The sequence below is a fragment of the Vibrio ichthyoenteri ATCC 700023 genome (genome assembly GCF_000222605.1).
GTDB lineage: Bacteria > Pseudomonadota > Gammaproteobacteria > Enterobacterales > Vibrionaceae > Vibrio > Vibrio ichthyoenteri.
In genome coordinates, this window is the sequence record NZ_AFWF01000003.1 from 1 (window position 1) to 57,671 (window position 57,671).

The 57,671-nt window shown below is 45.7% G+C and carries 43 protein-coding genes, 2 tRNA genes and 1 riboswitch (1 of these 46 running past the window's edge); of the genes, 26 read left to right on the forward strand and 19 right to left on the reverse strand.

The window, feature by feature from the left end; translation table 11 throughout:
* Positions 1 to 268: 268 nt before the first annotated feature.
* The 3 genes from RH85_RS00030 to RH85_RS00040 form a co-directional block, all read right to left on the reverse strand.
* On the reverse strand, positions 269 to 1,261 hold the full coding sequence (locus RH85_RS00030; protein ID WP_006710112.1) for a GGGtGRT protein: 993 nt from the start codon (positions 1,259 to 1,261) through the stop codon (positions 269 to 271).
* 15 nt (positions 1,262 to 1,276) lie between these two features.
* Entirely contained in the window at positions 1,277 to 1,969 is a 693-nt protein-coding gene (locus tag RH85_RS00035; RefSeq protein WP_006710113.1) for an iron-sulfur cluster assembly scaffold protein, read from the reverse strand.
* Between the two features lie 196 nt (positions 1,970 to 2,165).
* Positions 2,166 to 2,239: riboswitch (Fluoride riboswitch) on the reverse strand.
* Positions 2,240 to 2,519: 280 nt separating this feature from the next.
* Positions 2,520 to 3,128 carry a peroxiredoxin C gene (locus RH85_RS00040; RefSeq protein WP_005594153.1) on the reverse strand — a complete coding sequence of 203 codons (609 nt, stop codon included), beginning with the start codon at positions 3,126 to 3,128 and terminating at the stop codon, positions 2,520 to 2,522.
* A gap of 199 nt (positions 3,129 to 3,327) precedes the next feature.
* On the opposite strand from RH85_RS00040, the gene RH85_RS00045 reads away from it, so the two are divergent.
* The 3 genes from RH85_RS00045 (at position 3,328) to aceA (ending at position 7,928) form a co-directional block, all read left to right on the forward strand.
* On the forward strand, positions 3,328 to 4,233 hold the full coding sequence (locus RH85_RS00045; protein WP_006710114.1) for a hydrogen peroxide-inducible genes activator: 906 nt from the start codon (positions 3,328 to 3,330) through the stop codon (positions 4,231 to 4,233).
* 598 nt (positions 4,234 to 4,831) lie between these two features.
* Positions 4,832 to 6,469: a malate synthase A gene (aceB, locus tag RH85_RS00050; RefSeq protein ID WP_006710115.1), complete on the forward strand. Its 1,638-nt coding sequence runs from the start codon at positions 4,832 to 4,834 to the stop codon at positions 6,467 to 6,469.
* Between the two features lie 148 nt (positions 6,470 to 6,617).
* Positions 6,618 to 7,928: an isocitrate lyase gene (aceA, locus tag RH85_RS00055; RefSeq protein WP_006710116.1), complete on the forward strand. Its 1,311-nt coding sequence runs from the start codon at positions 6,618 to 6,620 to the stop codon at positions 7,926 to 7,928.
* Between the two features lie 299 nt (positions 7,929 to 8,227).
* On the opposite strand, the gene RH85_RS00060 is transcribed toward aceA, so the two are convergent.
* Together RH85_RS00060 and RH85_RS00065 are read right to left on the reverse strand one after the other, a co-directional pair.
* Positions 8,228 to 8,671 carry a CBS domain-containing protein gene (locus tag RH85_RS00060; protein ID WP_006710118.1) on the reverse strand — a complete coding sequence of 148 codons (444 nt, stop codon included), beginning with the start codon at positions 8,669 to 8,671 and terminating at the stop codon, positions 8,228 to 8,230.
* A 296-nt stretch (positions 8,672 to 8,967) separates the two neighbouring features.
* Entirely contained in the window at positions 8,968 to 10,908 is a 1,941-nt protein-coding gene (locus RH85_RS00065; protein ID WP_006710119.1) for a methyl-accepting chemotaxis protein, read from the reverse strand.
* Positions 10,909 to 11,183: 275 nt separating this feature from the next.
* Between RH85_RS00065 and queA the strand changes: the two genes are divergently transcribed.
* The 8 genes from queA to RH85_RS00105 all read left to right on the forward strand — a co-directional run bounded on the left by queA (position 11,184) and on the right by RH85_RS00105 (position 18,975).
* On the forward strand, positions 11,184 to 12,236 hold the full coding sequence (gene queA, locus RH85_RS00070) for a tRNA preQ1(34) S-adenosylmethionine ribosyltransferase-isomerase QueA (RefSeq protein ID WP_006710120.1): 1,053 nt from the start codon (positions 11,184 to 11,186) through the stop codon (positions 12,234 to 12,236).
* Between the two features lie 274 nt (positions 12,237 to 12,510).
* Positions 12,511 to 13,644, forward strand: coding sequence for a tRNA guanosine(34) transglycosylase Tgt (tgt, locus tag RH85_RS00075; RefSeq protein ID WP_039948286.1), 1,134 nt, complete (start codon positions 12,511 to 12,513; stop codon positions 13,642 to 13,644).
* 201 nt (positions 13,645 to 13,845) lie between these two features.
* Entirely contained in the window at positions 13,846 to 14,172 is a 327-nt protein-coding gene (yajC, locus tag RH85_RS00080) for a preprotein translocase subunit YajC (RefSeq protein WP_006710122.1), read from the forward strand.
* A gap of 20 nt (positions 14,173 to 14,192) precedes the next feature.
* A complete protein-coding gene (gene secD / locus RH85_RS00085) occupies positions 14,193 to 16,049 on the forward strand; it encodes a protein translocase subunit SecD (protein WP_006710123.1) in 1,857 nt (618 codons plus the stop codon).
* Positions 16,050 to 16,063: 14 nt separating this feature from the next.
* Positions 16,064 to 17,011: a protein translocase subunit SecF gene (secF, locus tag RH85_RS00090; RefSeq protein ID WP_006710124.1), complete on the forward strand. Its 948-nt coding sequence runs from the start codon at positions 16,064 to 16,066 to the stop codon at positions 17,009 to 17,011.
* A 147-nt stretch (positions 17,012 to 17,158) separates the two neighbouring features.
* Complete coding sequence (locus tag RH85_RS00095; RefSeq protein WP_006710125.1) at positions 17,159 to 17,491, forward strand: DUF1904 domain-containing protein; 333 nt, start codon at positions 17,159 to 17,161, stop codon at positions 17,489 to 17,491.
* Positions 17,492 to 17,553: 62 nt separating this feature from the next.
* On the forward strand, positions 17,554 to 18,429 hold the full coding sequence (gene mepA, locus RH85_RS00100; protein ID WP_006710126.1) for a penicillin-insensitive murein endopeptidase: 876 nt from the start codon (positions 17,554 to 17,556) through the stop codon (positions 18,427 to 18,429).
* 237 nt (positions 18,430 to 18,666) lie between these two features.
* Entirely contained in the window at positions 18,667 to 18,975 is a 309-nt protein-coding gene (locus RH85_RS00105; RefSeq protein ID WP_006710127.1) for a hypothetical protein, read from the forward strand.
* A 93-nt stretch (positions 18,976 to 19,068) separates the two neighbouring features.
* Here RH85_RS00105 and RH85_RS00110 read toward each other — a convergent pair whose 3' ends face one another.
* The 3 genes from RH85_RS00110 to rdgC all read right to left on the reverse strand — a co-directional run bounded on the left by RH85_RS00110 (position 19,069) and on the right by rdgC (position 21,813).
* The gene (locus RH85_RS00110; protein ID WP_006710128.1) at positions 19,069 to 19,323 is read right to left on the reverse strand and encodes a YfhL family 4Fe-4S dicluster ferredoxin; all 255 of its coding nucleotides are present in this window, start codon (positions 19,321 to 19,323) and stop codon (positions 19,069 to 19,071) included.
* Positions 19,324 to 19,343: 20 nt separating this feature from the next.
* On the reverse strand, positions 19,344 to 20,744 hold the full coding sequence (gene trhP / locus RH85_RS00115) for a prephenate-dependent tRNA uridine(34) hydroxylase TrhP (protein ID WP_006710130.1): 1,401 nt from the start codon (positions 20,742 to 20,744) through the stop codon (positions 19,344 to 19,346).
* A gap of 154 nt (positions 20,745 to 20,898) precedes the next feature.
* Positions 20,899 to 21,813 carry a recombination-associated protein RdgC gene (gene rdgC / locus RH85_RS00120; protein ID WP_006710131.1) on the reverse strand — a complete coding sequence of 305 codons (915 nt, stop codon included), beginning with the start codon at positions 21,811 to 21,813 and terminating at the stop codon, positions 20,899 to 20,901.
* Between the two features lie 257 nt (positions 21,814 to 22,070).
* Between rdgC and phoB the strand changes: the two genes are divergently transcribed.
* The 3 genes from phoB to RH85_RS00135 are packed head-to-tail and all read left to right on the forward strand — an operon-like array spanning position 22,071 to position 25,041.
* Positions 22,071 to 22,760 carry a phosphate regulon transcriptional regulator PhoB gene (gene phoB / locus RH85_RS00125; RefSeq protein ID WP_006710132.1) on the forward strand — a complete coding sequence of 230 codons (690 nt, stop codon included), beginning with the start codon at positions 22,071 to 22,073 and terminating at the stop codon, positions 22,758 to 22,760.
* Positions 22,760 to 24,061, forward strand: coding sequence for a phosphate regulon sensor histidine kinase PhoR (gene phoR, locus RH85_RS00130; RefSeq protein ID WP_039948276.1), 1,302 nt, complete (start codon positions 22,760 to 22,762; stop codon positions 24,059 to 24,061). The genes phoB and phoR overlap by 1 nt, the downstream gene beginning before the upstream one ends.
* On the forward strand, positions 24,061 to 25,041 hold the full coding sequence (locus RH85_RS00135; RefSeq protein WP_006710134.1) for a PstS family phosphate ABC transporter substrate-binding protein: 981 nt from the start codon (positions 24,061 to 24,063) through the stop codon (positions 25,039 to 25,041). The genes phoR and RH85_RS00135 overlap by 1 nt, the downstream gene beginning before the upstream one ends.
* A 116-nt stretch (positions 25,042 to 25,157) precedes the next feature.
* Here RH85_RS00135 and ppx read toward each other — a convergent pair whose 3' ends face one another.
* Positions 25,158 to 26,663, reverse strand: a complete 1,506-nt coding sequence (ppx, locus tag RH85_RS00140; protein ID WP_006710135.1) for an exopolyphosphatase — start codon at positions 26,661 to 26,663, stop codon at positions 25,158 to 25,160.
* The gene (gene ppk1 / locus RH85_RS00145) at positions 26,638 to 28,731 is read right to left on the reverse strand and encodes a polyphosphate kinase 1 (protein WP_006710136.1); all 2,094 of its coding nucleotides are present in this window, start codon (positions 28,729 to 28,731) and stop codon (positions 26,638 to 26,640) included. The genes ppx and ppk1 overlap by 26 nt, the downstream gene beginning before the upstream one ends.
* Before the next feature lie 233 nt (positions 28,732 to 28,964).
* On the opposite strand from ppk1, the gene RH85_RS00150 reads away from it, so the two are divergent.
* From RH85_RS00150 to phoU, 4 genes are all read left to right on the forward strand, one after another.
* The gene (locus RH85_RS00150) at positions 28,965 to 31,151 is read left to right on the forward strand and encodes an ABC transporter permease subunit (protein WP_006710137.1); all 2,187 of its coding nucleotides are present in this window, start codon (positions 28,965 to 28,967) and stop codon (positions 31,149 to 31,151) included.
* 58 nt (positions 31,152 to 31,209) lie between these two features.
* On the forward strand, positions 31,210 to 32,856 hold the full coding sequence (pstA, locus tag RH85_RS00155) for a phosphate ABC transporter permease PstA (protein WP_006710138.1): 1,647 nt from the start codon (positions 31,210 to 31,212) through the stop codon (positions 32,854 to 32,856).
* A 2-nt stretch (positions 32,857 to 32,858) separates the two neighbouring features.
* On the forward strand, positions 32,859 to 33,677 hold the full coding sequence (gene pstB, locus RH85_RS00160) for a phosphate ABC transporter ATP-binding protein PstB (protein WP_006710139.1): 819 nt from the start codon (positions 32,859 to 32,861) through the stop codon (positions 33,675 to 33,677).
* An 89-nt stretch (positions 33,678 to 33,766) separates the two neighbouring features.
* On the forward strand, positions 33,767 to 34,465 hold the full coding sequence (phoU, locus tag RH85_RS00165; protein ID WP_006710140.1) for a phosphate signaling complex protein PhoU: 699 nt from the start codon (positions 33,767 to 33,769) through the stop codon (positions 34,463 to 34,465).
* Here phoU and RH85_RS00170 read toward each other — a convergent pair.
* The 5 genes from RH85_RS00170 to RH85_RS00190 form a co-directional block, all read right to left on the reverse strand.
* The gene (locus tag RH85_RS00170) at positions 34,462 to 34,968 is read right to left on the reverse strand and encodes a hypothetical protein (protein WP_006710141.1); all 507 of its coding nucleotides are present in this window, start codon (positions 34,966 to 34,968) and stop codon (positions 34,462 to 34,464) included. The two genes, phoU and RH85_RS00170, sit on opposite strands and share 4 nt — an antisense overlap.
* A 210-nt stretch (positions 34,969 to 35,178) precedes the next feature.
* Positions 35,179 to 36,108 (reverse strand): LysR family transcriptional regulator, encoded by a 930-nt coding sequence (locus RH85_RS00175; RefSeq protein WP_006710142.1) that lies wholly within the window; start codon positions 36,106 to 36,108, stop codon positions 35,179 to 35,181.
* Between the two features lie 58 nt (positions 36,109 to 36,166).
* Positions 36,167 to 36,913, reverse strand: coding sequence for a copper homeostasis protein CutC (locus RH85_RS00180; protein WP_006710143.1), 747 nt, complete (start codon positions 36,911 to 36,913; stop codon positions 36,167 to 36,169).
* A gap of 193 nt (positions 36,914 to 37,106) precedes the next feature.
* A tRNA-Tyr gene (locus tag RH85_RS00185) sits at positions 37,107 to 37,191 on the reverse strand.
* A gap of 97 nt (positions 37,192 to 37,288) precedes the next feature.
* Positions 37,289 to 37,373, reverse strand: a tRNA-Tyr gene (locus RH85_RS00190).
* A gap of 272 nt (positions 37,374 to 37,645) precedes the next feature.
* Here RH85_RS00190 and RH85_RS00195 point away from each other — a divergent pair.
* Together RH85_RS00195 and vexH are read left to right on the forward strand one after the other, a co-directional pair.
* A complete protein-coding gene (locus RH85_RS00195) occupies positions 37,646 to 38,722 on the forward strand; it encodes an efflux RND transporter periplasmic adaptor subunit (RefSeq protein WP_006710144.1) in 1,077 nt (358 codons plus the stop codon).
* On the forward strand, positions 38,722 to 41,850 hold the full coding sequence (gene vexH, locus RH85_RS00200) for a vibriobactin export RND transporter permease subunit VexH (protein ID WP_006710145.1): 3,129 nt from the start codon (positions 38,722 to 38,724) through the stop codon (positions 41,848 to 41,850). Before RH85_RS00195 ends, vexH begins: the two co-directional genes overlap by 1 nt.
* A gap of 100 nt (positions 41,851 to 41,950) precedes the next feature.
* Here vexH and RH85_RS00205 read toward each other — a convergent pair whose 3' ends face one another.
* Both RH85_RS00205 and RH85_RS00210 read right to left on the reverse strand, forming a co-directional pair.
* Complete coding sequence (locus tag RH85_RS00205; protein ID WP_006710146.1) at positions 41,951 to 42,271, reverse strand: YebG family protein; 321 nt, start codon at positions 42,269 to 42,271, stop codon at positions 41,951 to 41,953.
* Positions 42,272 to 42,522: 251 nt separating this feature from the next.
* Positions 42,523 to 43,422 carry a LysR family transcriptional regulator gene (locus RH85_RS00210; protein WP_006710147.1) on the reverse strand — a complete coding sequence of 300 codons (900 nt, stop codon included), beginning with the start codon at positions 43,420 to 43,422 and terminating at the stop codon, positions 42,523 to 42,525.
* 134 nt (positions 43,423 to 43,556) lie between these two features.
* Between RH85_RS00210 and RH85_RS00215 the strand changes: the two genes are divergently transcribed.
* From RH85_RS00215 to recD, 4 genes are all read left to right on the forward strand, one after another.
* Positions 43,557 to 44,531: a TDT family transporter gene (locus RH85_RS00215; RefSeq protein ID WP_006710148.1), complete on the forward strand. Its 975-nt coding sequence runs from the start codon at positions 43,557 to 43,559 to the stop codon at positions 44,529 to 44,531.
* A 208-nt stretch (positions 44,532 to 44,739) separates the two neighbouring features.
* Positions 44,740 to 48,267 (forward strand): exodeoxyribonuclease V subunit gamma, encoded by a 3,528-nt coding sequence (gene recC, locus RH85_RS00220; RefSeq protein ID WP_006710149.1) that lies wholly within the window; start codon positions 44,740 to 44,742, stop codon positions 48,265 to 48,267.
* A 319-nt stretch (positions 48,268 to 48,586) separates the two neighbouring features.
* A complete protein-coding gene (gene recB / locus RH85_RS00225) occupies positions 48,587 to 52,207 on the forward strand; it encodes an exodeoxyribonuclease V subunit beta (RefSeq protein WP_006710150.1) in 3,621 nt (1,206 codons plus the stop codon).
* The gene (gene recD / locus RH85_RS00230; protein ID WP_006710151.1) at positions 52,204 to 54,318 is read left to right on the forward strand and encodes an exodeoxyribonuclease V subunit alpha; all 2,115 of its coding nucleotides are present in this window, start codon (positions 52,204 to 52,206) and stop codon (positions 54,316 to 54,318) included. The genes recB and recD overlap by 4 nt, the downstream gene beginning before the upstream one ends.
* 51 nt (positions 54,319 to 54,369) lie before the next feature.
* Here the strand turns inward: recD and RH85_RS00235 are convergent, their stop codons facing one another.
* Together RH85_RS00235 and argA are read right to left on the reverse strand one after the other, a co-directional pair.
* A complete protein-coding gene (locus RH85_RS00235) occupies positions 54,370 to 54,549 on the reverse strand; it encodes a hypothetical protein (RefSeq protein ID WP_006710152.1) in 180 nt (59 codons plus the stop codon).
* 234 nt (positions 54,550 to 54,783) lie between these two features.
* On the reverse strand, positions 54,784 to 56,121 hold the full coding sequence (gene argA / locus RH85_RS00240) for an amino-acid N-acetyltransferase (protein WP_006710153.1): 1,338 nt from the start codon (positions 56,119 to 56,121) through the stop codon (positions 54,784 to 54,786).
* Positions 56,122 to 56,281: 160 nt separating this feature from the next.
* Between argA and RH85_RS00245 the strand changes: the two genes are divergently transcribed.
* Positions 56,282 to 56,704 (forward strand): DUF2850 domain-containing protein, encoded by a 423-nt coding sequence (locus RH85_RS00245; protein ID WP_006710154.1) that lies wholly within the window; start codon positions 56,282 to 56,284, stop codon positions 56,702 to 56,704.
* 89 nt (positions 56,705 to 56,793) lie between these two features.
* On the forward strand, positions 56,794 to 57,671 hold the 5' portion of the coding sequence (gene mltA, locus RH85_RS00250) for a murein transglycosylase A (protein WP_006710155.1). It continues 223 nt past the right edge of the window; only the first 878 of its 1,101 coding nucleotides appear in the window; it begins with the start codon at positions 56,794 to 56,796; its stop codon lies off the right edge, out of view.

Below are 57,671 nucleotides of genomic sequence, written 5' to 3' on the forward strand. Positions count from 1 at the left end.
AGAGAAGAAGAAGAAAGAACGAAAGAACGACGAGAACGACGAAGAGAAGAAGAAGAAGAAGAAGAAGAAGAAGAAGAAGAAGAAGAAGAAGAAGAAGAAGAAGAAGAAGAAGAAGAAGAAGCGTGCAATCGTCGAGAGTTGGGAGAGAACAGAAGATAAATGAAAAGCTAGCCACCAAGATAAAGATAAGCACGAAGATAGAGGAGTGGAGAGTGATACAGTGTAGAGCAGCGAAAGGCTGCTCTACCTTTTAGGGGGTAGTCGTGGACTAAGCGGCTTGCAGTTTTAATTCGCTGACCGCTACAGCAAGAGCGACGGTTGCGCCGACCATTGGATTGTTGCCCATGCCGATAAAGCCCATCATGGCAACGTGTGCTGGCACTGAAGAACTACCGGCAAATTGCGCATCAGCGTGCATGCGGCCCATGGTATCTGTCATACCATAAGAGGCTGGGCCAGCGGCAACGTTATCTGGGTGCAGAGTGCGACCCGTACCACCACCGGATGCGACCGAGAAATAGGCTAATCCCTCACGGTTACGCTCTGTTTTATAGATACCTGCGACAGGATGCTGAAAGCGGGTTGGGTTGGTTGAATTACCGGTAATGCTGACATCCACCTGCTCACGGTGCATGATCGCAACCCCTTCACGTACATCATCAGCGCCGTAGCATAAAATCTCACCGCGTGGACCTTGAGAAAAACGGCGACGTTCAACTTCGTTCAGCTCACCGGTTTGGTAGTCAAACTGAGTACGTACATAGGTAAAACCATTTATGCGTGAAATTAAATATGCGGCATCTTTGCCCAGACCATTAAGAATCACTTTAAGTGGTGATTGACGAGATTTATTGACGTTAAGAGCAATTTTAATCGCACCTTCTGCTGCGGCAAAAGATTCATGGCCTGCTAAAAATGCAAAGCATTGGCTCTGTTCATTGAGTAAGCGCGCGGCCAGTTCACCATGACCTATGCCGACTTGGCGCTGTTCCGCCACACTTCCAGATTTCGTCACTGCTTGCAAGCCTTCACCGATAATGAGCGCCGCCTGTTCAGCCGTTGATGCTTGGCGGTAGATCGCTAGTGCAGTGCCAAGAGCATAGGCTTCGGCTGCGCTTTCAAATGCGATAGGTTGGGTATCTAACACCAAGGCTTTGGCATCTATGCCGTGAGAGAGGCAATATTGCTGCGCTTCTTGCACCGAAGCTAATTGCATTTCGTTAAGTAATTGCGTCATTGCTGGGGTGTATTGAGTATTCATGTGCTTCTCCTCGAATTAAGCTTGGCGTGGGTTAATGGTGGTCACGGCTTCATCAAAACGGCCGTAAGTCCCCGTAGCCGCTAGCGCTGCTTTATCTGCGGCGATGCCTTCATTGATGGCTTTCATCATTTTGCCAAGATTGAGGTATTGGTAGCCAATTACTTCCCGATGGTCATCTAACGCCAATTGGGTCACATAGCCTTCCGCTAATTCCATATAGCGAACGCCTTTTGCTTTGGTTGCATAGCTGGTGCCGACTTGGCTGCGCTGAGTCTGGCCTAAATCTTCTAAAGCGGCACCGATGTCAAGCCCACCTTCGGAGAAGGCGGATTGGCTGCGGCCATAAACAAACTGAAGGAAAATTTCACGCATGGCGACATTGATCGCGTCACAAACTAAATCGGTATTGAGTGCTTCAAGGATGGTTTTACCGGTGAGGATCTCTGCTGCCATCGCGGCAGATTGAGTCATGCCTGAACAGCCGATAGTTTCAATCAGCGCCTCTTCAATAATGCCTTGTTTGACATTGAGAGTGAGCTTAGCTGCTCCTTGTTGCGGGGCACAGGCGCCTACGCCGTGGCTGAGGCCGGAAATAGCAATAACCTCTTTTGGATTGATCATTGCCCCTTCAATAGGGATTGGCGCAGAGGCGTGTAAATCACCACGCTGAATCGGACACATAGATTGGATTTCGTGAGAATATTGCATCGTGTTTTCCCAGTGTATGACATCCGGTCAGTCATCGAAATGTAAGCCAAAAGCTTATATCGAGCAGCCACAGTTGCGAATGTCGTTAAATATTATTGAGAAAACAGGTGGGGTTGGAAGAGAGTTAGCTTGCTCACTACAGAACTCGTTTAGGCACATTTGTGTTGTGTCTAATCCAACAGGCAGACCTGTTTTCGTTTCTGTAGGAGTCATCAGCTTAGTGCGGTTTTGATCGAAAGATCACGGTGGAACCCCATCACCGTGTGGGCATCATAACGCTGATAAAGTGTGATCTACAATTGGTTTTATAGACCAAGTTGCACTAAAAACCCACTGCGCTATAGGTAAATGACTATATAGGATCACACCGTGAAGGTTATGGTGACAATAAAAAAGCCCGATGCGATGCATCGGGCTTTTACTTGAGACTTTACTATTACTGATTGGCGCTGCGCTTTTCGCGCTTATGCTTTATTGGTCCAACCGATTACCCGTTGAGCGGGGGTAATAGTGAGCTAATTACTTAACTCAATTTGCCTTGCTGGCTAAATTACTTAGCTAGGTCAGCTGAGTGCTCAGATAGGAACGCTGCTACACCTTTAGGTGATGCGTCCATACCTGCTTTGCCTTCTTCCCATTGTGCTGGGCAAACTTCACCGTGCTTCTGGTGGAAGTTTAGTGCGTCAACCATACGTAGCATTTCGTCGATGTTACGGCCTAGAGGTAGGTCGTTCACAACTTGGTGACGTACAAGACCGTCTTCGTCGATTAGGAAAGAACCACGGAAAGCAACGCCAGCTTCTGGGTGCTCTACATCGTATGCTTTACAGATTTCGTGTTTAACGTCAGCAACTAGTGGGTACTTAACTTGACCGATACCGCCATCAGCGATAGCAGTGTTACGCCATGCGTTGTGAGAGAACTGAGAATCGATAGAAACACCGATAACTTCAACGCCTTTAGCTTGGAAATCAGCTAGACGGTTATCGAAAGCGATTAGCTCAGATGGGCAAACGAACGTGAAATCTAGTGGGTAGAAGAAAACAACCGCTTTCTTACCTTTAGTGAATTCTGCAAAGTTGAAGTTATCAACGATCTCACCGTTACCTAGAACAGCTGCTGCAGTAAAGTCAGGGGCTTGACGACCTACTAGTACCATTTTTTTGCTCCTAAAAATTTTGGTATGTTCCAAACCAATTGATTGATTTTGATTTGGTCCTTGTTTGTACGGGACAAACTATAGTACAGATTGTACTATTGAAAAAAGCGAATTAAATAGATTAAGTTAATCGAAAAAAGCGATAAAACTTTGATTCATTAACTTGGTCACTAGAAAGGTAACTGTTAGCGATAGAATTATGAATAAATGGCCCAGTCTCAAGCAATTACACTATTTAGTGACTCTTCACGAAACTCGCCACTTTAGTGATGCGGCGGAAAAATGTTTCGTCAGTCAGTCCACACTCAGTAAAGGTATCCAAAATCTTGAAGAGTTGATTGGCTGTCCTCTCTATGAAAAGAAAGACAAAAAAAGCCCGTTGGTTTTTACCCAAGCTGGAGAGTTAGTGGTGCAGCAAGGCCGTGACTTACTGGCTAAAGGTCAAGATTTGATTGAGCTAGGGCGAGTATGCCAAGGTGCTGAAATGGAAGGACAACTGCGTGTTGGTTGTATTCCTACTATTGCGCCTTTCTTACTGTGTAATCTCGTGCAGGAAGTTAACCAGCGTTTTCCTCGCCTCAATATGCTGTTACGTGAAGACACCACAACCAACCTATTGGCCGCATTACGTCACGGTGATTTGGATGTGTTGATTTTGGCATTACCGGTTGATATTGATGGTATGCACAGCCGCATTGTTGGCAGTGATCCTTTTCGTATGATTATCAGTCGCAATCAAGCTGAGACGATAAAAGTGCCAATTCATTACGATGACCTGCCGAATGAATTCGTTTTCTTGCTGGAACGCGAACATTGCTTGACTGAACATGCTGTGTCAGCTTGCCAATTGACGGCTAAAGAGAAGATAAACCCATTTTCTGCTACGAGTTTGCATACCCTTGTGCAGATGGTAGCAAACGGTCTGGGTACGACGTTTATTCCGCAAATGGCGATCGATCATGGTTTGATCGAGAATCAGAATTTGCTGGTGGTTGATCCCCCAGGGCAGCAAGCTCATCGTCATATTGGTCTGGTTTGGCGACCAAGTTCGTCACGTGTGAGTACTTTTAACCAATTAGCAGATGTTGTTTCTGAGCTACTATAGCGGTTGGTATTAGCCGACGTCCGGGCGATTAACTATATTAACGCGCTATTTATAGCGCGTTTTTTAGTATTTAATTCTGTTAGTGTGATTTGACTTGTGAAATTTTACAGAGAATTATTTTTGAAGCTTTCATTAAATAGTGAAATTGCACACTGTTAATTTCACAAAACCCATTCCGTTCACTGTTTAAATCCCTTTCTTTACTCTTATTTAAGCCATTGTTTATAAATAACAAAGTTACCTATTTAATAATTCAAACGTCTGTTTGAATTGATTTTACATCTTCATTTTCACTGTAAATTAATTACGTAACTACATACATCTTGTGGTCTTAATTCAATGAGTTAAAGCTAACCGAATAAAACTTCAAACTTCCTATTTGGGGTTTTGCTGAGCCTAGCTGTCATGTAAGTTAAATAAAGGTTTTGTAAGACCTATGTCTAGATTGTTAACGTGCAAAAAGTATTGAAAAGTAATATCAAACGACACGCTAAAGACATAATGAACATCGGAAGTGATAAATAAAAATGTAGTCTGATAATTACAAATGAAAGTAACGCGTTGTCCGCTTTGCTCTCAAGATTTAAAGGAAGAAATCATGCTTGCTCAAATGCCTGAACAGACAAAATCCGTATTGGAAGCCCAAGAGTTTTTATCTCAACTCGCCACTAACGGAGAGGTTAACTCGCAGCATCAAGCGATTTACCCTCAAGCAGCGCAAACCTTTCTCGCGCTACTGTGCCATCAGTTTGCTGGTCGTATTGATAGCTTGCTTGAAGCCAGAGAGCATCAACAAGCGCGAATCGATAGCGGTGAACTGCCTGATTTTCTGCCAGAGACACAAGACATTCGAGAAGGGAGTTGGAAAATTCTCGGTATTCCGGGTGATTTACAAGATCGTCGGGTTGAAATTACCGGTCCAACGGATCGCAAAATGGTGATTAACGCGTTAAATGCCAATGTAAAAGTGTTTATGGCCGACTTTGAAGATTCTATGTCTCCGGCATGGGGAAAAGTGTTGGATGGTCAAATTAATCTGCGTGATGCCAATTTAGGTTCGATTAGTTATACCAATGAAAACAATGGCAAGCAGTATGATTTACAGCCCGATCCTGCGGTGTTGATTTGTCGCGTTCGTGGCTTACACCTTAAAGAAAAACACGTCACTTTTAATGACAAAATCATTCCCGGCGCGTTGTTTGATTTTGCACTCTATTTTTACAACAACTACCAAACCTTATTGAAAAAAGGCAGTGGTCCTTATTTCTATCTGCCTAAATTGCAATCGCATCATGAGGCGAAATGGTGGAGCGATGTGTTCCATTTTACCGAGGCGTACTTTGGTTTACATACCGGCACGATTAAAGCGACGGTGTTAATTGAAACCTTACCCGCTGTCTTTGAGATGGATGAAATACTCTTTGCACTGAAAGAGCATATCGTTGGCCTCAATTGTGGTCGCTGGGACTATATCTTTAGCTACATTAAGACATTGAAGAATCACCCTGATCGAGTGTTACCCGATCGACAAGTCGTGACAATGGAAAAGCCATTTCTCAACGCTTATTCGCGTCTTTTGGTGCGAACCTGTCACAAACGCGGCGCTTTTGCTATGGGTGGAATGGCTGCCTTCATCCCAGCAAAAGATCCGGGGCAAAACCAGCAAGTGCTCGACAAAATTTATAACGATAAATCGTTAGAAGCAAACAACGGGCACGATGGGACTTGGGTGGCTCACCCTGGCCTAGCGGATACGGCCATGGACGTATTTAGCCAGGTGCTGGGAGAGCGCAACAACCAATTGGATATTAGCCGTGTGGATGATGCCCCCATCACTGCCGAGCAGTTACTGGCTCCCTGTGATGGCGTGAGAAGCGAGCAGGGCATGCGTCACAACATTCGCGTGGCTTTGCAATACATTGAAGCGTGGATCTCGGGCAATGGTTGTGTACCGATCTATGGCTTGATGGAAGACGCTGCCACCGCAGAAATTTCTCGCGCTTCAATATGGCAATGGATTCAACATGGCAAAGATCTTGATAATGGCCAAGTGGTGACTAAAGCACTATTTGAACAATATCTTAGTGAAGAAATCGAGGTGGTAAAACAAGAAGTGGGTGACGCGAGATATCAAGCGGGGCGCTTTACTGAGGCGGCGCAACTGATGGCGAAACTCACCACCAGTGATGAATTAACCAATTTCTTAACCATTCCCGGTTATGACTATCTTGACTAGACATGGGTGATGGAGCAGAGCAAAAAATCAGTAATAGAAACAAATAAGCATTAGAAACAATCTAAAAACGTGAAGGAATACTGGTGGAGCAGGATGTACCACTAGCCAAAGATAATAGCGCACAGCGCACTAAATGAGGGATAGAACAATGACATTGACTCGACGCCAACAAATCGAAGCGCTTGAACAAGATTGGGCAAGTAATCCACGCTGGAAGCAGGTTAAACGTCCTTACTCGGCAGAAGAGGTTGTGAATCTACGTGGCTCAATGGTACCGGAAAATACGATTGCTCAACGTGGGGCAGATAAACTGTGGTCGCTGGTCAACGGAGATGCGAAAAAAGGCTATGTAAACTGTCTTGGGGCGCTTACGGGTGGGCAAGCTGTACAGCAAGCAAAAGCAGGTATTGAAGCGATTTATCTGTCCGGCTGGCAAGTGGCGGCGGACAACAACACTGCATCAACGATGTATCCTGATCAGTCACTCTACCCAGTAGACTCGGTGCCATCGGTAGTGAAGCGAATTAACAACTCTTTCCGTCGTGCAGACCAAATTCAGTGGACTAATGGTAAGAGCCCGGAAGATGAGGGTGGCCTTGATTACTTCTTGCCTATCGTTGCAGATGCAGAAGCGGGCTTTGGCGGTGTGTTGAATGCTTATGAGCTGATGAAATCGATGATTGAAGCTGGCGCTGCTGGCGTGCATTTTGAAGATCAATTAGCGTCAGTGAAGAAATGTGGTCATATGGGCGGTAAAGTCCTAGTGCCGACGCAAGAAGCGGTGCAGAAGTTAGTGGCGGCTCGTTTGGCGGCGGATGTGGCGGGCACAACCACGCTGGTTATTGCGCGTACCGATGCCAATGCGGCGGATCTACTGACGTCCGATTGTGACCCATACGATAAAGATTTTATTGAAGGTGAACGCACCGCGGAAGGTTTCTATCGTGTTCGCGCAGGTATTGACCAAGCGATTTCTCGTGGTCTGGCTTATGCCCCATACGCCGACCTGATTTGGTGTGAAACCGCCAAGCCATGTCTTGAAGAAGCACGCAAATTTGCCGAAGTAATTCATGCCGAATACCCAGATCAATTGTTGGCTTATAACTGTTCGCCATCGTTTAACTGGGAGAAAAACCTCGATTCAGAAACCATCGCCAAGTTTCAGCAAGCGCTGTCTGACATGGGGTACAAATATCAATTTATTACGTTGGCAGGTATCCATAACATGTGGTTCAACATGTTTGAACTGGCACATGCTTATGCTCAAGGTGAAGGCATGCGTCACTATGTGGAGAAAGTTCAGCGACCAGAATTCGAAGCAGCTGACAAAGGGTACACCTTTGTGGCGCACCAGCAAGAAGTGGGTACTGGCTACTTCGATAAGATGACTAACACCATTCAAGGTGGTAACTCATCGGTAACGGCCTTGACCGGATCGACGGAAGAAGATCAGTTTTAAGCCGTATTAGCGTTAAAGCTTTAACCTTGGTCATTACTCCAGATATGCACTTAGGATCATTGAAGCTTTAATCGCTATAGCCTGCCATTTAGCCCTCTGCGAAAGGCTATTTGGTAGGTGAATGTTCCTTACATAGAAACACCCCCTAGTAACAACGTAAGTCGTTAAACAGTAATCGCTATGACTAAATTAGCAACCACTGAAGTAACCACTTAGGCATGAATTTGTTAAACATAGATTTTTGATGTTCTTTGAGCGGCGCGGGTCGCTCTTTTTTTTTCATCTGTTGTTACGCGTAATTATTCCTCGATCTCTTCCGGCTCAGCTTCTTCTTGCAACTCCAGTAAGTTAATTGCAATACCGACAAAATCACTGTCAGTAATAATACCGACTAAATGGCCTTTTTCGACAACCGGTAGGCAGCCTACTTTATGCTTTTGCATATAAATGGCGGTTTCTTTTAACCCCGCTTTCGGTGTGACAGTCATGACGTTGGTACGCATGATTTCATACAACGGTGTGCTCAGAGTGAAGGATTGATTTTCTGGTATTTCTTGTAGGCTAGACTCTTGTGCCGCGAGTAAATCACGTTGCGAAATAATGCCTAGCAAACGACGTTCTGCATCCACAACCGGAACATGGCGAATATCCAATGCTTCCATAATGTGTTTAGCATCTAGTAATTGATGAGAGCGTAATAAGGTGTGTGGGCTACGAGTCATCATGTCTTCGACTTTTATCATAGTGGCCTCCTAATTGATCTACGCCGAGGGTGAGCGTAAAGGTATCTCTTGTTACTGTTACTATAGGAATAAATGGCAAATGTTTTTGGGAGCGGGCACCGTTTTCCTATTAAAATATCCACTTTAATAGTAAGGAAATTTGTACAGTGCTATTACGTTCAATTGGTCGGTGAATAATATGGGCTTAATCTTCCAAGCAACTTATCGATTAGAACGTTATCTTTGGGCAAAAAAACACCCATCATAGGATGGGTGTTTGTTACATCATCGTCTGCAGCAATGCCCAGCCAATGAGTTTACAACTTGAAAAATCCAAGCAGTTCTTTTTGTTGAGCGGCGAGGTGCGAGAGTTCTTCGCTTGCCTTTTGGCTTTCTTGGACACCTAACACATTTTGATTGACGATCTCAAACGCAATGCTGACGTTTTCCGAGATATCTTGGGTGACACAAGATTGCTCTTCAGATGCAGTTGCGACGTGGGTATTCATATCTGAAATTTGCTTCACTGATTGGGCTATCGCGACAAACGAATCACCTAATTGAACACTGATTGCCCGTGAGTCTTCGACCAACGCCATGTTGGTGCTCATGAATTTATTGGCCTGCTCAGCTTGGGTTTGTAGGCGCGAGATGATCTCTTGGATGTCTACTGTTGATTGTTGCGTTTTAGCCGCCAAAGAACGAACTTCATCCGCCACAACCGCAAAGCCTCGCCCTTGCTCACCAGCTCGAGCGGCTTCAATCGCCGCGTTAAGTGCCAGTAGGTTGGTTTGTTCAGAAATTGTATTAATCACTTCCACTACAGTGCCAATTTCAATTGAGTAATCGCGTAGCTGGTTAACAATGCTGGTGGTTTCTTCAATCGAATGTTCCACTTTACGCGATACTTCGTCAGATGAACGCAGGGCGGCTTGGCCACTTTGGACGTTATCTGTTGCCCCTGATGCTGCGTGTTCTGCTGAGGCTGCGTTGTGGCTTACTTCTGATGAAGTACTTGATAGTTCGTTGATCGCCGTGGCGATTTGTTCAACTTGGCTTAGCTCTTGTTGCGCATTGGCTTCGGTTTGGGTCATGACCGCGGCAAGTTCAACCGATGCGGAAGAGACGCTGTCTGATATCGAATGGAAACCATCGATAATACGACGTAGCTCTCTACGCATTTCGATAATATTGGCGTAAATGCCGCTCTCATTACCTGTAGTCGTGATGTGGCTAGAGAGATCGCCTTGAGATACATCTTGTACCAATTGTTGAATTTCAGTGGGTTCGCCACCGACCACGCGGTTAATATTACGGTAGATAAAGTAGGCGACTGTAAGCGCGATTAAGGTTGAAAGCGCGGCTAACCAAAGAGTAATGGTTTCGGCGCTGGCAAGTGATGCAACCATATTTGGGCCAACGCTATCTTGTTCTTTCTTGGTTGCCAGTTTGATGTTTTCTACTGAGTGCGCTGATTGAGCGCCAAGCGTGTTGAGTTGCTTCTCTACGATTTGGTTGCGTTGATTAATGGTCGTCACTATTTTGGCAAAGGCGCCGGTATAGTCGTTGAAGGCTTGTTGGTACTGTTTGAATTGCGTTTGCTGTTGCGAAGAGTGTAAGTAGCGTTGAACTGCGTGTTGACGATTTTCAATCGTGGCAAACTGTTGGTTGGCAAAGTCGGCATCTTGTGCGCTGTTATTGATCAGGAATTTTGCTGCGTATAGGCGAGCCATCAAAACGCTCTCTTGCAGTTCGCTCGCATAGCGGGCGAGGTCATTTTCACCGTTTTGATGAGCAGTTTCGATCATCTGCTTCAACTCATTGCGCATTGCGAGGCCGCTGGGATCGAGCGTGTTGTTGACTAAGCTGTTGCGCTGTTGGATGAGTGTCACGACACGGTTAAATTGATCTTGATACTGCTGCACTTGAGACTGAATCGCGTTGAATTCGCTGATGTGAGCATTTTGCAATTTTAGGCGTGTGGTTTGATCGATTAAGCTGAGCGTTGATTGCACGCGTTGCTGAAATTGTTTCAAGCTGTTGCTGTCTTGATCTTTGATGTATGTGTCTACGGCAAGGCGGGCTTCAAGTAAATTGGCTTGGATTCGACCACTGTTGACGCTGGCCAATGCGAGATTACGGTAAGTGCCAAATCCTTCGCTCGTATCACTAAAGCGATAAAGTGAGAGAGATGAGGTAATGAGAAGCAAAAGGATAATGCTTCCAAATCCGTATGTGAGTTGCTGCTTTAAGGTCATTTTTACCACCAATTTAAATCTTTGACTGCAAGTATTAAATGTTGTTCTCATTGCTACTTTTATGATTTGAGAAACATTTTGTTACATTCGTCGCTAAAGCGCCATCTATTCGATAAATTAATCACTTAGACATTGGCGTTACGTGTCCACAAATCTTTACTGAACGGGTGGGATTGCAACATCTCTCCTTGCTATTAAACCTTCTCCGCATATACTAGTCGGCTGCGAAAAAACCTTCGCAACATCTCCTTGTTCAACCGATTAAGACAAAGCACATGCAAGTATCTGATTTCCATTTTGACCTTCCTGATGAACTGATTGCCCGCTACCCTCAACCGGAGCGTACTTCTAGCCGTTTGCTGCAAATGAATGGCAATAGTGGCGAGCTCGTCGATGGTATCTTTACCGATGTGCTAGGCCATATTGAAGCCGGTGACTTAGTCGTATTCAACAATACTCGAGTGATCCCAGCACGTATGTTTGGCCGCAAAGCATCAGGCGGTAAACTGGAAGTGTTAGTGGAGCGCATGCTGGATACCAAAAGCATCCTTGCCCATGTTCGCTGTTCCAAATCACCAAAACCGGGCACGGTGATTTTATTAGGTGAAAACGATGAGTTTTCAGCGGAAATGGTCGCGCGTCATGACGCCTTATTTGAGCTGAAATTTAATTCAGACCAAACGGTGTTAGAAATCCTTGAGCAAATCGGTCATATGCCTTTGCCGCCTTATATCGATCGTCCTGACGAAGATGCGGATAAAGAGCGCTATCAAACGGTGTATAACCAAAAGCCGGGTGCCGTAGCTGCCCCGACTGCGGGTTTGCACTTTGATGAAGTATTGCTAGAAAAAATCAAAGCCAAAGGCGCTGAACTTGCTTACGTCACTCTGCATGTGGGCGCGGGCACATTCCAGCCAGTGAAAGTGGACAACATCCACGATCACCATATGCACGCAGAATACGTCGAAGTAACTCAAGAAGTGGTGGATGCAATCAATGCAACCAAAGCACGTGGTGGTCGAGTGATTGCCGTGGGTACCACATCAGTACGTTCACTAGAAAGTGCTGCGCAAGATGCGCTGAAAAACGGTACCGATTTGGTACCATTCTTTGGTGATACAGAAATTTTCATCTTCCCTGGTTATGAATATCAGTTAGTGGATTGTTTGATCACCAACTTCCACTTACCAGAGTCGACTTTGATTATGTTGGTGAGCGCATTTGCCGGTTATGAAAATACCATGAATGCCTATCAGCATGCGGTAGACAATCATTATCGCTTCTTTAGCTATGGTGATTCGATGTTTATCGAGAAGAAAACGGTATAAATTACGTTGAGAGATTCCTGAACTCTCGTGCCTCAATTCAGGAATGACAAATTTTTGTTTCAAAAGCTAACAATGTCATTCCTTAGAGTGTGGGACGAATGAGTAAGGAATCTCTTATTTTCAGCGATGGGCTGGAAACAATTTACGAGTGCTAGCAGTACGCTAGGAAGCAGACCAGAAGGCTGGATTGCATCTCGCATGGAAGGCGACCGCTCCCTTAATGGGGATTACCCCGAACATCTTGTCAGACTGTTTCTCTGACATTGGAGGCTTCGTGAAGTTAAAATTTGATCTTAAGAAAAAAGATGGCGTAGCACGTCGTGGTCAGTTGACCTTTGAACGTGGTACGGTACAAACCCCAGCATTTATGCCAGTCGGTACTTACGGTACTGTTAAAGGTATGACGCCGGAAGAAGTAAAAGAGACCGGCGCAGAAATTCTGCTAGGCAACACTTTCCACCTATGGCTACGCCCTGGTCAAGAAGTGATGAAAATGCACGGTGACTTGCACGATTTTATGAACTGGCAAGGTCCTATCTTGACCGATTCAGGCGGTTTCCAAGTATTCAGCCTAGGCAAGATGCGTAAAATCACTGAAGAGGGTGTGCACTTCCGCAGCCCGGTAAACGGTGACAAGATTTTCATGGACGCAGAAAAGTCGATGGAAATCCAAAAAGATTTAGGTTCAGACATCGTGATGATCTTTGACGAGTGTACGCCATACCCAGCGACACACGATGAAGCGAAAAAATCGATGGAAATGTCGCTACGTTGGGCACAACGTTCACGTGACCATTTCGACAAGCTCGAAAACCCGAACAGCCTATTTGGTATTGTTCAAGGTGGCGTGTACGAAGATCTGCGTGATGTGTCGGTAAAAGGTCTAACTGAAATTGGTTACGACGGCTATGCGGTTGGTGGTCTAGCAGTAGGCGAACCAAAAGAAGACATGCACCGTATTCTTGAACACACCTGCCCACAACTTCCTGAAGACAAACCTCGTTACTTAATGGGTGTTGGCAAACCGGAAGATTTAGTAGAAGGTGTACGCCGTGGTATCGATATGTTCGACTGTGTAATGCCAACGCGTAACGCACGAAATGGTCACCTATTTGTGACTGGTGGTGTGATCAAGATCCGTAATGCGACACATAAAACAGATACAACACCATTAGATCCACAGTGTGACTGTTACACTTGTAAGAACTACTCAAAGGTGTACTTACACCACCTAGATCGTTGTAATGAAATTCTGGGTGCACGTTTGAATACGATCCATAACTTACGTTACTACCAACGTCTGATGGAAAGCATTCGTACCGCGATTGACGAAGATCGCTTCGACCAGTTTGTTGAAGAGTTTTATGCTCGTCGCAATCGTGAAGTACCGCCGATTGGCAAACAGTAATCAATTCAAGCCTTAGGATATAATCCTGAGGCTTTTATTAATGGCGACATCTCCGGACTCAAACGGCGTGTCAGCCTAACAAATGAGCAAAAGCTCACTATTTTTGAGAGTACGATCTCTATTACAGAGTCACACGCTTGAATATATAAGGCCTTAGCCCAATTTGTTGGATAATCAAAAAAAATAATAGAGGATATTTTCATGTTTATTTCTCAAGCTCATGCAGCTACTGAAGGCGCACCTGGTGGCGGTTTTGAAATGATTATCATGCTTGCGATGTTCGCGGTGATCTTTTACTTCATGATCTACCGTCCACAATCTAAGCGTGTTAAAGAGCACAAGAACCTTATGTCTTCAATGGGCAAAGGTGATGAAGTTCTAACTAGCGGTGGCCTAGTGGGTAAAATCACTAAAATCTCTGAAGACAACGATTTCATCACAATCGAGCTTAACGCGAATAACGAAGTTGTTATCAAGAAAGACTTCGTTTCAGCAGTGCTACCAAAAGGTACACTGAAATCTCTATAGACAGCTAAAGGATCCTCGCTGTGCTAAACCGTTATCCGTTATGGAAGTACCTGTTGGTGATGTGTACTATCGCTATCGCGGCATTGTATGCGCTTCCTAATATCTACGGTGAAGATCCGGCAATTCAAGTTACAGGGGCGCGCGGCGCCTCTGTAGATATGGCAACGCTGGATTCTGTCACTCAAGCTCTCGATAAGCAGAGCCTCTCCTTTAAATCCATTGCTCTAGAGAATGGATCGATTCTTGTTCGCTTCAATGACACCGATACTCAAATTAGTGCGCGTGATGTGATCAGTGAAGGCCTCGATAAAGATAAAATTGTTGCACTAAACCTTGCACCAGCGACCCCGAGTTGGTTAGAAGCTATTGGCGCTTCTCCAATGAAATTAGGTCTCGATTTGCGTGGTGGTGTTCACTTCTTAATGGAAGTGGATATGGATGCCGCAATGGAAAAACTAGTCGGACAACAGGAAGATGGCTTCCGCAGTGAACTGCGTGAAGAGAAAATCCGTTACCGTGCTATTCGTACCTCGGGCAAAGATGCAGTAGAAGTATTGCTGCGCAATGAAGAGCAGCTTGCCGATGCAAAACGCATCCTAGAGAAAAACCACCCAGACATGGTATTTACTGAGTCTGAAGGCAATGGTCGTTACGCTTTAATTGCTACTTTTACTGAGCAACGTTTACAAGAGATCCGTAACTACGCCGTTGAACAAAACATCACTATTCTACGTAACCGTGTTAACGAACTTGGCGTAGCGGAACCTTTGGTTCAGCGTCAAGGTGCTAGCCGTATCGTAGTTGAACTTCCTGGTGTTCAAGATACCGCGCGCGCAAAAGAAATTTTGGGTGCAACGGCAACACTTGAGTTCCGTGAAGTGGATTCGAAAGCTGATCTTGCAGCTGCGGCCAGTGGTCGTGCGCCTGCGGGTAGTGAAATTAAATTCGATCCTGATGGCCGTCCTGTTGTTTTGAAAAAACGTATTATCCTTGGTGGAGCAAGCATTACCGATGCCAGCTCTAGCGTTGATGAATACGGTCGCCCGCAAGTTAACATCACACTAGACAGTGAAGGTGGTAACAAAATGGCGGCGTTCTCTAAAAAGAACATTGGTCAACTTATGGCGACAGTATTCACTGAATACAAAGACAGTGGCCGTAAGACTGCGGAAGGCAAAGTTATTTTGTCTAAGCATGAAGAAGTGATCAACCAAGCAACGATTCAATCGGCGCTGGGTCGTAACTTCCGCATTACAGGTATTGATTCAGCTGCTGAAGCTCAAAACTTGGCGCTATTGCTGCGTGCTGGTGCTCTGATTGCGCCAATTTCAATTGTTGAAGAGCGCACCATCGGTCCATCTATGGGTCAACAGAATATCGATATGGGTATCCAAGCGTGTATTTGGGGTATGGTGGCAGTAATGCTGTTTACTTTGCTCTACTACCGTAAGTTTGGTCTTATCGCCAACATGGCGTTGATGGCTAACTTGGTACTTATCATTGGTATCATGTCGATGATCCCAGGTGCGACGATGACCTTACCAGGTATCGCCGGTATCGTCCTAACAGTCGGTATGGCGGTTGATGCCAACGTGCTGATCTTTGAGCGTATCCGTGAAGAGCTGCGTGATGGTCGTTCACCACAACAAGCTATTCACCAAGGCTACGCCAACGCATTCAGTACCATTGCCGATGCGAACATCACCACCTTGATGACAGCGATTATTTTGTTTGCGGTCGGTACGGGCGCAGTGAAAGGTTTCGCGGTTACGTTATCTATCGGTATCTTGACGTCAATGTTCACCGCCATCATAGGCACACGTTGTGTGGTTAACCTATTGTACGGTGGTAAGCGCGTCGATAAATTGTCGATCTAAGGCTAGGAATTACTATGTTTCAAATTCTAAAAGCAGAAAGTACGATCGACTTTTTACGTTGGTCAAAGTTTGCCGTTGTGTTCTCGCTTTTGATGATTGGTGCATCAATCTTCACGCTATCAACTAAGTCGTTGAACTGGGGCCTTGATTTTACCGGCGGTACGTTAATTGAAGTGGGCTTTGAACAACCGGCTCACCTTGAAAGTATTCGTACTGCGCTGGAAAACGAAGGTTTTGGTGATGCAATCGTACAGAACTTTGGTAGTGCTCGTGAAGTGATGGTGCGTCTAAGCCCACGTGAGAATATCTCAGGTGAAACGCTAGGCAACCAGATCATTGCAGCAATCAAAGAAGGTACTGGTGAAGCGGTTGAGATGCGTCGTATCGAGTTCGTTGGTCCTAATGTGGGTGACGAGCTAACAGAAGCGGGTGGCTTGGCTATTTTAGTCTCGCTATTGTGTATTCTAGCTTACGTATCGATGCGTTTTGAATGGCGTCTTGCAGCAGGTGCAGTATTAGCACTTGCGCACGATATCATCATTACTTTGGGTATCTTCTCTTTCTTGCAGATTGAGGTGGACTTGACCATCGTGGCGGCATTGCTAACGGTTGTTGGTTACTCGCTCAACGATACCATTGTTGTATTTGACCGGATTCGTGAAAACTTCCGTCGCATGCGCAAAGGTGGTCCAGCTGAGATTATCAACAGTTCGATTACTCAAACATTGAGCCGTACCTTAATTACTTCCGGTACGACTTTGTTTGTAGTTATTGCTTTGTTTACGCAAGGTGGCGCAATGATCCATGGCTTTGCCACTGCATTGCTACTTGGTATCACTGTTGGTACTTACTCATCAATCTATGTGGCTTCGGCATTAGCATGGAAACTGGGTATTACTAAAGAACACCTTATGCCTCCACAGGTTGAAAAAGAAGGCGCTGAGTTCGACGAAATGCCGTAACTCAAGGTTAAATTTTCCTGATGGAATGAAAAAAGCCGCTGATTTCAGCGGCTTTTTTATTGCTCTGCGAGTCTCGTTTTAGTTTGTATGTGCCCTTTGTACAACAAACTAGTATCATAAATAAAAACCATAACTAGGAAGCAAAACATGCCTCATTTACGTTTTCGTGCTGTTGAACCTCAAACCGTACAGACTTTATCAAAATCTCTGATTGATGAACTTCAACCACACATGAATTGTCCGCGTGAAGACTTCACCTTTGAGTACATTTACACTACTTTTTATCATGAAGGTGAGGTTAGTCCTGCTTACCCATTTGTTGAAGTGCTGTGGTTTGATCGTGGCCAAGAAACCCAAGATGCGGTAGCAAAAATCGTGACTGATCAAGTACGTGGAATAGCGGGTGAAGACATTAATGTCGCGGTTATTTTCACTGCATTGAATGCAAGCGGTTACTACGATAATGGCCAGCACTACTAACAATATGATGAAATAACGCGACTCAAAGCAATGAATCGCGTCAGCACAAAAGGAAGGATTCGATGAAAGCGATTAGGCTAGGATTGGTTGCAAGTATACTGTCGCTTTCGCTATTTTCTCCACTGCAAGCTTCACCATGGGAATCGCTTGCTCTTCCTAATCGTCTCTCACCTGAGTCGATTGGCAGCTACGCGAATGGCTGCTTATTTGGCGCTCAGGCTTTACCTCTTAATGGCCAAGGCTACCAAGTGCTACGTAGCCAAAATAAGCGCTACTATGCCCATCCAGACACCATCAATTTTGTTACTCAACTTGGTCAGCAAGCTCGTAATGATCTGCGCACTCATCTGTTGATTGGTGACATGTCACTGCCGCAAGGTGGTCGTTTTTCTTCGGGCCATTCTAGTCATCAGACAGGACTAGACATTGATATTTGGTTCCGGCTAGCAGACACCAAATTGTCACTCAATGCACTTAAGTTGCCTAAGCCGCATAGTTTGGTTGATATGCCGGCGTATAAGTTGATTGATAAAAATTGGGATAATCGCCATTTTCGTTTAGTCAAAATGGCGGCGCAAGATGAGCAAGTCGCGCGCATTTTTGTTCATCCCGTGATCAAAGAAAAGCTTTGCAGTACCGAAGGGGGAGACCGCGATTGGCTGCGTAAAGTTCGCCCATGGTGGGGGCACAATTATCACATGCATGTTCGACTAAAATGCCCAAGTGGCGATACTCATTGTGTTAATCAAGCTCCGCCGCCCGCGGGGGATGGCTGTGGTAAAGAAGTGGCTAGTTGGCAGCCGAAACATAATGTAAAGAGCCTACGTCCAGAGACGAAACCGGCAGCGCAACCGAAGCCGAAAGTGGTTAAAACAAAACCCAAAACAAAAAAAATCATGCCGCAACAATGTCAGCAAATCGTACGCAACCTCAAATGATGTGTGGGTTGAACGGTAGTATTTAATTCTGTTATTAATAGTTTTGACATTTATATAGTGGAGAAACTGGCTATCCTCGCCTAGATTTAAATGGACTGTTCTTTTGATATGTATCTTGATGCGCTTGCTGTAGGTTCCGGCAGTAAGAATAATTATGAAAAGTTGGTTTTAAATACACTTAAATTATAAATAGGATGCTCGGCTTACTTCCTATTGAAACAAAGCAAGGACACTCCCATGACTATGGTATGTGCAAAAGATTTTGCCGAGTGGCTAAAGCTGAGATTTGGCAGTGCTACACAGTCAGTAACCATTTCACGTGAAGAAGTGAATCACCTTACTGGCAGGCAGAGATTGGACCCTAATTTCGTGCATGATGTGCACTATGAGCTGATGCCACATGGATTAGCATTTGTTACCGATACGCTGCGAGAAACCTTTTTCCTTATCCCTATTGGCAAATCGGTAAATTGGCGTGACCAACTTGATTTTAATTATGAGAAAGAGCTGTATTGCAATATCTTCCCCATTATCAAGTCCGGTTAGGGACCGCGGTATGGTTCAAGGCATATGAAAAAGGCTCATCAATGATGAGCCTTTTTACTTGGATGAGATTGGTGCGACAAAGTAACGTGTTACTTACGCCATACCTTGAATGATAACGAACTTTTCAAGCAGCTCTTCATCACTCTCAATGTGGTTTGGATCGGTGATAATACATTTTGTAATGGGACATACGGACTGGCAGGTCGGTTTGTCGTAATGACCTTTACACTCAGTACATAGGTTCGGGTCAATCTCAAAGATTGAGTCACCCATGCTGATTGCGCCATTTGGGCATTCAGGGTCACACATATCACAGTTAATGCATTTATCGGTAATTAGCAGCGCCATTCATTTCTACCAAGTAGTGGTTACTTACCCGTTGGGTTACGAGTATCTTGACCATCGTTTAGGTTACGCATTAGTAGGCCGTATTCTAGATCCATGTCTTGTGGAACAGGGATAAAGACAAAGTGGCCATTACCTTTCGCATCATCAATGACTTCTGATTTACGGTTTTCCATCGCTTCAAGGGTGAAGTTAACGTTACCTTTTGGCGTCATTAGCTCTAAGCTATCGCCAACGATGAATTTGTTCTTCACTTCAACTTCAGCTAGATCGCCGCGACGTTTACCAGTGAATTCACCAACAAATTGTTGCGCGTCTGATACTGAGTAACCGTAGTCGTAGTTCTGGTAGCTATCGTGAGTATGACGACGTAGGAAGCCTTCGGTATAACCACGGTGCGCTAGGCTTTCTAGCGTTCCCATTAGGCTTTCATCGAATGGTTTGCCTGCCACTGCATCATCAATCGCTTTACGGTAAACCTGAGCAGTACGAGCACAGTAGTAGAACGATTTGGTACGACCTTCGATTTTCAGTGAGTGCACACCCATTTGCGTCAAACGCTCAACGTGTTGGATAGCACGTAGATCTTTTGAGTTCATGATGTAAGTGCCGTGCTCATCTTCGAACGCCGCCATTTTTTCTTCTGGACGGTGGCTTTCTGAAAGCAGAACCACGTCATCGATAGGCTTACCGCGACCGATGGTTGTCTCAGGACGCTCGTCAGCAACTTCGATTGCTTGCGCTGCTGCTGGATCGAATTTTTCTACGATTTGGCCAGAGTCGTTCTCTTTGCCTTCTTCTACTTTGTATTCCCAACGACATGCGTTAGTACAAGTGCCTTGGTTAGGGTCACGTTTGTTGATGTAACCAGACAGTAGACAGCGACCAGAGTACGCCATGCAAAGCGCACCGTGAACGAACACTTCAAGTTCAGTCTCAGGACAGTGTTCACGGATTTCTTCAATTTCTTCTAGAGAAAGCTCGCGAGAAACGATGACACGTTCAACGCCGTAGGCTGCCCAGAATTTTACTGTAGCCCAGTTTACCGCGTTCGCTTGAACTGACAGGTGAATAGCCATATCTGGGAATGCTTCACGCACCATCATGATCAGACCAGGGTCAGACATGATTAATGCATCAGGGCCCATTTCAACCACAGGTTTAAGATCGCGAATGAAGGTTTTTAGTTTCGAGTTGTGCGGTTGGATGTTGCACACCACGTAAAGCTTTTTGCCAAGGGCATGCGCTTCGTTGATACCGATTTGTAGGTTCTCGTGGTTAAACTCGTTGTTACGTACGCGAAGGCTGTAACGTGGTTGACCTGCGTAAACTGCATCAGCGCCGTAGGCGAATGCATAACGCATGTTCTTTAGGCTGCCCGCTGGTGACAGTAGTTCTGGTACAAATGCTTTCTTAGTCGTCATTGCTCAATTCTCTTATATCTGATCTCAAGTCAGGCCAATTCCACCTGATGGAATAGGGGCGCAAATTTTACGCCAAAATGTGATGAGTGACTAGGAAAAACTGGGATTTGGCCGGGAATAAAAAAGCCCTCCGAAGAGGGCTAGTCGCGATTTTTTAAGCGTTTGGATGAGGCAGGCCGCCCAACGCATCGTATAAATTCGGCAAAAATGCGCTTAGTTCACCACACATTAGAGAGAAGTCAGCATCAAAGCGTGCTGCTTGATCTTCGCGTGGGATATCTTCGTTTTGATCTTTCAACTCATCAGAGAATTTTAGACGTTTAATGCTGCCATCTTCCGCCAAGAGGAACTCAATACGATCTTGCCAGTTCACCGCAAGCTTGGTCACCATCTTGTCTGCTTCAATGTGACTGCGAATTTCGTCGGCAGTTAATTCTTGCTTCTTACAACGGATTACGCCGCCTTCTTCTAGAACTGATTTTAATTCCGCTTCATCAAGCATAGAGAAGCCCGCAGGCGTGTTGCCGGTCTTAACCCACTCAGTCAACGTAGTCTCAACAGAGTTTTCAGGGATAGCTGGAACAACCGGTAGACTGCCCATGGTTTTACGCAATAACGCTAAGACATCTTCTGCTTTTTTGTAGCTGCTCGCGTCAACAAGGATGAAGCCTTGCTTTGGCAGAATGAGAACGAAGGTATAGTTGCTGCGGCTGAAAGCTCGCGGCAATAGATCCATAATGATGTCGTCTTTTAGGTTGTCCTTTTCTTTCTTTTTCAAAGGACGGCCTTCTTGTGCTTCAAGCGTGTCTACTTTGGCATTCAATGAGTCTTTGATCACTGATGCTGGTAGCATTTTTTCTTCTTTTTTCGCACAAATCAGAATGCGGTCTTCTGACACGTGAGTCATCATGTCACCATGGCGACCCATCGCTGAAACCCAGCCAAATTTTTGCTTATCCTGACTACCACATGGGGTAAAACGGAACTCGGCCAGTTGTTGTTCTAGTTGATCTGCTTTGAAGTCGATTTCACGGTTTACACGATAAACCAGACAGTTTTTAAACCACATATTGTTTCTCTACTTTGACGACGTTGGCATTTAGTGGCTCATGATAGGAAATTTTTTCCCACTTGTCTTATTGGATGTAAAAAATCACAACCGCTAGCGCGAATTGATGAAAGTTCAATCATTTGATTAAGAAGCTTCCGTGAAAATTTGTTTGCAAAGGTCACAAAAGTGTCATAATTACTAGCAATAATGCTTATGCATCGAGGGGCGCGTGCGTCTCAATTTCAATTAGCTCAAAACCATAAGGTTATTCAATTATGTCTAGAAGGATTCTTGTTGTTGAAGATGAAGCGCCAATTCGCGAGATGCTGTGCTTTGTACTTGAACAGAAAGGTTATCAAGCAGTCGAAGCGGAAGATTACGACACTGCTGTAACTAAATTGGCGGAACCCTTCCCTGATCTTGTGCTGCTTGATTGGATGTTGCCAGGTGGCAGCGGAATCAACTTCATCAAACATATGAAGCGTGAAGAGCTTACTCGTAACATTCCTGTTGTGATGCTAACCGCTCGTGGTGAAGAAGAAGATAAAGTACGCGGCCTTGAAGTCGGTGCTGATGATTACATTACGAAACCGTTCTCGCCAAAAGAGTTGGTTGCTCGTCTTAAAGCGGTAATTCGCCGTGTGACCCCAACCGCACTCGAAGACATCATTGATGTACAAGGTCTGCGTTTGGACCCGGTTTCACACCGCGTGACCACCAATGATCAGGCGCTCGATATGGGGCCGACTGAATTCAAAATGCTGCACTTCTTCATGACGCACCAAGAACGAGTGTATAGCCGTGAGCAATTGTTGAATAACGTTTGGGGTACCAACGTCTACGTGGAAGATCGCACTGTCGATGTTCACATTCGTCGTCTACGCAAAGCATTGGAAGCGGAAGGTCACGATAAGCTGATTCAAACCGTTCGTGGCGCGGGTTATCGCTTCTCAACTAAGGCTTAATATTAGTGGAACGGTTAACTTGGAAAAGATTGCTACGTGAGCTGGTCTTTTTTTACACCCCCTGGGTCATTGTGGGGTGGATGTTCGGATACATGCCGTGGTTGCTTTTAGCAGCCACGGTTTTGCAGCTTGTATGGCACCTGCACAACCAAATGCGCTTGTCCGCATGGTTATGGGATGAAAAACGCCTTACTCCACCATCGGGTACCGGAAACTGGGAACACCTGTTTAACGGGATTTACCGTTTACAGCAGCGCCAGCGTAGAAAGCGCAAAGAACTGACTAACTTGATTCGTCGTTTCCGTAACGGTGCCGAATCGCTGCCCGATGCGGTAGTGGTTTTCCGTAGTGAAGGCAATATCGTTTGGTGCAACAAGTTGGCGCAACACCTATTGGGCTTTCGTTGGCCTGATGACTCGGGACAGCCGATCTCTAACTTGATTCGTACGCCTGATTTTATTAAATATCTGACCAAACAAGATTTCTCCGAGCCACTTGAAATGCGCTCGCCACTTAACGTTGAAAGAATGTTGGAACTGCGTATCGTGCCATATACCGAAGGTGAGCACTTGATGGTGGTACGTGACGTGACTCAGCTTAAACAGCTTGAAGGTATGCGCCGCAACTTCTTTGCCAACGTTTCTCATGAGCTCCGCACACCAATGACAGTGCTGCAAGGTTATCTTGAGATGACAGAAGATCCTGAAATGTTGGTTGGTCCAATGTGGCCTAAGGCGCACGGCGTAATGACGGAGCAGCTTAACCGCATGAACAGCTTGGTCAATCAGCTCCTTACCTTGTCAAAAATCGAAGCGGCACCCATGCATGAGCTAGATGAAGTGGTTAACGTTCCTGCCATGCTGGAAGTGCTTGAAAAAGAGGCCACGAGTCTCAGTGGTGATCAGCAACATAAGCTACGTTTTGATGTGGACTCATCGCTATTGGTACTGGGTGATGAAGATCAACTGCGCAGCGCGATTTCAAACTTGGTTTACAACGCGGTGAAGTACACCCCAGCAGGGGCTGATGTCCATGTTCGTTGGTATAAAACTAGCCAAGGGGCTTGTTTAGAAGTGTCTGACAGCGGTGAGGGGATTGAAGCGCAGCATATTCATCGTTTAACTGAGCGTTTTTACCGTGTGGATAAAGCGCGTTCACGTGATACTGGCGGTAGTGGTTTGGGTCTGGCGATCGTAAAACACGCGCTTTCGCACCACGATTCACATTTGGATATTTGGAGTAAAATCGGCGTTGGCAGTAAATTCTCCTTTATTCTACCAACGCGCTTGGTGGTGAAGTAATGCGAGGCTTTACTCAGAAGCTGCATTTGGCATGCTGCTTGGCAGTGATTGGTATGTGTAGCACTGCGGCGCACGCTGAATCGTTGAAGGAGTATCATAAGGTGCCCGGGATCAGCGGGGCACTTACCAGTGTTGGTTCTGATACGCTCGCCGGTATGACGACCTTATGGGTTGAAGAGTTCCAAGAGCTTTATCCGGGCATCAATGCGCAAGTACAAGCATCAGGGTCAGCCACTGCGCCACCAGCTTTGGTGGAGCAAACCGCTCAATTTGGCCCGATGAGTCGGGCGATGCGTAACCGTGAAATTGAGGCTTTTGAGCGTGAACATGGTTATAAACCAACAGCGCTCAGAGTCGCGATTGATGCCATTGGTATTTTTGTCCACCGCGATAATCCCATTGAAGGCCTCAACTTCATGCAGCTCGACAGTATTTTCTCTGCGACGATGCGTTGTGGCGGAACCGAACCGATCATGACTTGGCAGCAATTAGGCCTTGATTACCAATGGGCGGAGCGGGCGATTCAAATGTTCGGTCGTAACTCTGTGTCAGGCACATACGGTTATTTTAAGAAGAATGCTTTGTGTGGAGGAGACTTCCTCAATACAGTCAATGAACAGCCGGGCTCGGCTTCAGTTGTGCAATCGGTCGCCTCTTCGATCAATACCATCGGTTACTCCGGTGTCGGTTATAAAGTATCCGGAGTGAAACGTCTGCGTATTGCACAACAGGGCGAGCAATATGTGGATGCAACACGCGAGAATATCCTATCAGGTAAGTACCCACTATCACGCTATTTATATGTTTATGTGAATAAGCATCCGCAAAAACCGCTTTCTCCGATTGAGCGCGAATTTATTCGTTTTATCTATTCGCAGCAAGGACAGCAGCTGGTGGAACAAGATGGTTACGTGGCTATTTCGCCGCAAATTGCTCAACAAGAGCTGGCGAAAGTAGGCTTAACGCAGTGGCAAAATTAGTGCATATCTGAGTTTGATAACAACACGATCTTATAACAATACAGGCGCTCTATGCGCCTGTATTGTTATGGTTGAATCAGCCGTTCAGTATTTTGTCGTTTGAGCCAAAAGAGCATTTAACGCAAAGTCAGTTGCCAGCCCGCAGCTTGCCAATAATCTTGTTCAACAAGTAAATTGGCATTGAGTAGCTTGTTGGTTGTTAGCCAGTCAAAGTCCTCGCAAGTGAGTTGCCAGTTATCGTTATCATCGATAGACAAAGAAAAGCGCGGTAAGGGCGCTTCACTGCGCTGGCCATTGAGCAGGATTGCTAAGCGAAGAATGCGGGCTAAGCCGAGAATGTGCTTTTTCTTATACAGTAGAAATTCATCCATCTCTTCAAGTTTGAGTGTTTTGCGTTGAAAACGTGCGAGAGTTGCCAATAAGCGTTGTTGCTCAACATTAAATCCAGGCATATTAGTGTGGCGCAACAAATAATCCGAGTGGCGATGATAGCCTTTGAGGCTGATGCTCAATCCGACTTCATGCAGCAATGCACTCCACTCTAGTAGATCAAACAGTTCTGAATTTGTTTTGATGCCGAGTTGAGTATGGATATCATCGAGTAGTAAGCGAGCTTGTTGTTTTACGCGCTCGGCGTGCTCAAGATCGACCAAATGCTTACTGGCAAGATTTTCAGTGGTACGCATACGAATATCACTACGCTTAAAGCGCTCTTCCATTTCGTAGAGCAAACCTTCGCGCAGTGCCCCTTCCGAGTAATGCATTTCACTGATGCGTAAATCAAGAAAAATGGCGTACATGATCGCCACCCCGGCGGCAAAAACCGGCTGACGTTCAGCGGTTAGGCCTGGTAAATCGATCTGTTCAATGTCATCCCATTCACATAGCTTATCAATCAATTTGAGTAATCGCTTGGTGGTAATGATGCCATCGTGGTAGCCCTGGCCAATTAATACTTCGCGAATCGCTTTGATGGTGCCTGATGAGCCAAAGGCGATTGACCAGCCTTTCTTTTTGTAACGATGCGCTAATGCTTCTAGCTTTTGTTCCGCGGCGAGAATGGCATTGGTGAAGTTTTTATTGGAGAGTTTTCCATTGGCAAAAAACTGTTTGGTGAAGCTAACACAACCCATCGGTTTACTGTTGACGAGATCGGGCGTGAATCCATGACCCACCATGATTTCTGTGCTGCCACCACCAATGTCGACAATCAGCTTGGAGTCAGATTGCGGTTGGGTGTGGGAGACGCCTTGATAAATTAAGCGAGCCTCTTCTACTCCGGGAATAACTTCAATCGCAAAGGGCAAAACATGCCGTGCTCGCTGGAGGAAAATATGAGCATTATTGGCTTGGCGCAAGGTGTGCGTAGCGGCAATGCGCACATTACTTTCATCGAAGTCTTTTAAGCGCTCAGCAAACATAGCTAAGCATTCTAAGCCACGCTCAATCGCGTCATTATCCAAATTGCCTTGGCTATCTAAGCCACTGGCCAGTCGAACTCGCTGTTTATGCCGACTGACAAGCTGCAAATCTTGTCCTACGACTTTAGCCACCACCATATGGAAGCTGTTTGAACCAAGATCGATGGCGGCAACGTTACGCACCTGCTGAGTGTAATTCATTGTTTTTCTTCGTTTGCTTCTCTATATTTTTAAGATAGTCGTAAATAGCCACTTGCGAGCGAACTTTTTTTCGATTGCCTCGCGCAACGTAACTATTACTCATTTCTTTATCAATCCAGCGTGCTTTAACCGTATCAATGAAGTGAAGATTAACAATATCAATGATGCGTTGTTTAAGACGAGGATCACGAACTGGCGCTGCGACTTCAATACGATGATCGATATTGCGGGTCATCCAGTCTGCGGAAGAAATATAGACCAGCGGATCACCGCCATTATGGGTAATGAGAACGCGTGGGTGTTCCAAAAAACGATCAACAATACTGATGATTTGAATATTGTCGCTAACTCCTTCAACTCCCGGAACTAGGGCGCACATACCGCGAATGATCATTTTGATCATTACGCCAGCGGTGCTCGCTTGATAGAGTTTCTCGATCAGACCTTTGTCGACTAAGTTGTTAACCTTCAAAATTATCTGCGCTTTTTTGCCCTGTTGCGCGTGGTTAATTTCAGTTTCAATTAATTGGTACAACTGAGTACGCGTGTTGCGTGGTGATACGATTAACTGTTTGAAGTCGACGGGGCGATAAGGATTTTCGATATAGCCGAATACATCACGTACTTCGTTGGCAATCTCAGGATTGGCAGTCAGGAGCGAGAAGTCCGTGTAGATGCGAGCGGTTTTTTCATGAAAGTTACCGGTGCCAATATGAGCGTAACGAACGATTTCACCTTTTTCACGGCGATTAATCAGCAGTAATTTGGAGTGAATTTTGAGCCCCGGAGTGCCAAAGATGACATGCACACCAGCTTCTGTAAGCACTCTGGCCCATTCAATATTGGCTTCTTCGTCAAAGCGAGCTTGTAGCTCGACAACTACGGTGACTTTTTTACCGTTGTGTACTGCATCGATCAGTGAATTCATTAGGCGAGAATCTTTTGCCACACGATAGATGTTGATTTTGATGCTCAGTACTTTGGGGTCAAATGAGGCTTGGCGTACCAGTTCAGTAATATGACCGAAGGTGTGGTACGGATAGTAGAGCAAAATGTCTTGTTTTTTGATTGCATCAAAGCTGTTGTCATGGCCATCAAAGTCGGCGCAGCGCATCGGAGGCAGGGCTTTATGCTCTAGGTAATCACGGCCAACATTAGGGAAGGCGATAAAGTCTTTAAAGTTGTGGTATCTACCCGCCGGGATCAGGCTGTCATAATGAGAGATTTCTAACTTATCACGCAGAAACGTCAGCATATCGTTAGGCATGTTTCGCTCATAGACAAAGCGGACTGGCATCGCTGTTAGGCGTTGATTTACCCCTTCAGACATTTGCTCCAAGATACTAAATTCTACTTCACTGCCTAAGTCATATTCAGCATCGCGGGTCATCTTCATCGCATAGCCATGAATTTCGTCGTAATCAAAAAAGCCACGGAAGAGGTCATCTAAGCAATAGCGGATGATGTTATCGAGTAGGATTATCGTTTTTCTGCGTTTACCTTTCTGCTCTGGCACCATAACAAAGCGCGGTAAATGATCGGTTGGGACTTCTAGCAGCACGTAACGGCTACTATTCGCCTTCTTTAATTCGACGGCGATATAAGCGTATTCATCTTTGAGAAACTGAATAAGATCGATGTCATCGGTTAACATGACGGGCGTCATGTGGGGTCTAATTTCACGATGAAAGTACTTCTGGATCCATTTATGTTGTGTGTCACTTAATTGATGTTCGTTGACGAGAAAGATACGGCGACGAGCCATCTCTTTGATGAGTTCTTGATAAATATCATCAAATTTTCCATTTAATTTCATCGCTTTAGATTGCATCTTTGTCAGTAAATGCTTAGAGCTGTCGTTATCGCCTTGGTGTTGATTGATCAATATGCGACGTTTTACGTCCGAGAAGCGCACTTTATAAAATTCGTCGAGGTTATTAGAAAAAATGCCCAGAAAGCGCACTCTTTCTATTAACGGCACCGATTTATCAGCCGCTTCTTGTAAAACACGTTCATTGAACGAGAGCCAACTCAATTCCTTTTCGATATACAACTTTTCTAAACTCATCCTAAGTTCCTTTTCCGTCCCACCCTCATAGCGTAGGTTACGTTAAGAAAACTAAGGCATTTTTGTGACAGATTTATTGCAATATGTGACGGTAAAAAAAGCAAAATTGTGTGAAGATAGATGTAGAAAAGGCTCAAGGATAATTCATTATTTTCAGTTGTTTATTTTCACCTGTAATATAATTGTCATCTTGGCGAAATATTATATCGTCGGGCATAACTAGGTAGGTAGAGATGGCAAAGGCCGAATTTTCATTGCGCGAAAAAGACAGAAAGCGGCTGATAAAAGATCGAGTGGTACGATTTGCAGTTTCTGCTGGTGGTGTGGGTGTGCTCGCAGCGCTGGTGCTTATCTTTGTTTATTTGGCAATGATGGTATTGCCACTGTTTTCTGATGCCAAACTCACTCCGAATGTTGCACAACAAGTGATCACCACACCGGCCCCTGTCGCGGCTGGTATTGATGAATATGGTGAGCATGCGTTTGTGATCTCGCAACAAGGGCAAATCGACTTCTGGCCAGTCTCCTATTCAAGCACTCAACCGAAATTATCGGTGAATTTTGGCCAGCAATACAGTTTGTTTGCTCAAATGCCAAGCGCTCAAGGGTGGTTTGGTTTTGCGGCTGCTAACGGTGATGTCGCGTTGTTTCAGCCTCAAATGAGCAGTGCCATGGCCACGGAAGGACGCACATTTACCCCACAAGTTAATCGTTGGGATAGCCACATTAATTTGCTCTATCCTGATGTTCAGTTAGAACAATTTGCCTTTGCCGTGGATAAAATGGCGACCTTGGTTGGTTATTTTAGTGATCAGCGGGTACGCTTGCGCTGGCAAAATCCAGATCAAAGTATCAGCAGTTTTACTTTTCCAACCACATTACCAGATCTTGACCAACTGATTCTGACACCGGATGGCCGGACACTCTATCTTCGTAGTGGCTCCGAGCTTGTGGTGGCGAAGAAGTCGGGCGAAGGTTTTGTGGTGCGCGAAGTTGTTGATTTAAGTGAAGGCAAAGCAAAACATGCCGTGACAGATATCGATTTGCTTTCCGGTGCTTATTCTTTGTTGGTAACGCACAAAGATGGCTTGGTGTCACAATGGTTTGACGTGCTGAAAAACAAACAGCGTCATTTAACGTTGGTGCGTGAATTTAAGTTAGCATCCGAACTACAGTTTTTGTTGCCAGATACCTACCGCAAAGGTTTTTACAGTTTCTACATTAATGGCACGGTACAGAGCCATTACACAACCAGCGAAAAGCTGGTGATGTTTGAGCGAGCTTATCAGCAAGCCCCGCAGTTGGCCGGAATGTCGAAGAATGAGCAGTTTCTAGTCGCATTGTCAGGACAAGAATTGAGTGTCGCTCATATTGATAATCCGTACCCGGAGATCTCTCTTTCTTCTTTGTGGCAAAAGGTTTGGTATGAAAGTTATCCTGAACCGACATTTGTATGGCAAACCACTTCTGCAAGCGATGAGTTTGAAGCCAAATTTAGCTTAGTACCGATTGCCTTTGGTACTTTAAAAGCGGCGGCTTTCGCGATGCTATTTGCCATTCCTGTTGCCGTGTTTGGTGCGATATATACCGCTTATTTCATGACCTCAAAGATGCGTCGGGTGGTGAAACCCTCAATTGAGTTGATGGAAGCATTGCCGACGGTGATCATCGGCTTTCTTGCTGGCCTTTGGTTTGCTCCGGTTGTAGAAAGTCATTTGGCGGCGGTAACTGCGCTACTGCTGATTTTGCCGATTGCGATTGTCGCGATTGGTGCGCTATGGCATCTATTGCCATCACAGTGGACGCGACGTTTACCTAATGGTTGGCATGCGGCGATTTTGATGCCACTTATCGTGTTAATCACCGTGGTGATTTTGCAGCAAAGCGGCAATATTGAAATGTGGTGGTTTGATGGTGACGTGCGTGTTTTCTTAGCGCAAAAAGGTATCGATTTTGATCAGCGTAATGCGTTAGTGGTTGGGTTTGCGATGGGCTTTGCGGTGATCCCGACCATCTTTACCATTGCAGAAGATGCGATATTTTCCGTGCCTAAACACCTATCTGACGGCTCATTGGCGTTAGGAGCCACACCGTGGCAGACACTGATTTATGTGGTGTTGCTAACCGCAAGTCCCGGGATCTTTTCTGCGATTATGATGGGGCTTGGGCGAGCTGTTGGTGAAACCATGATTGTATTAATGGCAACCGGTAATACGCCGATTTTAGATTGGAACATTTTAGAAGGGATGCGTACCTTGTCTGCTACGATTGCGGTTGAGATGCCGGAATCTGAAGTTGGTAGCTCGCACTTCCGTATTTTGTTCCTCGCCGCTTTGATTTTGTTAGTGTTTACTTTTGCGGTGAACTCATTAGCAGAATGGGTTCGTCAACGTTTACGTGAGAAGTATCGCGCTTTGTAGTGTGATGTTTCTGCTGTGCTTTTCGATAATTTGTCTTTGTTTATAGGAATTACCATACGTGTTTAAGTGGCTAAAATCAGGCGCACCATGGATCTGGTTGACCGGCGGGGCAGTAAGTATCAGCTTACTCTCGGTTTTGGGCTTGATGCTGCTTATTGGTTGGAAAGGGCTTTCTTACTTCTGGCCAACGCCATTATACCAATGGACAACGGAAGAAGGTCAGTCTTTGGTGGGGCAACTGTACGCTGAAGAATATGTACCGATCAGTCATTTGAAAGAAATGGATATTCCGTTGCCAGAGCAAGTGGCAAAGAAAGGTATGGTTAAACGCTTGAGCATTAAAGTCGCTAACCGAGATATCTATCCGGCAGACTTTATCTCTATCTTGGAAATTGATGTTCTACGGCGCACCCAGCCACTCGGTTGGGCAGTGATAGAGCGAACTCGTGGCGGCGATTTTTACGGTTTGCCGATCGCATACAAACGCGCGGATGGAACACAGCTTACTGACTATCACAGCGAATTGGATCGAGCGTTGAATTATAGCGATGCGCTTCGGCAACAAATCGATACGATCATTAAGCAAGAAGTCCGTACCATCAGCGCTCAAGCGAATGAATTGCGTTTAGAGAAACGCAAACATGATCTGAATAATCAGCAAGATGAGCAATTTATTGCCCGTTTTACCGCGCAATCGAACCAGTTTAGCCAGCAATTGGCGCAAACCGAAGCCAAGTTGGATGAGTTACGCGCTAAGTTGGCGCTGCAAGGGTTACTGGTAGAAGATATGACAGGCCAACGGGTATTGATTCCGTTAAGTCATATTCTGGATATTTGGTATCCCAATCAGATGACGCTGATGGAAAAAGTGGCTCATTGGGGTAAACAAGCGTGGAAGTTTCTCTCTGAAGATCCGCGAGAATCAAATTCCGAAGGCGGCGTCTTTCCGGCCATGTTTGGCACGGTGCTACTGGTGTTGATCATGTCGGTGATCGTGATGCCTTTGGGGGTAATTGCGGCAATCTACCTACATGAATACGCTAAGAATAATGTATTTACTCGTATTATTCGTGTTGCGGTTATAAACCTGGCTGGAGTGCCATCGATCGTTTATGGCGTTTTTGGCTTAGGATTTTTTGTTTATACCGTGGGCGCTTCGATTGATAACGTGTTTTACGCAGAGCAACTGCCTGCTCCAACATTTGGCACACCGGGCTTGCTTTGGTCGGCTCTCACTTTAGCCGTATTGACGTTACCGGTTGTGATCGTGGCAACGGAAGAAGGTTTAACTCGCATTCCTAACTCGGTTCGTCATGGCTCGCTTGCTTTAGGTGCAACTCAGTTTGAAACCATGTGGCGTATTGTGCTGCCGATGGCAAGTCCAGCCATTATTACCGGGTTAATCTTGGCGGTGGCACGAGCGGCGGGAGAAGTTGCGCCTCTAATGTTAGTGGGGGCGGTTAAGCTTGCATCGAGTTTGCCCGTTGATAGTCAATTCCCTTATTTACACTTAGAGCGTAAGTTCATGCATTTAGGTTTTCATATCTATGATGTTGGCTTTCAAACGACTAATATTGAAAGTGCACGACCGCTGGTTTATGCCACTTCATTTTTGCTCGTGACCGTGATTGTCGGCTTGAACTTAACGGCGATTAGCATTCGTAACAACTTACGTGAAAAATACCGAACTTTAGGACAAGATTAACCATGTTTTCTGTCAATCAAGCATTAGGTTACCCAACCCCCTTAGACGTGAACAATCTCAGCGATGAGCAAACCGCAATTTCAATCGAAGGGTTAAACTTGTTCTATCAAAATAGCCAGGCGTTGAGTGACATTTCGATGCGCATCCCTAAAGGTCAGGTAACGGCATTTATCGGCCCATCAGGCTGCGGAAAATCGACCTTACTGCGTTGTATTAATCGCATGAACGATCTGGTTGAGGGATGCCGAGTAAGCGGCCGTGTGACGCTACATGGCAAAAATGTCTACGATCCGGATGTTGATGTCGCCACTTTGCGCCGCCGTGTCGGAATGGTTTTCCAACGACCAAACCCTTTCCCTAAATCAATTTACGAAAACGTGGTTTATGGCTTACGTTTGCAAGGACTAAAAAAGAGTCGTGTGCTCGATGATGCTGCAGAACGTGCTTTGCGTGCCGCTGCTCTATGGGATGAAGTGAAAGATCGCTTACATGAAAATGCGTTTGGTTTGTCTGGCGGTCAGCAACAACGTTTGGTGATCGCGCGTTCCATCGCGATTGAGCCAGAGGTGTTGTTATTGGATGAGCCAACTTCAGCTCTTGACCCTATTTCAACCTTAACGATTGAAGAGCTAATTAACGATCTAAAAACCAAATATACCGTCGTTATCGTGACACATAACATGCAACAAGCAGCGCGAGTGAGCGACCATACCGCTTTTATTCATATGGGAAAGTTGATCGAGTACTCAGATACCGATTCTATTTTTACCTCCCCATTGAAAAAGCAGACGGAAGACTACATTACAGGTAGATACGGCTAAGCGTTCCGTTCTATTGGAAGCGGCAACGCCCACTCATTAAGAGATACTGTTTATCTCTATTCTTACCTTAAGGGAGCTACACCTCATTCATGAACTTTGGACGCCACATTTCAGGTCAATTTAACGTCGAACTTGAGTCGATTCGAACCCATGTACTTACCATGGGCGGCTTGGTCGAACAGCAACTTTCTTTTGCGATGCAGGCATTGCATAAAGAGGATATGGAGCTGGCGAAAAAAGTGGTACGTGACGATCATAAAGTGAATGCGATGGAAGTGTCGATTGATGAGGCGTGTACGCGGATTATTGCTAAACGCCAACCCACGGCGAAAGACTTACGTTTAATCATGGCGATCATCAAAACCATCACCGATCTTGAACGGATTGGTGATGTCGCGACCAGTATCGCTAAAGTGGCGATAGAGAACCCTTCTACACAAGAGCGCCAATTCCATGTTTCGCTAGAGCCATTATGTCGTCAAGCCGTGAGTATGTTGCACCAAGTGTTAGATGCGTTTGCCCGTATGGATGTCGATGCGGCAGCCGCAGTGTATAAGCTCGATGACCGTTTGGATGCTGAGTATGAAGCAGTCGTGCGCCAATTAATGACTTATATGATGGAAGATCCTAAAAATATCCCTCATATCCTACAAGTCATGTGGTCAGCACGTGCAATTGAACGTGTTGGCGATCGTTGCCAAAACATTTGTGAATACATCATTTACTTTGTTAAAGGCAAAGATGTTCGTCACCTTGGTGAGCAAAGCATTGATGATGCGCTGCGTTAAAAACGCAGCGTCACGCCAGTACTGAACGTGGTTGAAAAATCACTGCTTAAATAGGTGTTCTTATTGTCGATATAGTTGATATCGATCCCAGCACGCAGACCAATCGTGTCGTTTATTTGCAGTACCCAGGCCGCCGCAGTGCTGACACCTGAGCCATCACGATATTTGGTCGGTGAGAAAATATAGTTGCGGCTACCTTCATATTCCACTCCCCCTATCTCAACTTGAAAGCCAAACATCGGTGCTTGCGGCAAATTATATTGCGCGCCAATGCGATAGGTTTTGAGTCGATCTTTGTCGGTCAGGATATTGGCCGAAGTATGGCTATAACTCATATATAACGCGTCCAACCCAAGCACGTCAGTGATACCGACTTGTAAGCCTCCACCTAAATTCCCCGAACCCACATATGGGCCTAATTTTAATTCTGGTGAAATGTGCAGCCCTGAAGCGAATGAGCCAAAGCTGGCCAGAAGACTGAATGTGATGAGAGTCTTTTTCATAGCTATAACCTAAAGTCAGTAAAAATTGGTCACCTTGCCGAGTCCTAAGGCGGTGGAATGGGCTGACAATGGGTTGATAAAAGGGCTCTTTCATCGCTATCACTCAGCCTTTCCTTATTCGCTATCCATAACGAAGCAATGGGAACGGGGCTATGATATTGATAAGGCATTGGTGGTTCTAATGGTTGTAACTTATAGATCTGATAAGCTTTAGTTATTAGAAATTTGCTCATTGAGCACATAAAGGACTTGCTCATAAAGCCAATTAATCAGTGGGTTATGACGATATTTGCTGTGGTAATAGCCATAGACAGGATAGCGGAATGGTTCACCGTTGACGTGCGCATTCATGCTACGTAACAGCGGGTAATTGTGAATGGGGAAAAGGTTGGAATGAGGTAAAAATAGGTCGCTATGAACGACCACATCGACAGCTGCCATGACGAATTCAGAGCGGAACTTTACGTTTACCTCAACGCCTTCACGCCTCATCACTTCAGCAGCAAGGCTAAAATCATCGTTCCAGCCGGGGATTATAATAGAGGCGATATCATAGCCATGCATATCATGAGCATTGACGGATTCTCGCTGTACGGGATGATCTTTGCGCACAATCACTTTTGATGTAAGTTCCACCAATAAACGTGAGTAGATGTGCTGCGGGAAGTCATGATCGTAATTGATGCCAAATAACACATCGCCATTTTTCATTTCATCAAAAGTGCTTTTATTCCAACTGATTAGTTCAATAGTACAGTTTGGTGCGAGTTGCTGAAAACGTTGAAAAAGCGTCCCGGACAAACACGTAAGTACAATGGGTGCAACCGCAATGCGAATGGGAGTGTTGATGTTTAAAGGATCAAACTCTGGATTGCGATTAAGCGTGCTGGCAAGGCCATCTAAGTGAGGCGTTATATTGTCAGCAAGCTCTTGGGCGAAAGGAGTCGCTTCCAAGCCGCCATGCACTTTAACAAATAACTCATCTTCAAAGTGATGGCGAAGTTTCTGCAGTGCTTGACTGATCGCAGGCTGTGAAACAAACAGGCGCTTAGAGGCTTTGCGCATGTTGCACTCTTGGGAGAGGACAAGAAAAGTTCGCAGTAGATTTAAATCTAAACTGTAAAACAGATCTTTATTCATGCCACTCTCCTTATGTGCTACCTCATGCTAACACCTGTTTGTTAGCGATTAAATGGAATTATCGATTTAGCGAGTGGGCAACGGCAGCGATCTTATTACTATCAGTAACGGGAATAATGAAGTCATCAATGGCATTATTGCCCATTTTAACCTCATCCGAGACCGTTTCCATTAAGCTCTGGCGAGTGGACTTTCCGGAGAGATGTACTTGCATGACGCCGGTTTTAGCGGTTATCACACCGACATTGTCTGCGGTTAAACCGGCTCCTGCCATAATTGCGAAGCGGCCATCTGCTTGTTCTACCATCTGTTTGAGTACAGGTACACCTTGCTCTACATTGGGCGCTAAGCCAGAAGTGAGGATTCGTTCACAGCCGAGTTGTGCTATTTGCTCAAGGGCTTGTTCGATATCGCTACATTGGTCGATAGCGCGATGGAAAGTGACGCCTAAATTGCATTCTGTTGCGGTTGCCATTAAGCGTACAGCTTGAGCCATGTTGATATGGCCTTGCGCGGTTAATACGCCAAAAACGACGCCTTGTAGTCCCGCTTGAGCCGCCGCTTTGATATCCAGTAGCATGGCGTCGATATCATCTTGGTCATAAATAAAGTCGCCTTGGCGAGGACGAATCATGGCATAAACTGGGATTGAAGAAAGGGCAGCAGCGCGTTGCATAAAACCAAAACTAGGGGTTAAACCACCTAAAGCAAGTGACGAGCACAGCTCGATACGATCGGTGCCACCAGCAATTGCTTGATGAAGAGACTCTAAGTTATCAATACAAACTTCAATTTGGTAAGTCATAGCAAGGACTCAAGTAATTAAGACCTTAATATTTTAACTGAGCGCAGAGCATTGAATAGGGTAAAGATAAGCGATTGGCTTTCCCTGTTATTTTTTATGCATATTAGTTTGTGAGTCGGGGGGGGAGGAAGATCAGTTATTGGTGCTCTAGATATGAAAAAAGCCAGCTCAATGAGCTGGCTTTTAAGCAATATGGTGGAGGGGGACGGATTCGAACCATCGAAGGCGGAGCCGGCAGATTTACAGTCTGCTCCCTTTGGCCACTCGGGAACCCCTCCAGGGTGTTTTCTTACTCTTCGCAAAGTAAGCTTAAATGAGGTTTTCCCAACACATTCATTCAAGTTGCTCTCATACTCTAATCAAGCAGAGAAAATATGGTGGAGGGGGACGGATTCGAACCATCGAAGGCGGAGCCGGCAGATTTACAGTCTGCTCCCTTTGGCCACTCGGGAACCCCTCCAGGGTATTTTTATACTTAAAAGAAGTTTTCCCAACGCATCTCTCAAGTTCGGAGCGCATCATAGCAAACTCCTAAATACTGTAAAGCGTTTTTCTTCTGATTTTGAGTTGAATGGTGTCTTTTTGGACAAAGACGCCTGTAATTGAACGTTTTACTAGCAATTGAGGTGATCTTTAATTGCGATAGAGGTTAGAGGATTTACATTCCTTGACGTTTCTGGGGCGTAATTATGGGTAAAATAACCTTAGATATTTCTGGAAGAATACATAGCAATGAAAAATAAACTGATTCTAAGCTTACTCGCTGCCTCTATTTTAAGCGCTTCGCCTGCAACCTTTGCTCGAGGGCCACAAGGTTCGCAAGCCGTTACTGTAGTGACTGAACAAGTCCAAACCCACCAAGTTTCTCAATCACTTTCGTTAGTGGGTAAATTAGAAGCGGCTCAATCGGTAATGGTATCGCCAGAAACCACCGGTAAGGTGGAAATGATAGCAGTCAAAGCTAATCAGGAAGTCAAGAAAGGCCAGCTGCTGATCCAACTTAATGATGATAAAGCGCGAGCGTCAGTGAAAGAAGCGCAGGCGTATTTAAAAGATGAACAACGTAAGCTGAAAGAGTTTGAGCGCTTGGTTAAGCGCAACGCTATTACTCAAACGGAAATCGATGCGCAAAAAACCAATGTAGAGATTGCTCAGGCGCGTCTTGATGCGGCCAATGCCAATTTAAAAGATTTGCACATTAGCGCGCCGTTTGCGGGCACCATCGGCTTTATTGATTTTAGCCGCGGAAAAATGGTTTCTGCAGGAACAGAGTTACTCTCACTAGATGATCTTTCGGTAATGCAGTTGGATCTGCAAGTACCAGAGCGTTACCTCGCTAAGATTGAGCAAGGCATGTTAGTTACCGCGATGAGCAGCGCTTGGGACAGCCAAGTGTTCCAAGGTGAAGTGGTGGGGATTGATTCTCGTATTAACCAAGAAACGCTCAATTTGCGTGTCCGCATTAATTTCCAGAATAACGATTTAAAACTTAAACCAGGCATGCTGGTTTCGGCTGATATGGATTTTCCTGCGATTAACGCACCGATTATTCCGGTACAAGCATTGGAATACTCAGGTACTAAGCGCTACGTCTATGTGGTTGGTGAGGATAATCAAGCGAAACGTACGCAAGTCTTCTTGGGCGCTCGTGTAGAGAACCAAGTTGTGATCACTGAAGGGCTAAATATTGGCGATAAAATTGTGGTGCAAGGTATCGTGAATATGCGTGATGGCGCGAAAGTGAAAGAACAAGGCAGTGCAGCAAAGCCAGCAGCGACCAAAGAGCTACCAGCAAAAGGTGACAAGTAATGTGGTTGTCTGATGTTTCTGTAAAACGGCCGGTATCGGCACTCGTTCTCAGCTTGTTGCTGTGTGTATTTGGTATTGTGTCCTTTTCCAAATTGGCGGTTCGAGAAATGCCGGATATCGAAAATCCGGTAGTGTCGATCAGTACGCGCTATGACGGTGCATCGGCAACCATCATCGAAAGCCAAATTACCTCCTCACTGGAAGATCAGTTGTCGGGGATCAGTGGTATTGATGAAATATCATCCACCACCCGTAATGGCATGTCGCGCATTACCATTACCTTTGATCTGGGTTACGACTTGAATACCGGTGTGAGTGATGTGCGTGATGCCGTTGCTCGTGCACAGCGATCATTGCCAGAAGAAGCCGACGACCCGATTGTGTATAAAAACAATGGCTCGGGCGAAGCGTCGCTGTACATCAACTTAAGTTCTTCAGATCTCGACCGAACGCAGTTAACAGACTACGTCGAGCGAGTATTGATGGATCGCTTTAGCTTGATTTCAGGGGTGAGCTCGGTTGATATCTCTGGTGGCTTGTACAAGGTCATGTATGTGAAGTTAAAGCCTGAGTTGATGGCAGGACGTGGCGTGACCACCTCAGACATCTCTCAAGCGCTGCGCAGTGAAAACTTAGAGAGCCCGGGCGGCGAAGTACGTAACGACCAAACTGTTATGTCGGTCCGTACTGCTCGCACCTACAAAACCGCACAAGATTTTGAGTACCTTGTTGTCCGTCGTGCGAGCGACAACACTCCGATTTATCTAAAAGATATTGCGGACGTTTACATCGGTGCGGAAAACGAAAATTCGACCTTTAAGAGTGATGGTGTTGTTAACGTCAGTTTAGGTATCGTGCCACAATCGGATGCCAACCCACTTGAAGTCGCGAAGCTGGTACACAAAGAAGTCGATACTGTTCAGCAATTTCTACCAAGCGGCACTCGCCTCGCGGTGGATTATGACTCGACCGTGTTTATTGAACGTTCAATTGCAGAAGTGTACAGCACGCTATTTATCACCGGTGGTTTGGTCATTTTAGTACTGTATATCTTTATTGGTCAGGCTCGTGCGACCTTGATTCCTGCCGTTACCGTGCCGGTTTCCCTAATTTCCTCTTTTATTGCGGCCTATTTCTTTGGCTTTTCGATCAACCTCATCACTTTAATGGCTTTGATCCTTTCGATTGGTCTCGTCGTGGATGATGCCATCGTGGTGGTGGAAAATATCTTCCACCATATTGAACGTGGCGAAAAACCCTTGTTGGCTGCCTACAAAGGGACACGTGAAGTTGGTTTTGCGGTGATTGCCACCACTTTGGTATTGGTCATGGTATTCCTACCAATCTCCTTTATGGATGGCATGGTTGGTTTGCTGTTTACTGAATTCTCGGTGTTGTTGGCAATGTCTGTGATTTTCTCTTCACTGATTGCATTAACGTTGACGCCAGTGTTGGGCAGTAAAATTCTTAAAGCTAATGTAAAACCGAACCGTTTTAACTTGTTCATTGAGCGTTTATTTGGCCGTTTAGAACAGAGTTATCGCAACCTGCTCACCGCGGCTTTGAAAGCGAAATGGGCGGCGCCGGTGGTGATATTGGCTTGTATGGGAGGCAGTTATGGCTTGATGCAACAAGTACCATCACAGCTTACTCCAAGTGAAGACCGTGGCGTTATTTTTGCCTTTGTACGCGGCGCGGATGCAACCAGTTACAACCGTATGTCTGCCAATATGGATATTGTGGAAGAGCGCCTAATGCCTTTACTCGGTCAGGGGTTCCTCAAGTCATTCAGTATCCAGACGCCTGCATTTGGCGGCATGGCAGGTGACCAGACTGGTTTTGTTATCATGATTTTGGATGATTGGAACGATCGTTCAGTGACGGCTCAGGAAGCCCTAGGTGAGGTACGTAAAGCGCTGTCCGGCATCGCCGATGTCCGTGCTTTTCCGTTTACGCCAGGCTTTAGAGGTGGGTCGAGTGAGCCGGTACAATTTGTTTTAGGTGGTGCGGATTACCAAGAACTTAAAGAGTGGTCGGAAAAACTTAAAATATTGGCAGAAGATTCTCCCTTTATGGAAGGTGCGGAAATCAACTACTCAGAGAAAACCCCAGAACTATTGGTGACGGTGGATAAGCAGCGCGCAGCCGAATTGGGCATTAGTGTTTCTGAGATTTCTAATACCTTAGAAGTGATGTTAGGGGGTAAGCGTGAAACGACCTTTGTTGAGCGTGGTGAAGAGTACGATGTTTACTTGCGTGGTGATGAGAATAGCTTTGGCAATGCCGCTGATTTGACGCAAATTTATATGCGTACGGCTTCGGGTGAGTTAGTCACGTTAGACGCGGTCACGAAGATTGAAGAAGTGGCTTCATCGGTACGTTTGTCTCACTACAACAAACAAAAAGCAGTGACGTTATCTGCCAACCTTTCTGATGGCTACACACTGGGTGATGCGTTGGATTATTTGGACCAACAAGCGATTGAGTTGCTGCCAAATGATATTAGCGTGAGCTATTCAGGTGAATCGAAAGATTACAAAGAGAACCAATCAAGTGTGATGGTGGTATTTGGTTTGGCGTTGTTGGTGGCTTATTTGGTCTTGGCTGCGCAGTTTGAAAGCTTTATTAACCCGCTGGTGGTGATGTTTACGGTACCCATGGGTGTATTTGGTGGCTTCTTTGGACTATTTGTTATGGACCAAGGTTTCAACATCTACAGCCAGATTGGCATGATTATGTTGATTGGTATGGTAACCAAAAATGGTATCTTGATTGTTGAATTTGCCAACCAATTGCGTGACCGTGGTTTGGAATTTGAAAAGGCGATTATTGATGCCTCTGCGCGTCGTTTACGCCCAATTTTGATGACGGCATTTACTACGTTAGCAGGTGCAATTCCATTAATCTTATCAACCGGTGCTGGCTATGAAAGCCGAGTCGCGGTGGGTACCGTTATCTTCTTTGGTATGGCTTTTGCGACCTTGATAACCTTGTTTGTTATTCCAGCGATGTATCGCTTGATCTCCGCGAGCACTCAAGCGCCAGGTCATGTGGAAGCGGAACTGAACAAAGAACTTAACCATGATTTCAAAGGGCGAACCTCACACGGTGAGCTTAGCGAACACTAAAACGCTTTGAGCTGATAATAAAAAACCGAGGCAATGCCTCGGTTTTTCTATTTATATGCAGTCACGATGTAAGCTGGACGTGGCACGAAAAAATCCGAGCTTACGCAGCGTCTTCTTCTTGTTCGTCTTGCTCGATATCAGTTTCAACATCGGCAACCGCTTCAATCTTCTTTGCTTTCTTTGGTGCTGGACGACGTTTTGCACCAATAGCGTAAAGCAATTCATCTTTGTTCTGCGCTAGGAACATCGCTAAGTCTTCTTGCTTAGCTTCGTCTTCTAAAATGTCACTTTTACCTAGTAGTGCAAACAGCTCGTCTGCTGTATCCAGCATTTTGTCATAAGCATCCGCTTCCGCTTTAGAGGCAAAAGTCATTTTCTCTTCTCCGTTGCGTTCTACTACGTATTTTACGATTACAGCCATGGTTGTTCCTCTAGCTCTAATGAATGTTCAATTACTGGCTGTTTATACAGTTTTTAACCAAATAAGTCTAGATGACAGCTCAAAAGTGCGACTTAGATGCTCACCATGTGTGCCATTGTAGGCCACGGTTACGTGGAGTTTTGTGCGCAAACTCGATTCTAGTTGAAGCTGTATAGGAAGTGTTCGACGCCCTCATCGTTCACTACATCACTGCGTTATTGACGGGATAGCACAGCATCGGGCTTGCTGTTTTATTGCCCCGACTGATCCCAGTGATGGCAAAATTCAATAAAGCGTTTTAGCAGTGGATTTTGATACTTCTCTTTATGTACCAGCAACCAAAAGCGTCGCTTCATATCGAGCGGTAGATCGATACAAACCACTCGACCATCGTTTATTGCCGGTTCTGCCGCAAGGCGCGACAAACAGGCTAAGCCTAAACCGGCAGAGACGCAGTTGATCAATGCTTCGGTGGTATTCAATTGGAACGCTTCCTGCCAATGCTCGATGCGTGGGGCGATGGCACGTAAGAAGAACTCCCGCGATCCGGAGCCTGCTTCACGTAGAATCCAATCGCTGTTTTCCAGATCACTCACGGCTGGGGTAGCCATGTTTGCGAGTGGAGAGTCTGGACTACAAATAATGCACATTTCATCTTGGCTAAACTGCGTTGAGATCAATTCTGGATGCAGGGTTTTACCTTCAATAAGCGCAAGATCGAGTTCGTAGTCGACCAGCTTTTCGCAAATGAGTGCAGAGTTAGAAATAAAGAGACTTTGTGCTTGGTGGCCACTTTGCTGACGAAAAGCACTGAGCAAATAGGGCGCGACTTGGTTGCCAATGGTATCACTGGCTCCAATTCTCAGTTGACCGGTTAGGGTTGAATCATCGTCGAGTAATTGTTCAATATCTTGTGCACGATGCAGCAGTTCATCGACCAAAGGTAGTAACTTTTGTCCCTCTTGGTTGAGGACTAAGCGCTTGTTAACGCGGTCAAACAATGAGTGCCCGAGCTGTTTTTCTAGTTCCGCTAGCGACATGCTCACCGCGGCTTTTGAGAGGAACAGTGATTCCGCCGCTTCGGTTAAAGTGTCGCAGTGATTGATGGTGGAAAAAACTTTGAGCTGCTTTAATGAAATATTAACGGCCATAAAGGAGTGAACTTCGTTAGTTAAAAGATGTTGTTTAGTATTATTGAACAGTTGTTCTAAATAATTAGATATATCTTAACATAGTGCAAGCGTAGAATGGCGCCATAATAAAGAGATTGAGTGGAGTGTGAGCCATGATCACAGCAACAAAAGCAAAAGTATTCGGAGCGCCAACCCCAATGGCTGGTCTTGCACTAGGCATTGCAAGTCTGGGTTGGTGTTGGGAGAACGCTGCCAACTTGAATGGTGTTGGTCAAATGAGCGGCGCAGCGATAGCGTCGATCTTGCTGGTGATCCTCGCGGTAAAATTTTTCTTTCATCGCCATCTTCTGGCGCAAGATTTAGCTCACCCTGTTGTTGGTAGTGTCGTGCCGACGTTTGCAATGGCGACGATGGTAGTGTCAAATGCGCTCGGTCATTTTTCTCCTTGGGCGGGTGATGCTTTGTGGCTGTTTGCGGTTGCGCTGCATATTGGCTTTTTAATCAGCTTTGTTTATCACCGCTCACAAGCATTTGAACTTCATCATATGGTGCCAAGTTGGTTTGTTCCACCTGTGGGTATCGTGGTGGCGGATGTCTCTTTTTCTGGTAACCCACACTTGGCTTTTATCGCCCAAGGTACTTTGATTTTTGGTCTAGCGGCTTATGCAGTGATGTTGCCAGCCATGCTTTACCGTTTGATTTTTGCTCAAGAAATTCCTGATGCAGCGAAACCAACATTGGCCATTATGGCGGCGCCAGCAAGCCTTTCATTAGCGGGTTACCTAAGTGTGACTAGTGATCCTTCACCAGTGATCATCGGTGTACTATTTGGTATTGCCGTATTGATGACCGTGGTGATTTATCTGGCTTTTATCAAATTGATGCGTTTGCCTTTTAGCGCCGGCTTTGCTGCATTTACCTTCCCTATGGTGATCGGTTCGACTGCGCTGTTTAAATTAAGCGCTTGGATGCACAACATCGATGTGGCCGATCATTATGTGGCTCAAGTGCATGGCTTGGCATTGGTTGAACTTTGGATTGCCACCGTTGTTGTTGGTTATGTCGCCGTACGTTACTTCCATTTCTATCAACCACATAAAGTGATAATGCGTCGCGGAGACAAATAAACAAGCCAACGCTCCATCCTTAATGTGTTAGCACTCATTGATCTCCCTAAACCAAGAGTGAAGCGATAAATTTGCTCTTGGTTTATTTGTTTTCATGCTTTGGGTAAATAAGCGACAACAGCACGCAAACACACGTCAAATCGGCAGTAAATTTAGGGTAGTTATGCTAGGCTCGATTCAGTTTTGCTAACTATTTTGAGCGTCTATTTTGTTTACTGTTTATCATTCCAATCAAGTCGATGTACTGAAATCTTTGCTGGTTGAGTTGGTCAAGATTGACCCGCTGGAAAACCCATTTGAAAAAGAACAGATATTGGTTCAGAGCCCAGGTATGTCACAGTGGCTCAAAATGGCATTAGCAAAAGAATTTGGTGTTGCCGCTAATATCGATTTTCCACTTCCCGCGACCTTTATTTGGAACATGTTCACTCAAGTGTTGGCGGATGTGCCGCAACGCAGTGCCTTCAATAAAGAGTCGATGAGTTGGAAGTTAATGCAAATACTACCAAGCTTGCTCGACCAAGCTGAATTTGCTCCGCTACAACGTTATCTTGATGATGACAGCGACAGCTCAAAGCTCTATCAACTGGCAGAAAAAATTGCTGATATTTTCGATGGCTACTTAGTCTATCGCCCAGAATGGATTGCGGCTTGGGAATCGGGCCAAGTCGTCGCTGAGATTGGGGATGAACATCCGTGGCAACCGATTTTGTGGCAAGCGCTGTATGATCACACTTTAGCGCTCGGCCAATCGCCGTACCATCGTGCCAATCTTTATGAGCATTTCATCGATAGCCTCGCCAATTACCAAGGTTCGTTTGACAATCTGCCTAAGCGACTGTTTGTCTTCGGCATTACCTCTTTACCTCCACGTTATATGGATGCGCTTAAAGCGCTTGGTGAGCATATCGATGTTCACTTAATGTTTACCAACCCATGTCGTTATTACTGGGGCGAAGTGCGTGATAGAAAGTTCCTAGCGAAATTGGCGGCGAAGCAACGTAAGCATTTGGTATGGCGTGACCAACATTCAGAGATTGACGGCGAAAGCGCTCAACTGAAAGGCAGCATTGAAGACAATCTTGGCTTTGATGAGATGACTTATGACGAGCACGGAGATGACTCAAGTGCCGATGAATTGCACACCGATGTGGTGGGCAATAGCTTACTTGCTTCGATGGGGAAGTTAGGACGTGACAACATGTATCTGCTGTCACAGTTAGAATCAAATGAGATAGAAGCCTTTGTTGATATGGGGCGTGACTCATTGTTGCAGCAATTGCAGGCCGATATCCTCAATCTTGAAGAGCATCAAGACGATCAATTGCTGACTTCTAGCCATCATAAACAAGTAGTGCGAGCCAATGATAGCTCGGTGACACTGCATGCTTGCCACAGTCCGATGCGTGAAGTGGAAGTGCTGCACGATCAATTGCTGAGTATGTTTGATGCCGGCCCGAGCTTAAAACCACGCGATATCATCGTGATGGTGGCCGATATCAATGCTTACAGCCCTGCTATTCAAGCAGTATTTGGCAATGCGCCGGGTGAGCGATTTATTCCTTATTCCATTTCAGACCGTAGTGCCGATCAAGAAAGTCCTATTTTGGCTGCGTTTATGCAGCTACTCAACTTGGCTAATACTCGTTGTTTAGCCTCTGAACTATTAGAGCTGCTTGAGATTCCTGCAATCCTTAATCGTTTTGGTTTGAGTGAGGATGAGTTCTTACAAGCCAAAATCTGGGTGGAAGAGTCGGGTATTCGCTGGGGGCTAAACCCAGCAACAGGCGCGGAGTTTGATTTACCGGCAATCGCGCAAAATACCTGGCAGTTTGGTATAGAACGGATGTTGCTTGGTTATGCAATGCCGGAATCAGCAGGATTGTTTGATGACGGTCAGCAATCATTGTCCCCCTACAATGAAGTGCAAGGCATGGGCGCTGAATTAGCGGGTAAGCTGGCGCACTTTGTTGAAACCGTCAGTGAATATCGTCAGCAGTTGGCAAGTTCACACAGTATTGATGATTGGCGTCAACTGTTGACCGCGATGTTGGATGATTTTTTTAAAGTGGAGTTGGAAGGTGAAGTGGCGCTCAAGTCGATTCGTGACACGCTCGCCATGCTACGAGAGCAGTTAGCTGATGCCGCTTATCATGCTGAACTCGCCCCGAGTATTATTTGCCAATATCTACAAAACAAACTGTCGGGAACCCGTGTTAGCCAACGCTTCTTAGCAGGACAAGTTAACTTCTGTACCCTGATGCCAATGCGCTCGATTCCATTTAGAACCGTGTGCTTGCTGGGTATGAATGATGGCGTTTACCCTCGCTCAATGCCGCCTGAAGGGTTTGATTTGATGAATGGTCGCACTCGTGCAGGCGACCGTTCTCGTCGTGATGATGACCGTTATCTGTTTTTAGAAGCCCTGTTGTCTGCACAGCAAACACTCTACATCAGTTACGTTGGCCGCTCGATTCAAGACAATACGGAACGAGTACCATCGGTATTGGTCTCCGAGTTATTAGAATATTGTCATCAAAACTACCGTTTAGCGGAAGATGCCGAATTGAGCTGTGATCAATCTGGCGATAAGTTGCTGGCCAATTTGCACCACCAACATGCCATGGTGCCATTTAGCCCTGCTGCCTTTGGTTTTACTTCATCGGAAGCTGTTCAAGGGAATCCAACCAGTTACGCTAAGGAGTGGTTGCCAGCGGCCAATCGCCAAGGTCAGCGTAGTGGTGAGTTTAACCGCCAGTTAAGTGATTATCTGGCCGATGTGAGTTACCCGATCGATCTTGATTTGGTCGAGCTGCAACGTTTTTGGCGCTTACCCGTGCAGTATTTTTTCAACCGTCGCTTAAAAGTGATGTTTGAGCCGCCATTGCCGATTATGCCCGATGAAGAGCCGTTTATTTTGGATGGTTTAGAAAGCTTCCAAATTCGTGATGCTTTACTTGAGCAGCTACTTGGCGATCAACTGCAAGCAAACGCTAACCCGGAAAAAACGGTACAAGCTTTCGTCGCTCAGCAGCGAGCACAGGGGAAATTACCCGTGGGCGCTTTTGGCGATATTGAATTTGAGACCAACCGCGTGCAAGCGGAGCAACTGGTTGAGAAGCTGCGTTTTGTTACCAGTGCGCCAAGTGACGATATTGAGATCAATTTAACCTTTGATCTGCTTGGTGAAGGTAAGCCGATCTTGTTGCAAGGTTGGCTGACTCAAGCTTATCAATCAGGGTTAGTACGTTATCGCAGTGGTAAAATTCGTCCGCAAGATTATTTAGCGGCGTGGATTGATCATCTCTCAATGTCAGCGATGGGGTTGGCTAAGCGCACCCACATGATTGGTTATGACCGTAAAGAAGGCGTCGTTCATCTGATTTATCCGCCGTTGGATGATGCCAATTACGCCAAAATTTTGCTGACTGAACTGGTACGTTTGTTCTATCAAGGAATGACTCAACCGTTGGCTTATTTCCCTAAAACCTCTCTGGCTGCCATTGAAGCGGGTTTTAGCCGTGGTGGTTCGTGGGCGGATGATGAAGATAAATCACTCAAGAAAATGGCCGATGCCTTTAACGATGGCTTTATGAGCAGTGGTGAAGGTAACAACGCTTACATTGGTCGAATTTGGCCGCAGTGGAATGAAGCTTTAGCACAAGAGGTTCGCTCATTAGCTGCCTTGGTTATTCAAGCACCAAGGTTGCTGGTGAAAGATGCACATGATGAATAAAGAGGGTCTGGTGGTGAACGGTCAGTTCAGGGTAAGAAAGGGAAGTGGTTGGCCGCCAGTAAATCGTTATTAATGTGTAGGGCGTTCGCTGTGCGGCCAGTGGTCAGAGGGACCATTATTCTGTGGGTTCAGCTAAGTTGATAACTAGCTCAACACGTGGCGCGGATAGTAAAGCTTAACTGGGGGAGGTTCTGTGAGAGCGCTCCCATTAAATCTGCCACCTTAGATTTAGGTGCAGATAAACACTCATTATCAAGCTTATGTCACACAAAAAAGTGTGAATAAATTGATTAAGAAGTTACATAAAGGTTTGATTGTTATGACATCGTGTTCAGTTGTCACCTCACTAGATACCATGAATTTTCCATTGCATGGTGCACGACTTATTGAAGCCTCTGCGGGAACGGGAAAAACCTTCACCATTGCTGGGCTCTATTTGCGTTTATTGTTAGGGCACGGTAGTGGTGAGAGCCGCCATCAAACGCCATTAACGGTCGACCAAATTTTGGTGGTGACCTTTACCGAGGCCGCAACCGCTGAGTTGCGTGATCGTATTCGTGCTCGCATCCACGACGCCCGCTTAGCGTTTGCTCGCGGTGAAAGCGGCGATCCGGTGATCAAACCTTTGTTGACTGAGATCGATGATCATAAGCAAGCTGCGATGATTTTATTGCAAGCTGAGCGCCAGATGGATGAGGCAGCTGTCTACACCATTCATGGTTTTTGTCAGCGAATGCTTACGCAGAATGCCTTTGAATCAGGCAGCCGTTTTAACAATGAATTTGTTACCGATGAAAGCCATCTAAAAGCGCAAGTGGTGGCGGATTACTGGCGTCGTAATTTCTACCCATTACCACTTAAATTAGCCGGCGAAGTGCGCTCAATTTGGAGTTCGCCTGCCGCGTTGTTAGGCGATGTTTCACGTTACTTAACGGGCGCGCCACTGCAACTCTCGGTTGCTGCCATGCAAGGGGATTTGAGTGAATTACATCAGCAAAATCTGGCTAAAATCGATCAGTTAAAAGCGCAATGGCGAGAAAGTAGCGATGACTTTTTGGCGTTGATCAGTGAGTCTGATATTAACAAACGCAGTTATACCAAGAAGTCACTGCCAACGTGGTTGGAGGCGATAGGGGCTTGGGCGTTGAGTGAAACGACTGGTTATGAGTTTCCAGAGCTGTTAGCGCGTTTTGCCCAAAACGTGTTGATTGAGAAAACCCCGAAAGGAGATGCGCCGCTGCATGAGGTATTTGTTCAGGTTGAAGCCTTTGTTAGCCAGCCGATCAGCCTTAAAGCGCCGTTGCTGGCGCACGCTATTGAGCACTGTCGAGTCAGTTTAGCTAAAGCCAAGCAGCAAAAGCAGTGGCTATCGTTTGATGATCTGCTAACCAATTTATCTGCTGCGATGGACGGTGATGAACTCGGCATATTAGCAGAGCGTATCCGCAGTTTGTATCCGGTGGCGATGATCGATGAATTCCAAGATACCGATCCACTGCAATACAGTATTTTTAGCCGTATTTATTTGTCTCATCCTGAGTGCGGCTTGTTCATGATTGGCGACCCTAAGCAGGCTATTTATGGCTTCCGCGGTGCGGATATTTTTACCTATATTAAAGCGCGTAATCAGGTTTCATCGCATTTCACTCTTGGCACCAACTGGCGCTCAAGTGCCGATATGGTAGCAGCGGTTAATCAAGTGTTTGCATCAGCCGATAGCGCGTTTATTTACGATCAAGATATTCCATTTCTTCCCGTCGCGGCGAGTCCAAATGCGACAAACCGTGCTTGGTCATTGAATGGCAAAACGCAACCGGCGTTAACCTATTGGTTGCAAGAAGCGGAAGAAAAACCGCTGGCTAAAGGTGATTACCTTAAAGCGATGTCGCAAGCGACCGCCGATCAAATCCAAACCATCTTGACCGCTTCGCAGCAACAACAAGCGCACTTTAGCAGTGATAAAGGTGACAAGGCGATCCAAGCCGGTGACATAGCGGTGTTGGTGCGCACTGGTAATGAAGGTCGGATGGTCAAAGAGGCTCTGGCTAAACAAGGTATTGCCAGTGTTTATCTTTCTAACCGTGACAGTGTGTTTAGCTCAGCGGTGGCACAAGATATTCAACGTCTACTGCAAGCGGTATTAACACCAGAAAATGATCGTGCTTTACGAGCCAGTTTAGCTTCGGAGTTATTTGCGCTTGATGCTGGTAGCTTGGACGCGCTCAATAACGATGAAACGGCTTGGGAAAATGCGGTCAACGAATACAAGGAGTATCGTAAGTTATGGTTGCAACGTGGTGTCTTACCGATGCTGCGCGCCGTAATGAGCAAGCGACATGTTGCTGAGCGCTTATTGGAAGAAGAAAGTGGCGAGCGAAACCTGACCGATTTAATGCACCTAGGTGAATTGTTGCAGCAAGCCAGTGGCGAGCTAGACAGTGATCATGGTTTATTACGTTGGCTTGCGCAGGCAATCAGTGATGCTCAAAACGGTCTGGGTGGTAGTGAAGATCAGATTCAGCGACTTGAATCTGAGCGTAATTTGGTACAGATCGTCACCATTCATAAGTCGAAAGGTTTGGAATATGACTTGGTCTTCTTACCTTTTGTTCTCAGTTATCGTGAAGCCAGCGAGGCGAAGTATTATGACGCCGAAAGCGATCGCACTATCTTAGACATTAACCAAGATAAAGCCGCGTTGGCACAAGCGGATAAAGAGCGCTTAGCGGAAGACCTGCGCTTAATTTACGTTGCGTTGACCCGTGCGGTTTATGGCTGTTTCATTGGCGCGGCGCCTTTGCGTAATGGTCGTTCAACCAAAGAACCAACTGGCGTCCACCATAGTGCAATGGGCTATTTGTTGCAAAACGGTCAAGCGGGTGGCATTAGCGATCTTACCCAAGCGATTGAGTCGCAAATTAAGCGGCTACCTTGTGTGGCTTTGGACGGATTGCCTGCGTCGCATCCACATGCCTTTGTTACACAAGATGAAGTCAATCAAACCCTCCATGCTAAACAATTAAGCCAATTAATCGATCGCGGTTGGCGGCTAACCAGTTACTCAGGATTGATTAAACAAGGCTCACATCACCACGATGATTCCTCAAGTGAACTGTTAAAGCTTGATGTGGATTCGTCAGGTGAGCAAGACGAACAAGAGTTTATTGAGCCGGAACGTTCGATATTTACTTTCCCGCGCGGTGCTCGTCCAGGCACGTTCCTACACTCGTTGTTTGAGGAAGTCGAGTTTACCCAGCCAGCCAGTGGTGAAGAAAATCAGGCCAAAATTATCGCTTTAATGGAGAGTGAGCAGCTTGATTTAGAGTGGTTGCCAATCCTGCAGCAATTGGTTGATACCGTGCTGGCGACGCCCTTAGATGGTAAAGAACTGCGTCTTAATCAAAAAGGCCCAGTGCAGCGATTAGTGGAGATGGAATTTCTATTGCCGATCGAAGTGCTCGCTTCAGCAGAATTAAATCGAGTTATTCAGCGCAATGATCCTTTGTCTGCCAAAGCGGGCGATTTAGGCTTCCAAACCGTGCAAGGTATGTTGAAAGGCTTTATCGATTTAGTGTTTGAGCATCAGGGTAAGTACTATGTACTGGACTGGAAATCGAATCATTTAGGTGACGAGATCGTCGATTATCATGGCGATGCATTACGCCAAGCAATGGCCGATCACCGCTATGATCTGCAATACCAAATTTATGCGTTAGCGCTGCATCGCTTTCTGCGCAGCCGCGTCGCGGATTATGATTATCAGCGTCATTTTGGTGGGGTGTATTACCTATTTTTACGCGGTATGGACGGCGAGGGCGAACACGGTATTTTCTCCGCTAAGCCAAGTTTTGAATTTTTGACAGAGTTAGACAAATTGATTGATGGCGAACTAATTGAACGTCGTGACAATGCCGCAGGGCAAATGGAGTTAGGTTTATGAGTACGTTGCTAACCACCCTTAAGCGCTTGGCGGAAAAGGGCTCCATTCGTCAGCTAGATTATCAATTTTCCCGCTTTATTGCGGCCAAATCGCAACAGGCAGAATTAGCCTTTATCGCCGGTGTTTTGAGTAGTGAGTTAGGTAAAGGCCATATCTGTTTGCCGCTTAAAGATGTACAAGGACAAGCGGTCGATCTTGCGGCAAAGATCGGCTTATATGGTGAGGCCGCATTAGAACTTAACCAACAACTACTAACCGTTGATTGGGCAGTATTGCTGCAACAATCACCTTGGGTGAGTAAACCGATAGAGCAACACGCAGAGCCATTGCCTTTAGTGTTTGATGGTTCAAGGCTCTATCTGCATCGTTATTGGCACTATGAAGTGATTTTGGCCGAGAAGTTAACTCGCTTTGGGACTGCCATGATCCTAAAGCCTGTCGAAGTACAAAAACTGTCGCAATTGCTCGATCATTTGTTTGCGCGCAGTTATCACTTTCTTTTTTCTGCCTTGTCTCATTCATCGAATTTGACGCAAGTTCAACGCCAACAATTGGTTTGCGATCACCTTGATATTGTTGATGAAAGTCAACTGGATTGGAGCTCTATTGACCAAGTGTTACTACAAGCAACACGCGCTGAGCAGTTATCACCTCTCGATCAATTGGTGCCGCTTGCCGTGTGCGTCAACTGGCAGAAAGTCGCTGCTGCCATTGCTTTGACCAAGCGCTTTGCGGTTATTTCAGGTGGGCCGGGTACAGGTAAAACAACCACGGTGACCAAATTGCTGGCAGCCCTGATTGAGCAGGCTGAACAGAGTGGTCACACCCCAACGATTAAGCTGGTGGCACCAACGGGTAAAGCCGCGGCGCGTTTAACCGAATCGATTGGTAAAGCGGTCGACCAACTGCCGGTTAGCCCAGAGCTGAAAGCCGCGATCCCGACCGAATCAAGCACTTTGCATCGTTTGCTCGGGGCATTGCCCAATAGCGCGGAGTTTCGTCATAACCAAAGCAACCCGTTGCACCTAGATATTTTGGTGGTAGATGAAGCATCAATGGTTGACCTTCCAATGATGTATAAAGTGGTTGATGCCCTACCTAAACATGCCCGTTTGATTCTTTTAGGCGATAAAGATCAGCTTGCATCAGTAGAAGCGGGCGCTGTCCTTGGCGACATTTGCTCCTTCTACCATTATGGCTATAGCAGTACGCAAGGGGAATTGATCGCACAGTTATCGGGTTACACAACGTTAGCGCAGCAGAACGCCAACAATAAAGGCAGCCGTGTCGGTGATAGTTTGTGTATGTTGCAAAAGAGCTATCGTTTTGATGCACGTTCTGGCATCGGCCAGTTAGCGAAAGCCGTTAACTCAGGCTCGGCGTATCAGCTTGATGCGGTTTGGCAACGTGGTTTTGAGGATATTGAGCAGTTCCCGCTTGATATGCAAAACTACAACCAATTGATCCAAACGATGGTGGCAGAATACAGCCACTACCTAAAACGTCTTTCTCTGCGTGAAATTAACCCGCAGACGGGAGAGTTAGAAAGCATTACCCAACAAGCGAAAGCTGGGCTTGATGCTTTTGCTCGTTGCCGTCTATTGTGCGCGATGCGTGAGGGGGATTTCGGCGTGAGCGGTTTAAACCATCGTGTTGAACGGGCGCTGGTGGCTCGTAAACGTATTCTCACTCAAGATGAACTTTGGTACCACGGACGCCCAGTCATGATCACTCGTAACGACCATGCGTTGGGGTTGTATAACGGCGATATTGGGCTTTGTATGCTCGATGATTCATTGGCTGAACCGCGATTGAAAGTGTTTTTTGAATTACCGGATGGCAGCGTGAAGTCGGTGCTACCTAGTCGTGTGCCGGAGCATCAAACTGCTTATGCAATGACAGTACATAAATCACAAGGCAGTGAATTTGAATTTACGGTAATGATTTTGCCAAAAGACTTTAGCCCTATTTTAACACGGGAGCTTATTTACACCGGTATAACCCGTGCTAAGAAACGTTTGGCGCTTTATGCGCAACCAGATGTGGTTAAGCGAGGAATTAAAGTGATGACAGAGCGGGCAAGTGGTTTGATGGATCGATTACAAGGTTAGAGTGATAAACCATCCTTGGTTTTTACGCAGCAAGCGAAGGTTAGTCTGCGTTTATTGAAATGCGCTAGTAAAAGAGATGCTGCGAATTTTGTATCGTTCTTGATAATCAAGAATGAATGCTTTCAAGTGTTCAGAGGTGGGAAAGACACAGTGCACATCGAGATCGATCAGCAACTCGTTTTCGGCCATATCCCAAAAGCTCTGTAGTGAATTACAAATTATAGTTTTCATATTGTTGCTCTTAGTTGACGTTGATATCTACCAAAGCAATCCGTGCGGTCTAGCAAGCTAGTTGAAATTGAATCCAATCAATAATGCGAAGCGAGTAAATATTAACCAACAAAAGATATGAAATAAAGCTTATATTTAAGACAAAAATGAACAATGGCTACATTAAGTAGCCATTTTTATCATTGTTTGATTGATTTTTGTTTAAATTTTAACAGGTTAGAACGGTTGTAATCATTAGGTTCGAGTGGCTAAAATTTTTGAGTTACGTTGATAGTTGTAGAGGTTTTTCTTTTGTGATGGGAGTTGCTCCACTCCAACCTCGTAAAAGCCTTGTTCTCTAAACCAATGCAAGCTGTGTGTGGTTAAAACAAATAACTGCTCAATCCCTTGTTGGCGGCACTGTTGCTTCATATAGTTGAGAAGAATTAAGCCTCGATTACCATCTCTATAATCTTTATGAATGGCAACGCAGGCCATTTCCGCCATGCTGTCTTCGATATAGGGGTAAAGTGCGGCGCAACCGATGATCAAGCCATCTTTTTCAATGATGGTAAATTGATGCACTTCTTGCTCTAGCTGTTCACGGGAGCGGCGGACTAAAATGCCTTGCTCTTCAAGTGGCCGGATCAAATCGAGAATACCACCAATGTCATCGATATCAGCCACACGTACTCGTTCCGAGCTCGCATAAACCACCTGCGTACCAATACCGTCAATAGAGAATAGTTCTTGGATTAAGGCGCCATCTTCTTTGTAGCTAACAAGATGACTACGAGGCACACCTGCGCGACAGGCGGTAATGGCGGCTCGTAAAAAACGTAGTGTTCCTGAGGCATTGTCATGAGAGCAGTCAACGTCCGTTTCGAGTTTTTGTAAAACGGCCTCTGCTTCACGCGGCACTAGTTCAGCTACGACGTCACCTTTGTCATCAATGATGCCCTGCTCGGAACAAAAGCCAACTAGCTTGTCGGCATTTAAGCGAATTGCCACTTGTGTTGCGACTTCTTCTGACAATAAATTAAATGACTCACCGGTTACTGAGCTGGCAATTGGGCCGAGCAATACAATAGAGCCTTGTTCGAGCATGCGATTGATGCCCTGAATATCAATTCGGCGGATACGGCCGCTATGGCAATAATCGACTCCATCATCAACGCCAAGAGGCTGAGCAATCACAAAGTTACCGCTGACGACATTGAGTTGAGTGCCCGCCATCGGTGTATTGCTTAAGCTCATAGAAAGCTGAGCCGTGATTGCAAGCTGTAATTGCCCGGCGGCTTGCATAACTAGCGACAAACTAGCCTCGTCCGTAATGCGAACCCCTTTGTGGTAGTCGTTTGTGACCTGATTATTCGCCAAAATGGTGTTAATTTGGGGACGCGCACCATGCACCAATACGATCTTGACGCCTAGGCTATGAAGCAGGGCTAAGTCACTGATAATATTTTTAAAGTTGTCATCCGCAACCGCTTCTCCTCCTAGCATGACCACCATGGTTTTTCCTCGGTGAGCATTGACATAAGGTGTTGATTGGCGAAATCCTTTAACTAATGCGGTGCTACGTATTTTCACATTACAATCCATTTGTGAATTTATATGTGATTATAGTGCAAATTTATTCTCGAATAGGCAAGCAATTTTTTGGAATCAAGAGCCAATAAACTCTTTTGTGAGATTGTGAGCGTGAAAAGGGCATGCTATAGAATAATTTTGCCAATAAGGTCATTGGTTTATGAATGTTAGTACCAAAAGTAGTATCGCAAATAAACAATCTCAGAGTGGCCGTTTCTTTGCGCGTAAATGGATGAATGTCGCCGCTTTGGTTGTTGCATTGATATGTGCTTATTTTGTGGTTCAAACTGGGTTGTGGCTTAACTCAAAATATCAGCAGGTTTCTCATCCTCCTTCGCTTATTTATGGCACATGGGTAGAAGATAACGTTGCGCCTTATTTAGCCGAAACTATCGTTATAAATCAGTCGGGAGTGACGGTGAATGGGGGTGTTGTTGGCACGCAATTCAGTTTTGATGGCAATACCTTTCGTTATCAACATGGATCACAACAGCGAGTGTTTCACTTCGATTTTGGCAACTTCAATTCAATGAAACTTGATACAGACGTCGCTTATCAGCCGGTTTATGTCAAAACGCTTTAAAATTCACATACATTAACGATCCTAGCGTTGACTCCGCTAGTAAGAGTTTGTCATGCTCCGTACTTGGCGTTAATGGACTCTTATTCGTAATGAAAAAATATCTTTTTTTGGCAGCCGCATCGCTGCTCGTTGGCTGTGCGCAGCCCACTGAACTGGCTCAACAATATCGAGATGGTGAGTTTAAAACCACGCTCAACCGTGTCGATAGCGTGCAATCAAACAGTAGCCGTGACTTTACCGAATTTCATAAGCAAGCCGAACAAGTGGTCGTCAAGTCGCCATCTATGGCTAAGATCTATCAGCCTCTCTATGAAAAACTCAACCAATGGGTTTTAGAAAGTGGCAACCCAAGTGATTTAGCCAACTTTGATATTCAAACCGCACAATTAGGCGGCGGCGATAAACAGGGTAATGTTCTATTCACGGGGTACTTCTCTCCGGTGATGGAATTACGCCATCAAGCCAACGAACAATTTAAATATCCTATCTATGCCAAACCAGCTTGTACGACAGATTGCCCAACTCGTGCGGAAATTAACGCAGGCGCATTAGATGGCAAGGGTTTAGAGCTTGGCTACGCAGCGAACCGAATTGATCCTTTCATGATGGAAGTTCAAGGCAGTGGCTTTGTTCATTTTGAAGATGATGATTCACTAGAGTATTTCGCCTACGGCGGTAAAAACAATAAAGCTTACGTCAGCATCGGTCGTGTATTGATTGAGCGTGGTGAAGTGTCACGTGAAAAAATGTCGATGAAAGCGATTAAAGAGTGGGTGTTGGCCAATGACGAAGCCACCGTTCGTGAATTGCTAGAACAAAACCCATCTTATGTCTTCTTTAGTCCACGGGCAGACGCACCAGTGACGGGGTCAGCCGGCATTCCATTATTGCCGATGGCATCAGTGGCGGGTGATCGTTCTATTTTGCCTATGGGCACCCCATTGCTAGCGGAAGTGCCACTACTTAA

Bases quoted from the DNA above. Each gene is read 5' to 3' on its own strand.
- RH85_RS00030 (WP_006710112.1), bottom strand. From the start codon at position 1,261: ATGAATACTCAATACACCCCAGCAATGACGCAATTACTTAACGAAATG.
- RH85_RS00035 (WP_006710113.1), bottom strand. From the start codon at position 1,969: ATGCAATATTCTCACGAAATCCAATCTATGTGTCCGATTCAGCGTGGT.
- RH85_RS00040 (WP_005594153.1), bottom strand. From the start codon at position 3,128: ATGGTACTAGTAGGTCGTCAAGCCCCTGACTTTACTGCAGCAGCTGTT.
- RH85_RS00045 (WP_006710114.1), top strand. From the start codon at position 3,328: ATGAATAAATGGCCCAGTCTCAAGCAATTACACTATTTAGTGACTCTT.
- aceB (WP_006710115.1), top strand. From the start codon at position 4,832: ATGCTTGCTCAAATGCCTGAACAGACAAAATCCGTATTGGAAGCCCAA.
- aceA (WP_006710116.1), top strand. From the start codon at position 6,618: ATGACATTGACTCGACGCCAACAAATCGAAGCGCTTGAACAAGATTGG.
- RH85_RS00060 (WP_006710118.1), bottom strand. From the start codon at position 8,671: ATGATAAAAGTCGAAGACATGATGACTCGTAGCCCACACACCTTATTA.
- RH85_RS00065 (WP_006710119.1), bottom strand. From the start codon at position 10,908: ATGACCTTAAAGCAGCAACTCACATACGGATTTGGAAGCATTATCCTT.
- queA (WP_006710120.1), top strand. From the start codon at position 11,184: ATGCAAGTATCTGATTTCCATTTTGACCTTCCTGATGAACTGATTGCC.
- yajC (WP_006710122.1), top strand. From the start codon at position 13,846: ATGTTTATTTCTCAAGCTCATGCAGCTACTGAAGGCGCACCTGGTGGC.
- secF (WP_006710124.1), top strand. From the start codon at position 16,064: ATGTTTCAAATTCTAAAAGCAGAAAGTACGATCGACTTTTTACGTTGG.
- RH85_RS00095 (WP_006710125.1), top strand. From the start codon at position 17,159: ATGCCTCATTTACGTTTTCGTGCTGTTGAACCTCAAACCGTACAGACT.
- mepA (WP_006710126.1), top strand. From the start codon at position 17,554: ATGAAAGCGATTAGGCTAGGATTGGTTGCAAGTATACTGTCGCTTTCG.
- RH85_RS00105 (WP_006710127.1), top strand. From the start codon at position 18,667: ATGACTATGGTATGTGCAAAAGATTTTGCCGAGTGGCTAAAGCTGAGA.
- RH85_RS00110 (WP_006710128.1), bottom strand. From the start codon at position 19,323: ATGGCGCTGCTAATTACCGATAAATGCATTAACTGTGATATGTGTGAC.
- trhP (WP_006710130.1), bottom strand. From the start codon at position 20,744: ATGACGACTAAGAAAGCATTTGTACCAGAACTACTGTCACCAGCGGGC.
- rdgC (WP_006710131.1), bottom strand. From the start codon at position 21,813: ATGTGGTTTAAAAACTGTCTGGTTTATCGTGTAAACCGTGAAATCGAC.
- phoB (WP_006710132.1), top strand. From the start codon at position 22,071: ATGTCTAGAAGGATTCTTGTTGTTGAAGATGAAGCGCCAATTCGCGAG.
- RH85_RS00135 (WP_006710134.1), top strand. From the start codon at position 24,061: ATGCGAGGCTTTACTCAGAAGCTGCATTTGGCATGCTGCTTGGCAGTG.
- ppx (WP_006710135.1), bottom strand. From the start codon at position 26,663: ATGAATTACACTCAGCAGGTGCGTAACGTTGCCGCCATCGATCTTGGT.
- ppk1 (WP_006710136.1), bottom strand. From the start codon at position 28,731: ATGAGTTTAGAAAAGTTGTATATCGAAAAGGAATTGAGTTGGCTCTCG.
- RH85_RS00150 (WP_006710137.1), top strand. From the start codon at position 28,965: ATGGCAAAGGCCGAATTTTCATTGCGCGAAAAAGACAGAAAGCGGCTG.
- pstB (WP_006710139.1), top strand. From the start codon at position 32,859: ATGTTTTCTGTCAATCAAGCATTAGGTTACCCAACCCCCTTAGACGTG.
- phoU (WP_006710140.1), top strand. From the start codon at position 33,767: ATGAACTTTGGACGCCACATTTCAGGTCAATTTAACGTCGAACTTGAG.
- RH85_RS00170 (WP_006710141.1), bottom strand. From the start codon at position 34,968: ATGAAAAAGACTCTCATCACATTCAGTCTTCTGGCCAGCTTTGGCTCA.
- RH85_RS00175 (WP_006710142.1), bottom strand. From the start codon at position 36,108: ATGAATAAAGATCTGTTTTACAGTTTAGATTTAAATCTACTGCGAACT.
- RH85_RS00180 (WP_006710143.1), bottom strand. From the start codon at position 36,913: ATGACTTACCAAATTGAAGTTTGTATTGATAACTTAGAGTCTCTTCAT.
- RH85_RS00195 (WP_006710144.1), top strand. From the start codon at position 37,646: ATGAAAAATAAACTGATTCTAAGCTTACTCGCTGCCTCTATTTTAAGC.
- vexH (WP_006710145.1), top strand. From the start codon at position 38,722: ATGTGGTTGTCTGATGTTTCTGTAAAACGGCCGGTATCGGCACTCGTT.
- RH85_RS00205 (WP_006710146.1), bottom strand. From the start codon at position 42,271: ATGGCTGTAATCGTAAAATACGTAGTAGAACGCAACGGAGAAGAGAAA.
- RH85_RS00210 (WP_006710147.1), bottom strand. From the start codon at position 43,422: ATGGCCGTTAATATTTCATTAAAGCAGCTCAAAGTTTTTTCCACCATC.
- RH85_RS00215 (WP_006710148.1), top strand. From the start codon at position 43,557: ATGATCACAGCAACAAAAGCAAAAGTATTCGGAGCGCCAACCCCAATG.
- recB (WP_006710150.1), top strand. From the start codon at position 48,587: ATGACATCGTGTTCAGTTGTCACCTCACTAGATACCATGAATTTTCCA.
- recD (WP_006710151.1), top strand. From the start codon at position 52,204: ATGAGTACGTTGCTAACCACCCTTAAGCGCTTGGCGGAAAAGGGCTCC.
- RH85_RS00235 (WP_006710152.1), bottom strand. From the start codon at position 54,549: ATGAAAACTATAATTTGTAATTCACTACAGAGCTTTTGGGATATGGCC.
- RH85_RS00245 (WP_006710154.1), top strand. From the start codon at position 56,282: ATGAATGTTAGTACCAAAAGTAGTATCGCAAATAAACAATCTCAGAGT.